Annotated in this window: 42 protein-coding genes (1 of these 42 running past the window's edge); 21 read left to right on the top strand and 21 right to left on the bottom strand. The window is 68.2% G+C overall.

Going from position 1 to position 57,671, the window contains the following annotated elements:
• Together U0177_RS25945 and U0177_RS25940 are read left to right on the top strand one after the other, a co-directional pair.
• Positions 1 to 783, top strand: the final stretch of a protein-coding gene (locus U0177_RS25945; protein WP_409573581.1) for a fumarate reductase/succinate dehydrogenase flavoprotein subunit. The gene continues 1,185 nt to the left of window position 1, outside the view; 783 of the gene's 1,968 nt are visible here — the last part of the coding sequence; its start codon lies beyond the left edge, outside the window; it ends in the stop codon at positions 781 to 783.
• 84 nt (positions 784 to 867) lie between these two features.
• A complete protein-coding gene (locus tag U0177_RS25940) occupies positions 868 to 1,644 on the top strand; it encodes a succinate dehydrogenase/fumarate reductase iron-sulfur subunit (RefSeq protein ID WP_409573580.1) in 777 nt (258 codons plus the stop codon).
• Between the two features lie 244 nt (positions 1,645 to 1,888).
• Here U0177_RS25940 and U0177_RS25935 read toward each other — a convergent pair whose 3' ends face one another.
• Both U0177_RS25935 and U0177_RS25930 read right to left on the bottom strand, forming a co-directional pair.
• Complete coding sequence (locus tag U0177_RS25935; protein WP_409573579.1) at positions 1,889 to 2,371, bottom strand: NUDIX hydrolase; 483 nt, start codon at positions 2,369 to 2,371, stop codon at positions 1,889 to 1,891.
• A gap of 104 nt (positions 2,372 to 2,475) precedes the next feature.
• Entirely contained in the window at positions 2,476 to 3,027 is a 552-nt protein-coding gene (locus tag U0177_RS25930) for an inorganic diphosphatase (RefSeq protein WP_409573578.1), read from the bottom strand.
• Positions 3,028 to 3,232: 205 nt separating this feature from the next.
• Here U0177_RS25930 and U0177_RS25925 point away from each other — a divergent pair, with 205 nt between their 5' ends.
• Positions 3,233 to 3,673: a hypothetical protein gene (locus tag U0177_RS25925; RefSeq protein WP_409573577.1), complete on the top strand. Its 441-nt coding sequence runs from the start codon at positions 3,233 to 3,235 to the stop codon at positions 3,671 to 3,673.
• Between the two features lie 227 nt (positions 3,674 to 3,900).
• On the opposite strand, the gene U0177_RS25920 is transcribed toward U0177_RS25925, so the two are convergent.
• Both U0177_RS25920 and U0177_RS25915 read right to left on the bottom strand, forming a co-directional pair.
• A complete protein-coding gene (locus U0177_RS25920) occupies positions 3,901 to 5,169 on the bottom strand; it encodes a glycosyltransferase family 9 protein (protein ID WP_409573576.1) in 1,269 nt (422 codons plus the stop codon).
• Positions 5,170 to 5,259: 90 nt separating this feature from the next.
• Positions 5,260 to 6,606, bottom strand: a complete 1,347-nt coding sequence (locus U0177_RS25915) for a CpXC domain-containing protein (RefSeq protein ID WP_409573575.1) — start codon at positions 6,604 to 6,606, stop codon at positions 5,260 to 5,262.
• 197 nt (positions 6,607 to 6,803) lie between these two features.
• Here U0177_RS25915 and U0177_RS25910 point away from each other — a divergent pair, with 197 nt between their 5' ends.
• The gene (locus tag U0177_RS25910) at positions 6,804 to 7,787 is read left to right on the top strand and encodes an ornithine cyclodeaminase family protein (protein WP_409573574.1); all 984 of its coding nucleotides are present in this window, start codon (positions 6,804 to 6,806) and stop codon (positions 7,785 to 7,787) included.
• 1,059 nt (positions 7,788 to 8,846) lie between these two features.
• Here the strand turns inward: U0177_RS25910 and U0177_RS25905 are convergent.
• The 4 genes from U0177_RS25905 to U0177_RS25890 all read right to left on the bottom strand — a co-directional run bounded on the left by U0177_RS25905 (position 8,847) and on the right by U0177_RS25890 (position 13,473).
• Complete coding sequence (locus U0177_RS25905; RefSeq protein WP_409573573.1) at positions 8,847 to 11,117, bottom strand: ATP-binding cassette domain-containing protein; 2,271 nt, start codon at positions 11,115 to 11,117, stop codon at positions 8,847 to 8,849.
• Positions 11,117 to 11,566, bottom strand: a complete 450-nt coding sequence (locus U0177_RS25900; protein WP_409573572.1) for an iron chaperone — start codon at positions 11,564 to 11,566, stop codon at positions 11,117 to 11,119. Before U0177_RS25900 ends, U0177_RS25905 begins: the two co-directional genes overlap by 1 nt.
• A gap of 99 nt (positions 11,567 to 11,665) precedes the next feature.
• Positions 11,666 to 12,436 (bottom strand): ArsR/SmtB family transcription factor, encoded by a 771-nt coding sequence (locus U0177_RS25895; RefSeq protein WP_409573571.1) that lies wholly within the window; start codon positions 12,434 to 12,436, stop codon positions 11,666 to 11,668.
• Positions 12,437 to 12,630: 194 nt separating this feature from the next.
• Positions 12,631 to 13,473 carry an aldo/keto reductase gene (locus tag U0177_RS25890; protein WP_409573570.1) on the bottom strand — a complete coding sequence of 281 codons (843 nt, stop codon included), beginning with the start codon at positions 13,471 to 13,473 and terminating at the stop codon, positions 12,631 to 12,633.
• Between the two features lie 133 nt (positions 13,474 to 13,606).
• Here U0177_RS25890 and U0177_RS25885 point away from each other — a divergent pair, with 133 nt between their 5' ends.
• From U0177_RS25885 to U0177_RS25870, 4 genes are all read left to right on the top strand, one after another.
• Positions 13,607 to 14,227 (top strand): TMEM175 family protein, encoded by a 621-nt coding sequence (locus U0177_RS25885; protein WP_409573569.1) that lies wholly within the window; start codon positions 13,607 to 13,609, stop codon positions 14,225 to 14,227.
• A gap of 131 nt (positions 14,228 to 14,358) precedes the next feature.
• On the top strand, positions 14,359 to 15,441 hold the full coding sequence (locus U0177_RS25880; RefSeq protein ID WP_409573568.1) for a leucyl aminopeptidase: 1,083 nt from the start codon (positions 14,359 to 14,361) through the stop codon (positions 15,439 to 15,441).
• Between the two features lie 671 nt (positions 15,442 to 16,112).
• Positions 16,113 to 16,883, top strand: coding sequence for a VOC family protein (locus tag U0177_RS25875; RefSeq protein WP_409573567.1), 771 nt, complete (start codon positions 16,113 to 16,115; stop codon positions 16,881 to 16,883).
• A gap of 307 nt (positions 16,884 to 17,190) precedes the next feature.
• The gene (locus tag U0177_RS25870) at positions 17,191 to 17,934 is read left to right on the top strand and encodes a sulfite exporter TauE/SafE family protein (RefSeq protein ID WP_409573566.1); all 744 of its coding nucleotides are present in this window, start codon (positions 17,191 to 17,193) and stop codon (positions 17,932 to 17,934) included.
• On the opposite strand, the gene U0177_RS25865 is transcribed toward U0177_RS25870, so the two are convergent.
• Positions 17,931 to 22,004: a DUF4011 domain-containing protein gene (locus U0177_RS25865; protein WP_409573565.1), complete on the bottom strand. Its 4,074-nt coding sequence runs from the start codon at positions 22,002 to 22,004 to the stop codon at positions 17,931 to 17,933. The two genes, U0177_RS25870 and U0177_RS25865, sit on opposite strands and share 4 nt — an antisense overlap.
• Before the next feature lie 147 nt (positions 22,005 to 22,151).
• Here U0177_RS25865 and U0177_RS25860 point away from each other — a divergent pair, with 147 nt between their 5' ends.
• The gene (locus U0177_RS25860; protein WP_409573564.1) at positions 22,152 to 22,787 is read left to right on the top strand and encodes a biotin transporter BioY; all 636 of its coding nucleotides are present in this window, start codon (positions 22,152 to 22,154) and stop codon (positions 22,785 to 22,787) included.
• Between the two features lie 135 nt (positions 22,788 to 22,922).
• Here U0177_RS25860 and U0177_RS25855 read toward each other — a convergent pair whose 3' ends face one another.
• From U0177_RS25855 to U0177_RS25825, 7 genes are all read right to left on the bottom strand, one after another.
• Positions 22,923 to 24,971: a cadherin-like domain-containing protein gene (locus U0177_RS25855; RefSeq protein ID WP_409573563.1), complete on the bottom strand. Its 2,049-nt coding sequence runs from the start codon at positions 24,969 to 24,971 to the stop codon at positions 22,923 to 22,925.
• Between the two features lie 91 nt (positions 24,972 to 25,062).
• Positions 25,063 to 26,679: an ATP-binding protein gene (locus U0177_RS25850; protein WP_409573562.1), complete on the bottom strand. Its 1,617-nt coding sequence runs from the start codon at positions 26,677 to 26,679 to the stop codon at positions 25,063 to 25,065.
• A gap of 527 nt (positions 26,680 to 27,206) precedes the next feature.
• Positions 27,207 to 29,450 (bottom strand): molybdopterin oxidoreductase family protein, encoded by a 2,244-nt coding sequence (locus U0177_RS25845; RefSeq protein WP_409573561.1) that lies wholly within the window; start codon positions 29,448 to 29,450, stop codon positions 27,207 to 27,209.
• 122 nt (positions 29,451 to 29,572) lie between these two features.
• A complete protein-coding gene (locus U0177_RS25840) occupies positions 29,573 to 30,232 on the bottom strand; it encodes a 2Fe-2S iron-sulfur cluster-binding protein (protein ID WP_409573560.1) in 660 nt (219 codons plus the stop codon).
• A gap of 60 nt (positions 30,233 to 30,292) precedes the next feature.
• Positions 30,293 to 31,594 carry a DUF190 domain-containing protein gene (locus tag U0177_RS25835; protein ID WP_409573559.1) on the bottom strand — a complete coding sequence of 434 codons (1,302 nt, stop codon included), beginning with the start codon at positions 31,592 to 31,594 and terminating at the stop codon, positions 30,293 to 30,295.
• Between the two features lie 59 nt (positions 31,595 to 31,653).
• Positions 31,654 to 32,034 carry a fluoride efflux transporter CrcB gene (crcB, locus tag U0177_RS25830; RefSeq protein WP_409573558.1) on the bottom strand — a complete coding sequence of 127 codons (381 nt, stop codon included), beginning with the start codon at positions 32,032 to 32,034 and terminating at the stop codon, positions 31,654 to 31,656.
• A gap of 788 nt (positions 32,035 to 32,822) precedes the next feature.
• Positions 32,823 to 34,940 carry an NAD(P)H-dependent oxidoreductase subunit E gene (locus U0177_RS25825; RefSeq protein WP_409573557.1) on the bottom strand — a complete coding sequence of 706 codons (2,118 nt, stop codon included), beginning with the start codon at positions 34,938 to 34,940 and terminating at the stop codon, positions 32,823 to 32,825.
• A gap of 318 nt (positions 34,941 to 35,258) precedes the next feature.
• Here U0177_RS25825 and U0177_RS25820 point away from each other — a divergent pair, with 318 nt between their 5' ends.
• Positions 35,259 to 35,897, top strand: coding sequence for a molybdenum cofactor guanylyltransferase (locus U0177_RS25820; protein ID WP_409573556.1), 639 nt, complete (start codon positions 35,259 to 35,261; stop codon positions 35,895 to 35,897).
• Between the two features lie 137 nt (positions 35,898 to 36,034).
• Positions 36,035 to 38,464: an FAD-dependent oxidoreductase gene (locus U0177_RS25815; RefSeq protein WP_409573555.1), complete on the top strand. Its 2,430-nt coding sequence runs from the start codon at positions 36,035 to 36,037 to the stop codon at positions 38,462 to 38,464.
• Positions 38,465 to 38,522: 58 nt separating this feature from the next.
• Here U0177_RS25815 and U0177_RS25810 read toward each other — a convergent pair whose 3' ends face one another.
• Positions 38,523 to 39,341: an IclR family transcriptional regulator gene (locus U0177_RS25810; RefSeq protein WP_409573554.1), complete on the bottom strand. Its 819-nt coding sequence runs from the start codon at positions 39,339 to 39,341 to the stop codon at positions 38,523 to 38,525.
• Positions 39,342 to 39,592: 251 nt separating this feature from the next.
• On the opposite strand from U0177_RS25810, the gene U0177_RS25805 reads away from it, so the two are divergent.
• The 5 genes from U0177_RS25805 to U0177_RS25785 all read left to right on the top strand — a co-directional run bounded on the left by U0177_RS25805 (position 39,593) and on the right by U0177_RS25785 (position 47,317).
• Entirely contained in the window at positions 39,593 to 41,335 is a 1,743-nt protein-coding gene (locus U0177_RS25805; RefSeq protein WP_409573553.1) for an ABC transporter substrate-binding protein, read from the top strand.
• 237 nt (positions 41,336 to 41,572) lie between these two features.
• Complete coding sequence (locus U0177_RS25800; RefSeq protein WP_409573552.1) at positions 41,573 to 42,880, top strand: ABC transporter permease; 1,308 nt, start codon at positions 41,573 to 41,575, stop codon at positions 42,878 to 42,880.
• A gap of 183 nt (positions 42,881 to 43,063) precedes the next feature.
• A complete protein-coding gene (locus tag U0177_RS25795) occupies positions 43,064 to 44,011 on the top strand; it encodes an ABC transporter permease (RefSeq protein WP_409573551.1) in 948 nt (315 codons plus the stop codon).
• A gap of 311 nt (positions 44,012 to 44,322) precedes the next feature.
• Positions 44,323 to 46,515, top strand: a complete 2,193-nt coding sequence (locus U0177_RS25790) for a dipeptide ABC transporter ATP-binding protein (protein ID WP_409573550.1) — start codon at positions 44,323 to 44,325, stop codon at positions 46,513 to 46,515.
• 130 nt (positions 46,516 to 46,645) lie between these two features.
• Positions 46,646 to 47,317, top strand: a complete 672-nt coding sequence (locus U0177_RS25785) for a CBS domain-containing protein (protein ID WP_409573549.1) — start codon at positions 46,646 to 46,648, stop codon at positions 47,315 to 47,317.
• Positions 47,318 to 47,335: 18 nt separating this feature from the next.
• Here the strand turns inward: U0177_RS25785 and U0177_RS25780 are convergent, their stop codons facing one another.
• Entirely contained in the window at positions 47,336 to 47,764 is a 429-nt protein-coding gene (locus U0177_RS25780) for a hypothetical protein (RefSeq protein ID WP_409573548.1), read from the bottom strand.
• 322 nt (positions 47,765 to 48,086) lie between these two features.
• On the opposite strand from U0177_RS25780, the gene U0177_RS25775 reads away from it, so the two are divergent.
• The 5 genes from U0177_RS25775 (at position 48,087) to solA (ending at position 55,969) form a co-directional block, all read left to right on the top strand.
• Complete coding sequence (locus U0177_RS25775; protein ID WP_409573547.1) at positions 48,087 to 49,262, top strand: iron-containing alcohol dehydrogenase; 1,176 nt, start codon at positions 48,087 to 48,089, stop codon at positions 49,260 to 49,262.
• Positions 49,263 to 49,874: 612 nt separating this feature from the next.
• Positions 49,875 to 50,996 (top strand): mandelate racemase/muconate lactonizing enzyme family protein, encoded by a 1,122-nt coding sequence (locus tag U0177_RS25770; RefSeq protein ID WP_409573546.1) that lies wholly within the window; start codon positions 49,875 to 49,877, stop codon positions 50,994 to 50,996.
• Positions 50,997 to 51,137: 141 nt separating this feature from the next.
• Positions 51,138 to 52,061 carry a hypothetical protein gene (locus tag U0177_RS25765; protein ID WP_409573545.1) on the top strand — a complete coding sequence of 308 codons (924 nt, stop codon included), beginning with the start codon at positions 51,138 to 51,140 and terminating at the stop codon, positions 52,059 to 52,061.
• A 270-nt stretch (positions 52,062 to 52,331) separates the two neighbouring features.
• On the top strand, positions 52,332 to 53,861 hold the full coding sequence (locus U0177_RS25760) for a trimethylamine methyltransferase family protein (RefSeq protein WP_409573544.1): 1,530 nt from the start codon (positions 52,332 to 52,334) through the stop codon (positions 53,859 to 53,861).
• A 929-nt stretch (positions 53,862 to 54,790) separates the two neighbouring features.
• A complete protein-coding gene (solA, locus tag U0177_RS25755; RefSeq protein ID WP_409573543.1) occupies positions 54,791 to 55,969 on the top strand; it encodes an N-methyl-L-tryptophan oxidase in 1,179 nt (392 codons plus the stop codon).
• Between the two features lie 123 nt (positions 55,970 to 56,092).
• Here the strand turns inward: solA and U0177_RS25750 are convergent, their stop codons facing one another.
• The 3 genes from U0177_RS25750 to U0177_RS25740 are packed head-to-tail and all read right to left on the bottom strand — an operon-like array spanning position 56,093 to position 57,396.
• A complete protein-coding gene (locus U0177_RS25750) occupies positions 56,093 to 56,329 on the bottom strand; it encodes an indolepyruvate ferredoxin oxidoreductase subunit alpha (RefSeq protein WP_409573542.1) in 237 nt (78 codons plus the stop codon).
• Between the two features lie 49 nt (positions 56,330 to 56,378).
• Positions 56,379 to 57,176: a ferric reductase-like transmembrane domain-containing protein gene (locus tag U0177_RS25745; RefSeq protein WP_409573541.1), complete on the bottom strand. Its 798-nt coding sequence runs from the start codon at positions 57,174 to 57,176 to the stop codon at positions 56,379 to 56,381.
• 19 nt (positions 57,177 to 57,195) lie between these two features.
• Positions 57,196 to 57,396 (bottom strand): hypothetical protein, encoded by a 201-nt coding sequence (locus tag U0177_RS25740; protein ID WP_409573540.1) that lies wholly within the window; start codon positions 57,394 to 57,396, stop codon positions 57,196 to 57,198.
• Positions 57,397 to 57,671 lie beyond the last annotated feature (275 nt).

Below are 57,671 nucleotides of genomic sequence, written 5' to 3'. Positions count from 1 at the left end.
TTCGATATGTACGAGCGGATCACCGCCGAGAACCCGTATGAAGTGCCGATGCGGATCTACCCGGCGATCCACTACACCATGGGCGGCCTGTGGGTCGACTACAACTTGCAGAGCACCATCCCGGGCCTGTTCGTGACCGGCGAGGCCAACTTCTCCGACCACGGCGCCAACCGGCTGGGCGCCAGCGCGCTGATGCAGGGCCTGGCCGACGGCTACTTCGTGCTGCCGTATACGATCGGCGACTACCTGGCGCAAGTAGGCGCCGGCAAGTACGACACGAACAACCCGGCGGTGGCCGAGACCGAGTTCGAGGTCAAGCAGCGCAACAAGCGGCTGCTCGGCATCAACGGCAAGCGCACCGTCGACTCGTTCCACCGCGAGCTGGGCAAGCTGATGTGGGACAACTGCGGCATGGCGCGCAATGCTGCCGGCCTGCAAGAGGCTCTGGCAAAGATCCCCGAGATCCGCGCCGAGTTCTGGGAGAACGTGAACGTCCCCGGCAGCGCCGACGAGCTGAACCAGGCGCTCGAGAAGGCCGGGCGCGTGGCCGACTTCATGGAGCTGGCCGAGCTGATGTGCCGCGATGCGCTGCATCGCAGCGAGTCGTGCGGCGGGCACTTCCGCGAGGAAAGCCAGACGCCTGAGGGCGAGGCCAAGCGCGACGACGAGAACTTCGCGTATGTGGCAGCCTGGCAGTTCGACGGCGACGGCCGCGCCCCGATTTTGAACAAAGAGCCGCTGGACTTCGAGTACGTACACCTCGCGCAGCGAAGCTATAAATAGAGCCAAGCACTAAGAACCATCAGCCGATCGCTTGAGCATCGCTTCTTGGTTCTTAGCTCTCGGTTCTCTGCTTAGGAGTTAAGGATGAACCTGACATTACACGTCTGGCGGCAGAAGAGCGCTGGCGCCGAGGGTCGCTTCGTCGAGTATAAGGCTAACGATGTCAGCCCGGATATGTCGTTTCTCGAGATGCTCGACGTGGTGAACGAAGACTTGATCACGCGCGGCCAGGAGCCGATCGCCTTTGACCACGACTGCCGCGAGGGCATCTGCGGCATGTGTGGCCTGATGATCAATGGCGTGGCGCACGGCCCGCAGGCCGCTACCACCACGTGCCAGCTGCACATGCGCCACTTCAGCGACGGCGACGAGGTCTATATCGAGCCGTGGCGCGCTACGGCTTTTCCGGTCATCAAGGATCTGGTGGTGGATCGCGGCGCGCTCGACCGGATCGTCGCGGTGGGTGGGTTTATATCGGCCTCGACCGGCAGCGCGCCCGACGCGAACTCCATCCCGGTACCGAAAGACAACGCCGACCTGGCCATGGATGCGGCTGCGTGCATTGGCTGCGGCGCGTGCGTGGCGGCCTGCCCGAACGCCTCGGCTATGCTGTTCACAGCGGCCAAGGTGTCGCACCTGGCGCTGCTGCCACAGGGCCAGCCCGAGCGCTACGACCGGGTGATCAAGATGGTCGAGAAGATGGACGCGGAGGGCTTCGGCGGCTGCACCAATATTGGCGAGTGCTCGGCGGTATGCCCGAAAGAGATCAGCATGGATTTCATCGCGCAGATGAACCGCGACCTGCTGCGCGCCTCGCTGTTCAGCGGGCGCAAATCGGGGAGCAAGGGCGGCTCCGGCTAGTATCAAATGGTACTTTTCCATCTTCATGTATGCGGTTTTCCGTGCTCCGCGCGGAAAACCGCATACAATACGTAGAATAGTACTGCTCTGCGCAACGCAAAAAGAAATTTGCGAGCGGTGCGCCGCCCCCGAACCCCACCAAAGTATAAGTAATCGAACGAATTTGGTATAAGCCAAGGCGCGCCTGTATGCAAAACGCCTCTCCCGCGCGGGAGAGGCGTTTGTACGTACGGGGGTGTAAGGGCTACGCGGTGCCAAGGTCGCCGGCCTCGGCAAGGCGGCACACCAGCGCCAGCACATCGCGCTCGCGGTCGAAGCTGGCGAGGCGCAGTGCCTCGTCGAGCGGGAACCAGCGCGCGTCGTCGACCTCGGCCTGCTGCGGAACCAGCGCGCCGTCGGTGTAGCGCAGCAGGAAGAAATCGACGTATTTATGAATGCGCGTCGAGCCGGCGCGAAACCAGTACTCGATCGTCGCGAGGTGGCGCACCACGTGGCCGTTCAGGCCTGTCTCCTCGGCCACCTCGCGGATGGCCGCGGCCTCGGCGGCCTCGCCGCGGCGCACGTGCCCCTTGGGCAAGCCCCAACGCCGGCTCTCGTTTGTCGCGATCATTGCGACCTCGTAGCCGGCGCCATGGTTACGGTAGATCACGCCGCCAGCCGAGTAGGCGGTGCGCCGATCGCGCGGCGAGTTGTTGTCGTCGAGCGATCTCCTGCTAGAGCGTTCCAACGGTACTCCTACCAGCTGCCTGATCCGAGCGGATCACGTCCGGGCTGTACGATCTGCCAGGGCTGCGTGCGGCAGCGCTGCTCGCATTCAGTATACACGACTGATCATACCACGCGCTTAGGCAGGCGCCCGGCGCGCATATCCCAGTAGTGATTCACGGCGAAGCTGATGCGCTCTTTGGCAGCGCGGCCGTTTTCCCAGCCGAGCGGCTCGACGCGCGCGCCCTCTAGGTCTTTGTACACTGTGAAGAAGTGCTCGACCTCTTTCAGATAGTGCGCCGGCAGATCCGAAAAATCGGCAATATCGGCGAAGAATGGATCGTAGTGCAGCACCGCCAGGATCTTATCGTCGGGCTCGCCTTTATCGTTCATGCGGAACATGCCCACCGGGCGCGCCTCGACGATGCAGCCGGTGAAGGTTGGCAAGTTGGTGACGACCAGCACGTCGAGCGGGTCGCCGTCGTCGTAGTACGTCTGGGGGATGAAGCCATAGTCGCCGGGGTAGTGCACCGGCGAGTACAGCACGCGGTCGAGCTTGAAGGCGCCGGTTTGTTTATGGTACTCGTACTTGTTGCGCGATCCTTTGGGGATCTCGACGATCACGTGGAGTACGTCGGGCACGCTGGGGCCTGGTTCCAGATCATGCCACAGATTCATTGTAAGCAACCTTTCACACACACTAGTGGCCCACCGTGGCCTGCGGATCAGACGTGTTAACTTTCTGCTATTATAACATGGTGAACGCACGCGCAACCCTGCTATATACAACCGTTCCAGTCTATGGTATGCTAAAAACGCTGCTACACCCGGCCGGACGCACCTGGCGAGCGGCGCGCTGAACGACGAGCCGAAGAGAGTGAGTATGGGGCTTACTGATCGCATGCTAATCGGCGCGATTGCAAATAACCCTGCGGTGTTCGAGGGCGCTGGCGAGTATCGCTGCTGCCGCACCTGTGAGATGATCTTTTTCACCTCGGCGAAGAAGCCCGACCGCGCGCACGACAGCCACGACTGGTTTGCGCTGCCCGCGCTGAACCCCGACAACAACAAGGTGCTCGAGCGCGCGTTCCAGCGCTTCATCACGCGCTGGCCGGCCGAGCGCCAGGAGCAGCTCGAGCGCTTTGCGGCGCGCAAGGGCTGGGACATGGCGATGGAGCTGAAGTATGGCGGCGGCGCGCTCGAAGAGGACGAGGTGGCGCAGTGGCAAGAGATTATCAACGGCCGGCTCGACCAGCTCCTGCGCCAGGCGCGCGCGCAGCTGGCCGAGGGCGCCGCGCCGGCTTCGCCCTATAGCCAGGCATAGCGCGGCGGCGCGTATGTGCGCCTGATTGTGTGCCCCGGTCACGGTATTTCGTGCCGCGACCGGGGCACTTTTGATTCGCTTATGATTGATACGCTGTTCGCTTGATCACGTAGAGATTGTGCTGCACGACGCGGCGAAGCCACGTCGTGCAGCACCTACGAATTTGGGGGCGGCGAAGCCGCCCCCAAAACCCCACCAGCGAATTTGGCATGAGACTTTCCAAGGCCCTAGGAGCGGTGCTGAGCGCGTAGCTGGCGGGCGGCCTGAAGAACTCGCGCGGCCGCGATCAGCTGCATGCACTCGGGCTCGGCCAGCCCGCGCGGGCAGGCGCTGAATACACCGCACGGGCTGCACCACAGCGCTTCGCGGATGACGACGTGGCGCTGTGGATCGCCCCACGGCCCGAAGCGCCCGGCGTCGCCCGGCCCATACAGGTGGACGGTTGGCGTTCCCTGCGCGGCTGCAAGGTGCAGCGGGCCGCTGTCGACGCCCAGCACCAGCCCAGCGCGCCGCAGCAGCGCCGCCAACTGCCCGATGCTCGTCTGGCCGGCAAGTGTGATTGCCGGGGTGCGCATTGCGGCCGCCACCGCATCGACCAACCCCTCTTCGCCAGGCCCGCCCGTCAGCACTAATCGCGCGCCGTCGTTCGCCAGCGCATCGGCGACAGCCGCCCAGCGCTCGGCGAGCCACAGCTTGTCGGGGCCGGCGGTGCCGGGGTGGATGATAACCAGGTTGTCTGCGCCGATATCGCGCGCGTCCAGCCACTCGCCGGCCCATGCCTCGTCGGCGGGGGCCGGGTCGAAGCGCGCGGCAACGCTCGCGCGGGCATGCGCCCGCCCGGCGGGCGTAGGCTGGCCAGCTGGCGCAGCGGCCACAGCCTCGGCCAGCGCAAGCGCCTGCGCGGCGACGTGGTCGCGCGGGTTCCAGGGCAGCGCGAAGCTCAGAAACGGGCGGCACTCGGGCACGGCAAAGCCGGCGCGCAGCGGGATGCCGGCCAGCAGCGCCAGCGCCGCGCCCCACCAGTGATCGTCGCGCGCGATGATCGCCGCGTCGTAGCGCGCGGCGCGCAGCAGGGCGGCGTAGCGTAGCAGCAGCAGGTAGGGCCGCGCCAGCGACCGAAGCATATCGCGATACGCCGACAAGAAGAACGCCAGGCGCGGCCATGGGCCGGCGTTATGCTGTTGTTCCGCCGCCCCGCCGTGGCCGGCAGGCGGCCGGCGCTCGAAGCCGGGGAATGGGCACTCGAGCAGGTGATCGACGTCGGGGTTGCGCGCCAGCAGCATGCTGGCCCAGGGCCCGACCAGCGCGCTGATCTCGGCATTCGGCAGGCGCAGGCGCAGCGCCGCGAGCGCGGGCGTGGCTAGCAGCACGTCGCCAAGGTGATCGGGCTTGATCAGCAGCACCGACGCGACCGCAGCGGGCTGGCGGCGGGCGAACGGGCGCGCGAGAAGCGCAAGCGAGCGCAGAAACCAGAGCCGCAAAAGTCGCTTCATCATGATTGGCACGGCGTATGTGGCCGGCGCTCGTGTCTCCGGCAGACAGGGAAGCGGGGGGGGGGGGGGCCCACTCGCACCTCAAACAGGCCCTTAGAACAGCATGGCCCCGGCCTCGCGACCCAGCTGGCGCAGGCGCTCGCCGAGCGGCTTGCGGCCGTCGGACTCCATCTGGTCGGCCAGCTCGTTCAGGCGCTTGACGAACGCGGTGGTGATCATTGCCGGATTCTGGCGCAGCAGCTTGGTGGCGTCCTGCGGCTTCTCGGCCTGGAGCAGCTGGTTGATAAAGCGCTCCTCGGGAGTGAGCGCCTCTTCGAGCACCTGGTTGGCCAGGCGCTCGATCTCGGCCAGCCGCTGCACCGCCGCGGCATTGCCGGCGCGCTCGGCCGCGACCATATTGGCCTGCAGCACCAGGAAGAACGCCTCGTTGATCTGCTCGCGGTCGGCGCGCAGCGCCTCGGCGGTGTCGGGGGCGTTGATGATGCGCTGCAGCACCGTCGCGCCGGCCTCGAATAGCTCCTGGGCCTGCTGATCCATGCGCTCGACGGTGGCGACGATCTGGGCGCGCCGGGCGGTGAGTTGCTCGGCGGCGGCGGTATCGCCGGCGGCGCTGGCCGCTTCGATGCGCTGCGTCCAGGCTTCGAAGAAGCCGTAGTCGATCACCGGGCGGTGCTCGGCGATCAGCAGCTCGAGGCCGTCGTCGGGCGCGCTGGCGAGCTGATCGATGATCGCGTCGAGCTCGTCGTCGCCGATCTCTTCGATGGCCTCTTCGGCGCCACCCTCGAGCTGCGAGGCGTCGAAGCCGGTCAGCTCGACGAGCTTGTCGCGCAGCGCGATCAAGATCTGCGCCGACTCATCGCGGCCGGCCTGCAGGCTCGACTCGGCGAACACCGTGAGCGTGGCGAAGAAATCGTAGTCGAGCTCGCCCTTGTGCTGGGCCACCGCAGCCTGGAGCTGATCGTCGCCAAGCTCGAAGGCCTCGGCCATCTGGCTGATCAGCTCGACGCGCTTGCGCTGGGCCTCGATCGTCTCGCGCGAGATGCCATCGGCCTCTAGGATCGTATCGACCAGCGAGTTCAGCGTGAGAAAGCGCTTGGGGGCGAGCAGGTAGCCTTTAGGGGCGCTCTGCGGCAGCGCGCGCATGAGCATGCTGGTGGCGTCGCCGACAAAGCGCTCTTGCTCTTCCGGCCGGGCGTTCAGCTGCTGCGGGAAGTGCACCAGAAACAGCTGCTTGGCCGGGTCGTGGTAGATCAGCGGCGCGGCGATCATAGCTGGCGTGCCGCAGTTCGGGCACACGGCCATGTTGAGCTGCCCGGCCAGCAGGTAGTTCTTCAGCTCGGGCTGCAGGCCAACATCTATCAGCGTAAAGACCTGCGCGCGCATGGGGGCGCGGCAGTTCGGGCAGTTCAGCTGGATCACTTGGGGCGCAGGCACAGACATCGTACAAGGGTTCCTTTCTCAACGAAGCGCGCCGGGAGGCCCGGCGCGCAAGTAGCATCCTCGTCTGAACGGGTATTATAGCACATTGGGTATGTGGCACCGTGCGCGGCCAGGTATGCTATACTGCGCGGCGCATCCCTGATATTCGAGCGCTACTCTCTGCCCTGCTAGCGATTACGCAAGACAAGGAGCGATCTATGCTTGTGCTTTCGGCCTCCGATGTGCGCCGCGCCGCGCCGATGCCGGCCGCGATCGACGCGGTGGCGGGCGCGTTCGCGCAGCTTTCGCGCGGCCAGGCGAACGTGCCGCTGCGCGTGCCGATCGGCCAGGCCGGGCACGACTCGCACACCTTCTTTATGCCGGCGCTGCTGGCCGAGAGCGGCGCGCTGGGGCTGAAGGTGGTGTCGGTGTTTCCCCACAACCAGGCGCGCCACGGCCTGCCCAGCATTCACGCGCTGGTGGTGCTGATCGACGCGGCCACCGGCCAGCCGATCGCGGCGATGGACGGCACCTACCTTACGGCGCTGCGCACCGGGGCGGCCTCGGGGGCGGCCACGCGCGCGCTGGCGCGGCCCGACTCGCGCGTGCTGGCGATGTTTGGCGCCGGCGCGCAGGCGCCGTGCCAGGTGCAGGCGGTGTGCGCGGCGCGGCCGATCGAGCGCGTGCTGATCGTCAACCGTAGCCGCGAGCGCGCCGAGCGGCTGATCGGCGACCTGCGCGCGCTGGGGCTTGCGGCCGAGTGCGCGGTGGCCACCACGGCGCGCGCGGCCCTTGCCGAGGCCGACGTGGTCTGCTGCGCGACCAGCGCGGCCACGCCGCTGTTCGACGACGCCGACGTGCGGCCCGGCACGCATATCAACGGCGTGGGCGCGTTTACCCCCGCGCTGGCCGAGGTGCCGCCGGCGACGATCGCGCGCGCCTACGTGGCGGTCGACCAGCGCGCGGCGGCGTGGGCCGAGGCCGGCGACCTGATCCAGGCGCGCGACGCGGGCGCGCTCGACGCGTCGCGGGTTGTCGAGCTAGGCGAGGTGATCGCCGGGGCCGCGCCGGGCCGCGCCGACGATGCGCAGATCACGTTTTTTAAGTCGGTGGGCAACGCGGTGCAGGATATGGCGGTGGGGCAGCTAGCGCTGGCCGAGGCGCGGCGCCTTGGCCTGGGGGCCGAGGTGGCGCTGGGCTAGGGTTGGTTGGGGTGCGCGGGTGTGGACGGGGGCTGTGCGCCCCCGCGCCCCCGCGTTTCGGGTGTGTGGGCGGGGCTGTGCGCCCCCGCGCCCCCGCGTTCAGGTGTGGGCGGGGGCTGTGCGCCCCCGCGCCCCACAGCAAGGGGCGGCCGCCCGCCCCTTGCATCCCGCCGCTGGGGCTTCGCCCAGACCCCACAAAGAATGCCGTCGCTCGTGCGGCCGTTGTGGTGCATGCCTCGTGGAGCAGAATGAGCTTTTGGTTTTGCTCTGAGGCATGAGCGCATGGCGGTGACGCTGGCACTGCCTTCTTTCCCGTGAGGCGCGCATCCGTGCGCGCCGCGCGTTTCGGGTGCCGTCGTGGCGCATGCCTTGTGGCGCAGAAACACGTGTGGGTTGACCCTGAGGCATGAGCGTACGCGTTGATTTCGGTACAGCTTCTTTCCCGTAGGGCCGCGCATCGTGCGCGACGCGCGTTTCGGGTGCCGTCGTGGCGCATGCCTTGTGGCGCAGAATGAGCTTTTGGTTTGCTCTGAGACATGAGCGCATGGCGGTGACGCTGGCACTGCCTTCTTTCCGTAGGGCGCGCATCGTGCGCGCCGCGCGCGTTTTCGGGTGCCGTCGTGGGGTGCCATGCCTCGTGGAGCAGAATGAGCTTTGGTTTTGCTCTGAGGCATGGGCGCATGGCGGTGACGCTGGCACTGCCTTCTTTCCCGTGAGGCGCGCATCGTGCGCGCCGCGCGTTTCGGGTGCCGTCGTGGCGCATGCCTTGTGGCGCAGAAACACGTGTGGGTTGACCCTGAGGCATGAGCGTACGCGTTGATTTCGGTATGCGGCTTCTTTCCCGTAGGGCGCGCATGGTGCGCGCCGCGCGTTTCGGGTGCCGTCGTGGCGCATGCCTTGTGGCGCAGAATGAGCTTTTGGTTTTGCTCTGAGGCATGAGCGCATGGCGGTGACCTGGCACTGCCTTCTTTCCCGTAGGGCGCGCATCGTGCGCGCCGCGCGTTTCGGGTGCCGTCGTGGCGCATGCCTTGTGGCGCAGTGGGTTGACCCTGGCGCATGCTAACGCGCTGGCGATGTACTAAGATACGCGCTCGTCAGCGAGTGCGTGGCGGCGAGCAGCTGCGTGGGCGTGCCCTCGAACATGACCCTGCCGCCCTTGTTGCCGCCCTCGGGGCCCATGTCGATGATCCAGTCGGCGCTTTTGATCACCTCCAGGTTGTGCTCGATCACAATCACTGTGTTCCCGGCATCCACCAGCCGGTTGATGATCGCCAGCAGGTGGCCGATGTCGGACATGTGCAGCCCGGTGGTTGGCTCGTCCATCACATACACGCTGCCCTTTTTGTGCAGCTCGCTGGCAAGCTTGATGCGCTGGCACTCGCCGCCGGAGAGCGTGCTCAGGGGCTGGCCCAGCGTTAGGTAGCCGAGCCCGACATCGCTCAGCGCCTGCAGCTTGCGCACGACGTCCTTCGCCACCTCTTTGGTGTCGAAGAACTCCAGGGCTTCGCGAACCGGCATGTCTAGGACATCGGAGATCGATTTGCCGTGGAAGCTGTAGCCCAGCACTTCATCCTTGAAGCGTTTGCCGCCGCATATTTCGCAGGGCATTTTGACTTCGTCCAGGTACGCTAGCTCGGTGTAGACGACGCCCAGCCCCTGGCAGTTCTCGCACGCGCCCTTTGAGTTGAAGCTGAACAGCGACGGGCTGACCTTGTTGGCGCTGGCGAAGGTCTTGCGAACCTCGTCCATGATGCCTGTGTAGGTCGCGGGGTTCGAGCGGCTGGAGACGCCAACCGGCGCCTGGTCGATCACGATCGCGCCGGGGTGCTGCCGCAGAAAGCTCTGGTGGATGAGCGAGCTTTTGCCCGACCCGGCCACGCCGGTGATAACCGTCAGGATGCCTGCCGGTATGTCGACGCTGACATTCTGCAGGTTGTTGGCCCTGGCGTTGACGATCGGCAGCTTGCCTTTTGCCGCGCGGCAGCTGGTTTTGATCGGCGTCGAGTGCGTGATATGGCGGCCCGTCAGGGTATCGGCGCTCAGCAGATCGGCGAAGCTGCCCTCGAACACGATGGCGCCGCCGCGCGTTCCGGCGAGCGGCCCGACATCGACCACGTGATCGGCGACTTTGATTACGTCGGGGTCGTGCTCGACCACGATCACGGTGTTGCCTTTGTCGCGCAGCTTTTGCAGCAGCTCGTTCAGGCGGTGGACATCGCGCGGGTGCATGCCGATGCTCGGCTCGTCGAAGACGTAGAGCACATCCACCAGGCTGCTGCCCAGGTGTTTGACCATCTTGATGCGCTGCGACTCGCCGCCCGAGAGCGTATCGGTGGCGCGGCTCAGGCTGAGGTACTCCAGGCCAATGTCGATCATATGCTGGAGCCGCTCGGTCAGCGAGGCGACCATCGGCGCCGCCACGGGGTTCTTGATCGACCTGATCACCTCGATCAGCTCGTCGGCTTCCATCGCCGCCAGCTCGGCGATGTTGTAGCCGTCGACCGTGCAGCCGAGCGCGGCCTGGCTGAGGCGCGCGCCCTTGCAGAGCGTGCACGGCCCGTAGGTCATGTACGGCGCTACGGCGTTTTGCGTGCGCTCGGAGTACGATTTCACGTCGCCGCTAATATACTTGCGGCTGAACTTATCGACAATGCCCTCGAAGGTCAGGTTCACCGGCTTGGCCATCTGCATTTTGACCTTGTAGGGCTTGCTGTGGAGCAGCAGATCCATCTCTTCGGCGCTGTAGTCGGCCAGCTTTTTGTCGTTATCGAACAGGCCCGACTGCGTCATAATGCTCCAGCCCCAGCTGTCGATCGCGTACTCGGGGTACAGGATCGCGCCTTGGTTGAGCGAGCGCGATGTGTCGAGAAACTTCTCGAGATCGACGCCGATCTTGCGGCCGATGCCGTTGCACTCCGGGCACATGCCCTGCGGGTCGTTGAACGAAAAGGCATTCGAGTAGCCCACGAACGGCTGGCCGACGCGCGAGAACAGCAGCCGGAGCACCGAATAGATATCGGTGATCGTGCCGACCGTCGAGTGCGACCCGCCGCCGAGATGCTTCTGGTCGACGACGATCGCCATGCTCAGGTTTTCGATCGCGTCGGCGTCGGGCTGGGCGTAGCGCGGCAGGAAGTTGCGCACGAAGGTGCTGAAGGTCTCGTTCAGCTGGCGGCGCGCCTCTGCGGCAACCGTGTCAAAGACGATCGACGATTTCCCCGAGCCCGATACGCCGGTAAAGATCGTGATCTTGCGCTTGGGGATGCGCAGCGACACATTCTTCAGGTTGTTCTCGCGGGCGCCGCGTATCTCGATGTATTCCTGAGGCATTACTGGCTCACCGCCCGCGTCACCAGCTCGGCGATCCGTGCCTCGTCGGCGGGTGTCAGCTCTTTCAGGGCGTAGGCGACCGGCCACATGGCGCCATCGTCGAGGTTTGCGCTGTCGTTGAAGCCGAGCGTCGCGTAGCGCGTGTTGAACTTCTGCGCGTTCTGGAAAAAGCAGACGATCTTGCCGTCCTTGTTTGCGTACGCGGGCATCCCGTACCAGGTTTTCGGCGCGAGCGACGGCGCGCTGGCCGTGATGATCTCGTGGAGCCGTGTGGCCATGGCGCGATCGGGCTCCTGCATCGCGGCGATCGCCGCGAGCGCGGCGCTTTCGCCTTCGGCCCTGCTCTTGCCGGCGCGCGCTTCGGCCTTCAGCTCTTTGGCGCGCTGTTTCATCGCGTCGCGCTCTTCGTCGCTGAAGCCCTCGGCGCTTTTCTTTGCGGATTGGCTCATGGGTATTTCCTCCTGTTCACGGCTTGGAGCACGTTCGTTTGATTTCTTTAGAGCATGTTTGAAAAGGGGGTGCGCGAGGGCTATGCCCCTCTTTTCTGATTACCCCTGCGGCATTGGCTCGCCGGTCTCGAGCAGCGTCTTCAGGTTGCTGAGGATCCACGCCCACCCGCCGCTCTGCAACCCCGCGTAGGTAGCCGTCTCGCCCGCGAAGTCGTCGTGGATCACGGTGACTTTGGTGACGCCGCCGGGCAGCGCTGCCAGCTCCCAGGTGACCCTGGTTGGCGCGTCTTCGTGCATGGGCGGCCAGAGCGAATGGTAGGTATGCACCAGCCGGTTCGGCGGGTCGGATACGACGACCGTGCCCTCGACGACTGGCGCGCCGCTGGGCATGTGGTAGGTGAAGGGCGACCCGACGGCGAGGTCGGTCTTCAGCGCGCTGCCGTAGTAGTAGCGCGAGGTAAACTCCGGCGTGGTGATCGCCTCCCACACGCGCTGCTGCGGCGCATTGATGATGATCTGGTACACGAGCCGGGGCTTTGTGTCTGTGTTCATGCTGCTCCATCCTTCAAGCGCTGTTTTAAGGTCGGCGAGCGCGCTTGCGCGTGCCACTGCGTACTTATTCATCCAGCGGTCGGAGATGAGTTGAATGGGGATCGGGTTGAGGTAGTGCAGCCGCTCGCGGCCCACCTTGCGCGTGGTGACCAGGCCGGCCTCTTGCAGTATGCGCAGGTGCTTCATGACGCCAAACCGCGTCATCGGCAGGCCCGACTCGAGATCGGTGAGCGTGCGACCATCGCGCTCAAACAGCAGGTCGAGCAGCTGCCGCCGGCTGGCGTCGGCGAGGGCGCGAAAGACTGCTTTATCTTCCATGAGGGTATTATATGTGACTTTATGGTCACATGTCAAGGTCTCTGGTGGGTGGCGGCAGGGCGCGTGGAACGACTTTCGACCCCTCCACCTCGCCCGTCCCCTGTCAGGGGAGGGGGGTAAGGGGGGTGAGGGCCGACGCTGCACGAGCCCTGCCCTGGTGGTGCGGTTGCAAAGCGACCGCACCACCACGCCAGCTACTTAAACGCGGCAGTGTCGGGGTCGGCGCCAATGCGCTTGCCGCTGTCCATGCCCGCAATCGCCGCCATCTCGTCGTCGGCCAGCGCGAAGTCGAACAGGTCGAAGTTTTCGCGAATACGCTCGGCGTGCGTCGATTTGGGGATGACGATCAAGCCGCTCTGCACGTGCCAGCGCAAGATCACCTGCGCGGCTGTTTTGCCATACTTGCGCGCCAGGTTGGCAACCAGCGGGTGGCCGAGCGCCTCGCCGCCCTGCATCAGCGGGCTGTACGACTCGACGGCGATGCCGCGCTCGGCGCAGTAGGCGCGCGTCTCGCGCTGCTGAAGCATCGGGTGCAGCTCGATCTGGTTCACCGCCGGCACCACCGCCGCGCCCGCCAGCAGCACGTCGAGGTGCGCCGGCTTGAAGTTCGAGACGCCAATCGCGCGCACGCGCTTCTGCTCGTACAGCGTCTCCAGCGCGCGCCACGCCTCGGTGAACTTGCGCTCCATCGGCAGCGGCCAGTGGATCAGGTATAGATCAACGTACTCGCAGTCGAGCTTGCTCAGGCTCGCGTCAAACGCGCGCAGCGCGTCGTCGTAGGCGTGGTTGGCGTTCCACAGCTTGGTGGTGATGAAGATCTCCTCGCGCGGCAGCCCGCTGGCCTTCACCGCCTTGCCGACGCCGGCCTCGTTGCGGTAGATCGCCGCCGTGTCGATCATGCGGTAGCCCGCCGCCAGCGCGGCGCTCACCGCGCGCTCAACCTCCGCGCCCTCCTTGGTCTGAAAGACACCCAGGCCGACCTGGGGAATGCGTACGCCGTTGTTCAGTGTCACAAGCGGCGGCTGTTGCTGGTTCATGCTTTTCCATCCCTCCTTTGTATGCCGTCAGGCTCGCATCCGTGCAAGTTCGGGGCCAGCGCCGGGCCTGGCAGTGGCCGCCGCAAAATTTGGTAAGATAGCCGGCGTCGAAACTGTATGCAGGAGCATTGGCATGAGCAAAAACCGGCTCGAGGCGTTGAGCGACGGCGTGTTCGCGATCGTGATCACACTGCTGATACTGGACATCCGCGTGCCCGATGTGGAGTACGGCCAGCTCGCGGCGGCGCTGCTGGCAGGTTTGCCGCGCATCTTCGCCTACGTGATCAGTTTCGGCGTGATCGGGGTGTACTGGCTGGCGCACCACCAGTCGCTGCAGCTGGTCAGCAAGATCGACGGCTGGCTGATCTGGATCAACTTCATCTACCTGCTGGCCGTGAGCTTTATGCCGTTTCCCACGGCGCTGCTGGGCCGCTACCCCCTGCAGCCGCTGCCGATTGTGATCTATGCCCTGAACTTGATGCTGGCGAACGGCACCGGCGTGGTGGTGCTGCGGTACCTGCGCGCGCACCCCGAGCTGAGCAGCGGCTACACCTACAAGGCGGCGCACAAAACCGTTTTTATGTATGTGTTTGTGAATAGCAGCTACCTGGTCGCCATGCTGCTTGGCTTCTACGTGCCGCTCGCCAGCTACGCGATCTTTGTGGTGGTGCTGCTGGTGGTGATCGTGTACTACAGCTTTTCCCCGGTTCCCCAGCAGGCCACGCCCTCACCCGCCGCGCTCCACAAGCCGTAGGCCGGTGCGGCCACCCCGGTGCAGCACCTGCTATCTGCTGCTCACATATCACAGCTTGCACAGCCACACGCTGCGCAGCGCGCTACTTCCCGATACTGTATGCTGCTTTTCAGGCAAAGCAAGGAGAAGCTATGAACGATCAGTGGGCGCGCGTGGCCGAGCGCATAGTCGACGCGGTTGGCGTGCGCGCGGGCGAGCTGGTTCAGCTACGCGATCTGGCGGGGCGCATCGAGATCAGCCAGGAGATCTTGCTCGCGGTTGAGCGGCGCGGCGCTACCCCACTGTTCCAGTATTTCCCGCCCGAGTACCTGCGGCAGTTGCTGGCCACTACCGACCCGGCACTGCTAACCCATTACGATCAGCATCGCCGCGTCTGGCTGGCAATAACCGATCGTATGATCGTGCTGGCAGGCAGCGCGGCGGCTCCGGATCTGCCTGCGTCGCCCGCGCGCGATATCTGGGGCCAGGCGATCGAGCGGCTGACGCTCGAGGAAGAGCGCCGCTGTATCCCCTACCTGCTGGCGGCCGTGCCGAGCACAGCCAGCTCGGCGCAGCTTGGCATTGCCCTGCCCGAGCTGGACGCTATGATCATCCCAGCGCTCGGTGCGCCACCGGATGAACTCGCACGCGCCGCCGGCGGAGTGCTGGCGCGCCTCGCGCAGGCCCAGGCGCTGACGATTCACAGCGGCGCGCGCTGCAGCCTCCAGCTGAGCCTGGCTGGTCGCCGCTGGCTCAGCGATACGGGAACCATGCCGGCAGCCGAGAGTCTGCCGGCAGGCACGCAGGCGGTGCAGAACCTGCCGGCCGGAGCAGTCTACACCACGGTTGTGGAAACATCAGGCCAGGGCAGCCTGTGGTTTCCCCAGGCTGGACCCGCGCGCGACGTGACGCTGCACTTCGAGCAGGGGCGCGTGAGCGCAATCGACGCGGCAGACGGCGCGGCCGAGCTCGCGGCACTGTTCGATCAGCACCGCGGCGAGCCGCGCCGCATCAGCCATATCGGCATCGGCCTGAACCCGTACGTCGAACGCACGATTGGCTGGCCGCTCATCGACGAACACCGCCACGGTACGCTGCTTGTCGCATTTGGCGAAAACCGCTATCTCGGTGGGCAGAACGCTTCGTCGCTTAACGTCGACTTTGTCATCCCCGAGGCCGGTCTGCTCGCCGATCAGCAGCTGATCATCCGGCGCGGCCGGCTGATCGCCAAGTAGGCCGCGCCAGGCCTACCGTCGAGCGCCTCGCGAACCATGGAGACGGCCCAATACCTTTCATGGGCGCGCCAATACCTTGTATAGGTGGGCACATAAGCTGTCATGGGCTCGCTAATATAATCGTAGCGCCCTCAATATCTATCTTAGCGCCGCTAATATAATCGTAGCGCCCTCAATATCTATCTTAGCGCCGCTCAATTCCTTCCGGCGCAGGCCAGGGCATGGGATAAACGCCCCAAAATCGTTCATAGGCGCCTCAATACCGTGTATAGCCATGCCCAATAGCTTTCATAGGCGCCTCAATACCGTGTATAGCCATGCCCACAAGCCCTCATGCGCTCGCTAAGATAATCGTAGCGCCCTCAATATCTTTCTTGGCGCCGCTAATATAATCCTAGACTGTCTGAAAGGGTAGTTTGGAGCGACGAAGTTTCGCCAAATATCATTCTTTCTGGTAGTTGGCGGCCACATTCGTGGCCGCCAACTACCAGGGCTCGTGCGAAGTCGGCCCTACCCTCTCTCCCGCACGCGCGAGAGGGGGGCGAAAGACGCCACCCTAACCTCACCACGCTAACGCTATCGATCTTGACGGGCATGATACAATAGTGTATACGAACATTTGTTTTCCTGGCTCATTGGTGGGCCGGGCATGGAGCACACGAGGAGGAATCGTGGCCACGTATACAACTGCGAAGCCGGCTGGTACGCCCACCTGGATCGACGTGATTGGCCCCGACGCCGAGGCGGCGCGCGCGTTTTACCACGAGGTCTTCGGCTGGGAGTACGATGTCGGCGGGCCGGAGTTTGGCGGCTACACCACGGCGCGCCTGGGGCAGCGCACAGTCGCAGGTATCGTTGGCAACCAGCCGGGCGAGCCGCCGCCGGCAGCGTGGAGCCTGTACTTCGCCAGCGACGACATTGCGGCCGACGTGGCGCGCGCGACGGAGCTAGGCGCCAAGGTGGTGTACCCGGCGATGAGCGTGGGCGATTTCGGCAGCATGGCCACGCTCCAGGATCCAACCGGCGCGATGTTTAGCTTCTGGCAGGCCGGCAGCCACGTCGGCTCGCAGGTGACGGAGGACCCTGGCTCGGCGGCGTGGTACGAGCTGTACTCCTCGGATGCCAAGCGCGCGCGCGATTTCTACACCGCGCTGCTGGGCGCCACCGCCGACCCGATGCCGGGCGGGATGGAGTACTATGTGCTCAAGCATGGCGAGGAGCAGCTCGCCGGCATTATGCAGATCCAATCATCGTGGGGCAATTTTCAGCCGCAGTGGGTCACCTACTTCTCGGTAGCCGACGTCGAGGCCACCGCCGCGACGATCACGCGGCTTGGCGGCAAGATCCTCGGCCCGATCGACGAATCGCCGTTTGGGCGGATCGCCGCCGTGTTCGACCCGGCCGGCGCCAACTTTAAGATCGTCGAGCCGCCGCGCGGCTAGCGCGGCCCCTCGGCACCACCAACCTCTACCTTTGCTCTTTCGGGGGCGGCACTGCCGCCCCCGAATTTTCTTTTGGATTATGGTGACGGTTCGGGGGCGGCACTGCCGCCCCCGAATCTTTTCTGTCGGCGCCCGGCTTTGCCGGGCGCCGCACAAGAAAACACAAGTGATCAAACGGAGTTGGTATGAGTGGAGCAATCTCGAGTATACTATGGCGGTACGATCGAGCACCGCCACGCAGCGCGAGTAGATTGCAGGCCGCGTTGGACGGCGTAGCCACTCTGCAATCTTGGAATCCGCACGCGCAATGCATCTTGAGCTATGGCAATGGGCGCTGGGCGCGCTCGGCGCCTTTCTTGTCGGCCTCTCGAAGACCGGCATCACCGGCCTGGGCATCCTCAACGTCGCAATCTTCGCGCTGGTGTTCCCCGCCCGCGATTCGGTAGGGCTGGTGCTGGTGATCCTGATCTGCGGCGACCTTGTCGCGGTGTCGACATACCGGCGCGACGCCAGCTGGGGGCACCTGTGGCGGCTGTTTCCGTGGGCGGCGGTGGGCGTAGTGGCCGGCTACTTCGCGCTTGGCCGCGTGAATGACCTGCAGATGCGCCACCTGATCGGCGTGATCCTGCTGGCGCTGGTTGTGTTCCAGTATGTGCGCTCGCGCCGCCCCGCGCCGCCCGAGGGCGAGGCCAGGCCGGCGCGGCCCTGGCTCGCGCCGCTAGCCGGCATCACCGCAGGGTTCACCACGATGGTGGCGAACGCGGCCGGGCCGGTGATGGTGCTATACCTGCTGGCGATGAACCTGCCGAAGATCGTGTTTGTAGGCACAGCGGCGTGGTACTTCCTGGTGATCAACCTGTTCAAGGTACCGTTTAGCGCCTCGCTCGGGCTGATCAACCCCGCCACGCTGAGCGTGTCGCTGTGGCTCGGGCCGTTCGCGGTGCTGGGCGCGCTGGTGGGCCGGCCGATCGTCGAGCGTCTCGACCAGCGGCGCTTCGAGCTGCTGGCGCTGGCGCTGACGTTTGCTGCGGCGCTGGGGATGCTGCGCTAGCGCGAAGAAGGGTCGAGCGCGGCGAGCGCGCGCTCGATCTCAGCGGCCTGGTCGGCGGCCCAGGCGGCCGACCAGGCGCGATGGATGCGCCAGCCCAGCCCGCCGAGCATCTGCTCGCGCAGCCGCTCGCGGTCGCGCGCGGTTGGGGCGGTGCGGTAGTCGTCGCCGTCGCACTCGATGCCCAGCACGAACTGCTCGGGGTGCTGCGCGTCGCGCACGGCGATGTCGATGCGAAACTCCGAGTGGCCGATCTGGCGCGCCAGCATCAGGCCGCGCCGCGCCAGCGCCACCGCGAGCCGATCTTCGAAGCGCGGCTCGAGCGACTGTGCCAGCGGGCGCGCCGCCGGCTCGGCGTGGGGCGCGCGCACCTCGGCGCCGACACCGCCGCCCGGCCCGCCACGGCGCGCGTAGTCGAGGTACTCGCGCAGCAGGCGCGGGCCGGGGTTCTGCACGCGCCGCGTATCGATCGCCTCGGGCAGCAGCGAGCTTACCACCACCACGCAGTCGCGCGCGCGGGTGATCGCCACATTCAGGCGGCGCTCGCCGCCAAGCTGGTTGAGCGGGCCGAAGTTCATCAGCACGCGCCCAGCTGCATCGGGGCCGTAGCCCACGCTGATGATCATCACATCGCGCTCGTCGCCCTGCACGTTCTCGAGGTTTTTGACAAAGAACGGCTCGGGGCGGCTTTCGTCGAGCAGTGGCGCGAGCGACTCGTCGGCGGCGCGGCGGCGCTCAAGCTCGTGCAGCACCGCCAGCTGCTGCGGCTGGCTGAATGTGACCACGCCAAGCGAGCGCTCGGGTGTAGCGCGCCAGCGCTCGATCGCCAGATCGGCCACGCGGCGCGCCTCGGCGGCGTTGGTGCGGCTGGCCTGGCGGTCGTACACGCCGTCGGGCACGTGCACAAAGCTCACGCCGCGCCCAGGCGCCGCCGCCGCGTTCGGGAAGGTCGCGAGCCGCGCGCTGTAGAACTGGCGGTTTGAGAAGGTGATCAGCGCCTCGTCGCGGCTGCGGTAGTGCCAGCGCAAGAGCCGCGTGGGCAGCCCGGCCGCGCTCGCGGCGTCGAGCACGCTTTCGAACAGCTCCGCATCGGCCGCGTCGTCGTCGTCGGGGTCGGGCTCGGCCTCGGCGGCGAAGAAATTTGTCGGCGGCAGCTGGCGGTTGTCGCCCACGACAATCAGCGCGCGGCCGCGCATGATCGCGCCGATCGCGTCCTCGGTGCGGATCTGCGATGCCTCGTCGAAGATCACCAGGTCGAACGGCGCGACCTCGGGGTCGAGGAACTGGCTGACCGAGAGCGGGCTCATCAGCAGGCAGGGCTTGAGCTGGCCGAGCAGCTGCGGGATCTCGCGGAACAGCTGGCGAATGGGCTTGTGGCGGCGCTGTTTCTGCAGCTCGCGGCGCAGCGTGGCAAGCTCGCTGCCAGGCTCGGCCACGGCGTTTAGCGCGGGCCGGCGGCCGGCCAGCATGCGCCGCAGGCGCGCCTGGGCCGCCGGCAGCTGCTCGCGGTCGAGCCGGCGGAAGCGCTCGACCAGCGCGGCGTGGCCCTCGCGGCCAAAGCGGCGCAGCACCGGCATCTGATCGTAGGCGCGGTCGAGCCAGAGCTGGCAGAAGCGCTTGTAGAATGCGCGGCGTGGCTGCGCGGCCGCGGCGGAGTCGTGGCTGAGCGCGTCGAGAATACCCGCCAGGCCCAGCGGCTCGGCCGCGCGGCGCAGCTCGCAGTACTCCCACCAGGTATCGAGGTCGCCCATGCGCTCGAGCAGCAGCGCGCACTGGCTCTGCAGCTCGGCCAGCGGCGCGTGTTCGATCCGCGCGGGGGCGAGCAGTGGATTCGCCAGGCCCAGCTCGTTCACAAACGCCAGCTCGCCGTCGAGCCTGGTGAGCGCGGCGGCAAGTGGCGCGGCGCCGGCCAGCGTGGCGGCGCGCGCGGCGCGATCTGCGGCCAGCTCGGCCAGCGGCGCAGGCAGCGGCTGTCGCAGCGGCAGCGCCAGCAGGCGCGCGGCCCAGTCGGCGTCGGCCGCCAGCGCGTCCCAGTCGGTCGCGGCGCCGTCGAACGCCGGGCCGAGCCGGGCCAGCGCACTGTGCTGGGCGGCAAGCCACTCGCGCGCGGCGCGCAGCTCGATCGCCAGGGCCAGATCGGCCGTGGCGGCCTCGGGGGCAACGTCGGCGCCCGGCAGAGCGTGCGCGCGCAGCGCCGCGATGTCGCGGTGGAACTGCGGGCGCAGCACGCGCGACCACGCGGCGTGCTGCGTGGCGAAGCGCTCGCGCAGCGCGGGCAGATCGAGTGCGAGCAGGCCCTCGTCGTAGCGTGCGAGCAGCCGCGCCTCAAGCGCGGCCAGCTCGCGGAAGCGCCGGCCGGCCTCGGCGATCAGATCGCAGCGCTGGCGCGCGCCCGCCGGCTCGGCCAGCCACTCGGCGGGGGCGGCGCGTGGCTCGCGCAGCAGCACGGCGAGCGCCAGCAGCGCGCGCATATCGGCCAGGCTGCGGGGCGCGGGCATGCCGAGCGTGGCGGCCAGGGCCTCGGCGGGCGGCTGTGGCTCGGCTAGCGCCGCCAGCAAAGCGCGCAGCCGGGCGCGGATGCGCCCGCGCTCTTCAAACGAGCTTGTGGTAATCGCGCAGCCGCGCCAGACATTGCCGGGCATCAGCGCGAGCAGGTCGGCGCGCGCGTCGAGGCGCGTGAGCAGCGCGTCGATCGCGCCCATGCGCGCGGGCGTGTAGCTTTCCAAGTCGCCGAGCGGCGCGTCGAGGTCGGGCGCGTCGTGCAGCAGCCCAAGGCGGCCGTGCGCGCTGAATGGCGTCCAGCCGAGCAGCGGATCGGGCGTGTGCAGCGCCTCGGCGTACAGGTTCAGCTGGTCGCGCGCGGCCGCAAGCTCGGTGTAGGGGAAGGCCGGGTCGGCCGGCGGCGGCGTGGCGGCCAGCGTGGCCCCCAATGCGTCGAGCACGGCGCGCTTGCCGGCCTTGTGGCTGTGCAGCTCGAGGCAGAACTCGCCGAGGCCGCAGGCGTCGAGCCGATCGTACACCACGCGCAGCGCGGCCATCTTCTCGCTGACAAACAGCACGCGCCGGCCAGCCGCGAGCGACTCGGCGATGATGTTGGCGATCGTCTGGCTTTTGCCGGTGCCGGGCGGGCCCTGCAGCACAAAGCTAGCGCCGGCGCGCGCGGCCTCGATCGCCTCGGCCTGGCTCGAGTCGGCGTCGAGCACCTGGTAGCAGTGCTCGGGCGGGCGCGCGTCGAGCGCGAACTGCGGGCCGGGCGTGGCGCCGGCCGGCTGCGGGAGCGGCGCGGCGTCGCCGGCCAGCCGCGCGACAATCGGGTGCTGGGCGGCGGCCTCGGCGGCGCGCTCGAGGTCGGTGTACATCAGCAGCTTGAGGAACGAGAACAGGCCCAGGGCCGAGTCGCGCGCCAGCTGCCAGCCCTCGCGCCCGGCGATCAGCGCCTCGATCTGCTCGAACAGCGCCGCGATCTCCAGCTCGTCGGGGTCGGCGGGCAGCTCGGGCAGCGCCAGCCCGAACTGCTGGCGCAGCTTGTGGGCCAGGGTTGGGTTCAGCGCTACCTCGTCGTCGGCGAGGCGCAGCGAGTAGTGCGCGCCAAGGCTGGGGCGCCGCAGCTCGACCGGCAGCAGCAGCAGTGGCGAGCGCCAGAATGTTTCGCCGGCGCCGGGCGCGAGCCATTCGAGAAAGCCGATCGCCACGTAGAGCACATTCACGCCCTGCTCGCCGGCAATGGTGCGGGCGCGCAGCCGCAGGTTATACAGCGCGCGCTCCTGCTCGGCCGGCGGCCGGTCGGTGGCGAGCTGGCCGGGCGCGGGCGCGGGCGCGGCGATCCGGTCGAGCCGCACGGTCGCGCCGGTGGCGGGCGCGTCCCAGCTCAGCGCCTCGAGGCGCTGCTCGGGCGTCAGCGCGTCGGCGAACTCGAGCGTGCGGCGGCGCACCAGCAGGCCGTAGAGATCGGCGGCGGGCGGGTTGGTGAGCGCCAGCGCCGCGCCGGGCCGCAGGTGCAGCAGGCGATTGCGGCGGCTCAGGTCGAGCAGGCGGCTTTTCCAAGTATCAATCTGTTGGGGTGTACTGGGCATAGCCCGATTGTAGCGCGGCGGGGGTGCGATCGTCAAATCGCGCAAACAGAAAGAAATCTATGGTAGCGGCTTGTCCACTATTGCCGAACTGCCATCGCATATAATAGGCCCGTCTTACACATAAACTAGGGCTATCGAGGAGGTACTATGCTCGGCTCTCATACGACGCTGGCCCAGCGGCTGGCGCCGCGCCAGGGCCTGCTGGCGCGGCCGCTGGTGCGCGACGGCGCGCTGGCGCTGGCAGGGACGCTGCTGCTGACGCTGTGCGCGCGCATCAGCTTTCCGATCCCCACCACACCGGTTCCGGTGACGATGCAGACATTTGCGGTGCTGCTGCTGAGCGCGCTGTACGGCCCGCGCCTCGGCGCCGCGACGATGCTGCTGTACCTGGCCGAAGGGCTCGCCGGCCTGCCCGTGTTCGCGGGCGGGCGCAGCGCGTGGAGCCCGAGCAGCGTTCCGGCGCTGCCGGTGATCATCGGGCCGACGGCGGGCTACCTGCTGTCGTGGCCGGTGGTGGCGCTGCTGGTGGGCGCGCTGGCCGAGCGCGGCTGGGATCGCACGATCCGCTCGGCGCTGCCGGCCATGCTGCTGGGCAGCCTGGTGATTCTGATCTGCGGCTTCGCCTGGCTGGCTGCGGCGACGTGGCTGATCAGCGGCAGGCTGAATGTCGCGGGGCTGCTCGGCGCTGCGGTGCTGCCGTTCCTGCCCGGCGACGCGCTGAAGCTGGTGCTGGCCGCGCTGGCGCTGCCTGGCGGCTGGGCGCTGCTGCGCGATCGGGGCTAGCGCGGCGCTTTCGCGCGGGAAGCTGGACGGGAAAGACAAAGGACGAAGCGGCGTGTTGCCCTTCGTCCTTGTCGTTGGCCGGTGCTGGCCTGTGCCGCCGTTTGGAGCTCGCGCGTGGCGCGCGGTGTGGTGGCGCTAGCGCCGCGCGACCGGCACGAACAGCCAGCTGACGCGCACGTCCACGCGCACGGTGGCGCCGGCAGCGCCGCCATTGCCATCGCTCACGCTGTAGCCGAAGCTGTCGACGCCACGGAAGCCCAGCGGCGGCGTATAGCGCACATCGCCGTCGTCGAGCAGCACCGCGCCGCCGCCGAAGCTCTGCGCGCTTACCGCGCTGATCGCCAGGCCATCGCCCTCGATGTCGCTATCGTTGGCCAGCAGCGCCGCGCCGGCGATGCGCAGCGGGGCGGCGCTGCCGGTGGTGACGCTATCGTCGCGCGCGGTCGGCGGGTCGTTCTGCGGCGTCACTTCGACGCTGGCGACGCGCACCTCGGTGGCGAGCGCGCCGTCGCTCACGCGGTAGGCGAACTGGTCGCCGCCGTAGTAGTTGGCCGGCGGCGTATAGCTGAACGAGCCATCGGCGTTGAGCACGAGCTGGCCGCGCGTGGGCCACTCCACCGCCACCACGCGCAGCGCGTCGCCGTCGGGGTCGCTCGCGCCCAGCAGCAGGCCCGGCGCGGCCACGCTCAGCGGCTGATCTTCGGCGGTAGCGTACGACGCCGCGCTGGCGCTGGGCGGGCTGTTCGTCTCGTAGGCGCCGATGTCGCAGGCCAAACCGTGCGGCCGTGCGCGCTGGAAGATATCGAGCGCGGCGCAGCTGGCATTGTCGCCGGCGTTGATCGCCGGGCTGCCGGCCAGCAGCGGAAACGTGTTCGGCGTACGGTCTACGGCCGGCAGCGGCCCGAGCTGCGGCGCCGTATTCGACATATCGCGCGCGCCGCTGAATCCGCAGCTGGCCTCGCTATCGAGGTTGTGGCCGGCCGACGTGATCGGCCCGGCGCAGCTGGCGGCCGCGCCGTTCTGGCCGATCAGCGTGTTGCCGGCGATCAGCGTGCCGCCGAGGTTGGTGATCGCCGCGCCGGGGCCGGCGGCCTCGTGCGTGTTGGCGGCGAGCGTATCGTTGTTCAGCTGCACCGTCGCGCTGAGCGCCACCGAATACAGCGCGCCGCCGACCTCGGCGCTGTTCAGCGCCAGCGACGCACTGCTGAGCGCCAGCGCGCCGCTGTTGAAGATCGCGCCGCCGTGGCGCGCCTGGCCGGCGCGCAGCTCGGAGCTTGTGACCGTCAGCGCGCTGTCGCCCTCGTCGTTGCCGCTGTAGAGATTGCCGCCGTCGTGGCCGGCGCGGTTCGACTCGAGCACGGTGCCGGTGATGACCGCGGTGGCGGTGTTGTACACGCCGCCGCCATGGCTGTTGGTGGTATTGTCGTGGATCCAGCTGTTGGCAATGGCCAGCAGGCGGCTGCTGCTGATGCCGCCGCCGTAGCCGTTGTAGGTGCTGTTGTTGTTGACGATGCTCTCGCTGATATGGGTGTCGCCGCCGGCGTTGAAGATGCCGCCGCCGCCGCCGTTGCTCTGCCCGGCCAGCCCGGCGGTATTATCGCGGATCACGCTGCCGGCGATGCTGAGCGCGCCGGCCTGGTTGAAGATCGCGCCGCCGTCGCCGCCGGCGGTGTTGTAGGCCAGCTCGGTGCTCTCGAGCGCCAGCACGCCGCGGTTGAAGATCGCGCCGCCATCGAGATCGGCCAGGCTCGATCCGCCGTGGCGCAGCGAGAGCCGCGCGAGCGCGAGCGCGGCGCCGGGGTGAATATCGAACACGCGGTCGCCGAGCGCGCTCGCGTCGATTACCGTGGCGTCGCGGTCGGCGCCCTGGATGCTGATGTGCGCGGCGATATCGAGATCGCCGGCCTGGTTGAGGTCTTCGTCGCGGCCGGCGAGCGTGAGCGTGTAGGTGCCTGCGGCGAGAATAATCGTCGTGCTGGCGCCGCCGGCCGGGCAGGTATCGACCTGAGCATTGGCGTCAGCGGCCTGGATGGCCTCGCGCAGCGAGCAGGCGCCATCGGCGGCGAGCGTGTCGGCAAACGTATCGACGCCGATCGTCGCGGCGTGGGCGGGGGCGGCGGGCGCCAGCGCGGCAGGCAGTGCGAGCAGGAGAGCGAGAGGGGCGAGCTTGCGGAGGAGCGGCATACCTGGTTCCATTCAGTTCCACGCGGCACGGCCGCGGTACTACACTGTGACGCATCAGGAATACCGCGACCATGCCGTGGAAGATACGTGGCTACAGATCGAGCCGCACCTTCGCGCCGAAGTTCTTCTTCTCCTTGCTGGTGAAATAGGTCGCGCACGCGGCGTCGAGCAGGTCGGCGCTGAGCGTCACGGTCTCCATATTGTACTTCGCGATCGCCATCGCCTGCAGCAGCAAGTCGCGCGGCTGGCACATGCGCAGCGGCCGGCTGTCGGGGCGGTACCACTTCGCCAGCAGGTAGTCGAGCGCGCGGTCGTCGTAGGGCACCTTGTAGACGCGGCACATAATCTTCCAGATCTCGCGCCACTGCCCCTCGGTCGGGTCGATGATCTCGAACTTGAACTTGATACGACGAAGCAATGCGTCATCTCCAAGATCATTTGGATCGAGGTTGGTCGAGAACATGATCAGCTGGTCGAACGGGATCTGCAGCTTCTTGCCGGTGACGGTGGTGAGGAAGTCGTAGCGCTTCTCGAGCGGCACAATCCAGCGGTTGAGCAGGTCGAACACGCGCACCTGCTGGCGGCCGAAGTCGTCAATCAGGAAGATCCCGCAGTTGGCCTTCATCTGGAACGGCGCCTCGTAGATGCGCGACTCCTTGTTGTAGATCAGCCCGAGGCCATCGAGCGTCAGCTCGCCGCCGGTGATCACCACCGGGCGGCTGATGCGCACCCAGCGCCGGTCATACTCCAGATCGGCCGGCAGCTCTTTCTTTGGCGGCTCGTGGACGATCGAGTCGTACAGCTTGATCACCGCGCCGTCGGCGTACACCGTGTGAGGGATAAAGATATCGTCGCCCATGAGGTGGGTGATCCGCTCGGCGATGGTCGTCTTGCCGTTGCCGGGGAAGCCGAACAGCATCACCGACGAGGCCGAGTTGACGGCGGGGCCGACCTGGTTGAGGATCGACTCGTCGATCACCAGGCCCTGGAATGCCTCGCGGATGTTGCGGCGCGTCACAACAACGTCTTTGACGGTCTGAGCCTTCACCGAGGCGATCCAGTCGTCGAGCGGCACCGGGCAGGGGCCGGCGTACATGGTTTTGAGCAGCGCGTCGGCGGCGGCCTGCACCCCGCGCGGCGTGAGCACATACTCGTAGTTGACGTCGCCATAGCCGCGCTGGCCGGCGATATCGATCAGTTCCTGGGCGCGCAGCTCTTTGAGCAGCACGTCGATGATGCCGTAGGGCAGGCGCATATCGTCGACGAGATCGAGGCCGGTGATGCGCCCCTTGTTGTAGATGATCCGCGTAAGGTGCTCGTAGAGGAACGTGCGGTTGAGCCCGCTGGCCTCGATGGTCTCGGGCTGGGCCGGCGTGAAGGAATTCGAGAGCCGGGGCATCGCAACCTCGTCGGTGGGCGGCGGGTCGCCGATCGCGCGCGTGCCGGCGAGGCTGACGCCTTTGGCGCGGGCGTCGGCCACGGCGCGCTCGAGCTCGTCTTTGTGGAACAGCAGGTGCAGCAGCGCGTCCTGGTCGTCGGCCGCCTGGGCGCGCTTGATGCAATCGTAGACGGCGCGGGCCACGAGGTACTTCACGCCGTCGATATACATATGGTGCGGGTACTCGCCGGCGCGGACGTAGCAGTCGCGCGGGTGGTTGGGCTTGGCCTGAAGCTCCTCGTAGGAGCGCTGGTCGATCAGGATGCGCATGCGGTTTCCTCTGGCTAGCGTGTAGTTGTCGGGCGTCCGGCATCAGTATATGTTGGGCGCGGCGGGAAGAGAATAGGCCGATGGTCATCTTGGGGGGTGTTACTTGTGGGGGGGCTGCGCCTGTTTTCGGGGGGCTACGCGCCCCCGTGCCCCTGCGAGGGCTTCGGGGGGTGCTGCGCGCCCCCGTGCCCCTGCGAGGGCTTGCGGGGGGATGCGCGCCCCCGTGCCCCTGCGAGGGCTTGCGGGGGCTGCGCCCCCGTGCCCCTGCTCTTCGCCAGAGGGGTTTCGGGAGCTACGCGCCCCCGTGCCCCGCGGCAGAGGGCGGTCGCTCGCCCTCTGCACTCCCGCGCTGGGGCTAGCGCCCCAGGCCCCGTAATGAATGCCGCCGCTGTTGCTATGCCGGTGGCGGATGCCTCGTGGCGCGAGCGCGGGTGTGGGTTTGCCCTGAGGCATGCGCGTCTGACGTTGCTACTGGCACGGGCTTCGCTCACTCGCTCTGCGCTCCCTCGCTCCCACGCTCTCCGCTCCTACACGCCCAGCGGATCTTTGATCGCGCCGCGGTCGGTGAGCGGCGTGTCGGCGCCGGGGCGCGCGGGCGGCTGGCTGGCCTTCTCGACGCGCACCGCGCAGACTTTGAAGTCGGGGATTTTGGCGCGCTTGTCGAGCCGTGGGTCGGTGAGGGTGTTGGCGGCGGCCTCGGCGAAGTGGAACGGGATGAACACCACGCCCTCGGGCGAGCGGCCCGTCACCAGCAGGCGCGCGGTGATGCTGCCGCGCCGGCTGGCGATCGCCAGCCAGTCGCCGGTGGCCAGGCCGTGGCGCGCGGCGTCGTGCGGATGCATCTCGACAGTGCACTCGGGCCAGATCTGCGTAAGCGCCGATGCGCGCGTGAGCGTGCCGCCGTGCCAGTGGTACAGCACGCGGCCGGTGTTCAGCGAGAGCGGGTACTCGTCGTCGGGCTGCTCGCTGGTGGCGCTGTAGCTCGCGCTGATGAACAGGCCCCTGCCGCGCGGGAAATCTTCGCTGAACAGAAATGGGCTGCCGGGGTGATCGGGCGTGGGGCAGGGCCAGTGCAGGCCGCCCGCGTCGTCGAGCCGGGCGTAGCTAATCCCGCCGAACTCAGGCGTGACGGCGCGCATCTCGTCCCACACCTCCGAGGGGTGCTCGTAGGTCCACTGGCGGCCGAGCGCGGCGGCCTGGGCGACGATCGCCGCGTCGTGGGCGGCGGTGGGCGCGGCGGGGTGGGCGGCAGCCTCGGCGGCGATCAGGCGAATCGTGCGGCGCGCCAGATCCGAGACGATCGCCCAGTCGGGGCGGGCCTGGCCGGGGGCGGGCACGGCGCGGCGCACGCGCTGCACGCGCCGGTCGGAGTTGGTGAAGGTGCCGTCCTTCTCGGCAAAGGCCGCCGCCGGCAAGATCACGTCGGCGTAGACGTTCGTCTCGGTGAAGAAGATGTCCTGGGCGACGAAGAACTCGAGCTGCTCGACGGCGTGGCGCGCGTGGTTGAGGTGCGGCTCGCTCATGAGCGGGTTTTCGCCCATCACATACCATGCGCGCACCTCGCCGGTCAGCACGCCGTCGACCATCTCGGTGGTGGTGAGGCCAGGCGCGGCGGGCAGCGGCACGCGCCAGGCGCGCTCGAATACCTCGCGCACGTCGGGGCTGGTGACGGGCTGGTAGGTGGTGTAGAACGCCGGGATGCCGCCGGCGTCGGAGCAGCCCTGGACGTTGTTCTGGCCGCGCAGCGGGTTGAGGCCGGTGCCGGGCCGGCCGATATGGCCGCACAGCAGCGCAAGATTGATCAGCGAGAGCGCGTTGTCGGTGCCGTGGCTGCTCTGGCTGATGCCCATGCCCCAGTAGATCGCGGCGCGGCCGGCCCTGGCGTACATGCGCGCGGCGGCGCGGATGTCGGCGGCGGGCACGCCGGTGATCGGCTCGGCCCACTCGGGCGTGGCGTCTTCGAGGCTGCTGATATACTCGGCGAAGCCCTCGGTGCGCTCGGCGACGAACTGCTGGTTGTATAAACCCTCCTCGACGATCACGTGGGCCATGGCGCTGAACAGCGCCACGTCGCTGCCGGGCTTCTGGCGCAGCCACAGCGTCGCGAAGCGCGTCATCTCGGTCTGCCGCGGGTCGATCACGATCAGCTGCGCCTGGTTGCGGCGCACGGCGTGCTTGAGGAACGTGGCGATCACCGGGTGGTTCTCGGCGGTGTTCGAGCCGGTGATTACGAAGCACTCGAGATCTTTCATCTCGGCGATGGCGTTGCTCATGGCGCTCGAGCCGATCGCCATCTGCAGGCCGACCACGCTGGCGGCGTGGCACAGGCGCGTGCAGTGATCGATGTTGTTGGTGCCGATCACCGCGCGCAGGTACTTCTGAAGCAGGTAGTTGTCTTCGTTGGTGGCCTTGGCGCAGGCGTTGGCGGTGATGCAGCCGGGGCCGTACGCCCAGCGCAGCTCGGCCATGCGGCGCGCCACCAGCTCGAGCGCCTCGTCCCAGCTGGCCTCACGCCACTCGCCGGGCGAGCTGGCGGCGGTGCGCGCGCCGGGGCGCTGCGGCACGCGGCGGATGAGCGGCGTGGTGAGGCGCCTGGGGCTGTGCACGTAGTCGGCGCCGAAGCGGCCCTTGACGCACAGCCGGCCATAGTTTGGCGCGGCCTCGAATGGCGCCTCGATGCGGATGATCCGCTCGTCTTTGATGTTCAGATCGAGCTGGCATCCCACGCCGCAGTAGGCGCATGTGGTGCGAACTGTGCGATCGGCTTGCATGAGCTATCACCTCATTACTTTGTGAATGAAGTTTTCTTCTCTTCTAGGGCTTACGCAGCTGGCGCCCTCAGCCCTTCGGCAGAGCGGTACTCTTCATCTTTGGAATCTGCGTAATCTGTGGATTACCCAGCCTGTTTCTCTCTTTCAAACTCGACCTTGCCCTTGAGCGCGCCGGTGGGGCAGACGCCTACGCAGTTGCCGCAGAACACGCAGCTGGTGTCGGGCATGTCTTCGCCGAAGGCCGTGCCGACGTGGCTGGCGAGGCCGCGGCCGCCCCAGGTGAGCGCGTAGGTGAACTGCACGTCGTCGGCGCACACCTGGATGCAGCGCCAGCACATGATGCACTGCGAGTAGTCGCGGATGTAGAACGGGTTGTCGTCGTACAGCGGGATATCGCGGCGCCGGCCGCCGCCGAAGCGCGCGGCGTCGGCGCCGTAGCGCGCGATCTGCGCCTGGATCTCGGGCGCGTCGTGCAGGTCGACGGCCGATGCCAGCAGCTCGAGGATGACGCGCCGCGCGGTATTCACGCGCTCGCTCTCGGTGTTCACGACCATGTTTGGCGCCACCTGGACGACGCAGGCCGGCTGGAGCACGCGCGCACCCTGAACTTCGACGGCGCACATCCGGCAGACGGCGTTGGGTGTGAGGCTTGGGTGGTAGCAGATCGTCGGGATCTCGACGCCGGCGGCGCGCGCGGCCGCGAGGATGGTGCTGCCCGGCGCGGCCTGCACCGGCTGGCCGTTGATCGTCAGCGCGATCGTGTTGGCTGGTTCGCTGCTCACTGGTTGCTCCTCGCGCGAAAGGCGCATGCTCATCTCTTCCGAAGCCACGGCGGCCCTGCGTCAGCCATGCTCCTGGTGGGCCGCGAGCGCGCGCAGCAGGCCGGCGCGCCCCACCAGCCCTACCAGGCGCTCGTCGGCGTCGACCACGGGCATGCGCGTGACCTGCGCCTGCATGAGCTGGCGGATCGCGTCGACGATCGGCGTATCGGCGCGCACGCTGATTGCCGGGCTGGTCATCACGTCGGCGGCGTGGCGGCCGCGCAGCGCCAGCTCGCGCTCCTCGGGGCGCTCGCCGCGCCCGAGCCAGCGCGCCAGCCGCCGCAGCCCGGCCGGCTCGGCGTGGCCGGCGCGCCCGGCGCGCTTGAGCACGTCGCCGTCGGTGATAATGCCGGCGACGCGGCCATCGGCGCCGACGACCACGACGCGCTGGCGCGCCGACTCGTGCAGCCGCTCGATCACGTCGGCGAGGGGCGTGTCGGGGCGCACCGTGGGCACGTCGCGCAGCATTACCTCGGCCACCGTCTGCGGCGAGCCTGCCGGCAGCTGCACTGCGTCGTCGGGGCGTTGGCGCATGCCCTCGGCGACGGTGTCGAGCAGATCGCCACGGCTGAGCATGCCAACCAGCCGGCCGTCGGCGTCGAGCACCGGGGCGCGCTTGAGATCGCGCGAGGCCAGCAGCTGCGCGGCCTGCGCGAGCGAGGCCCCCGCCGGCAGCCACGCGGGCGCGGGCGTCATCAGGTCGGCGGCGCGGTGGGGCTGCCCGGCGAGCCCGGCGACTGCCGCAGCGCGATCGGACGGCGGCAGCGCCTGCTGCAGGGCTACCGGCAGATCGAGCCGGCCGCGACGCAGCAGGTCGCCGTCGGTGATCACGCCAACCAGCCGGCCGTGCGCGTCGGCTACCGGCACGGCGCGCACCGCGCGGTCGATCAGCAGCGCGACGATCTCGGCGACGGGCGTGTCGGGCGATACGCTAGCGATCTCGCGCTTCATCACGTCGGCGACCGTGAGGTGTGGCGGGAACGGGCCGGCGTGGTGCGGCGCGTGCTTCAGCACTGTCACCGGCAGCGCGGTGATCAGGCCCTCGCCTACCATGGCGGCGATCGTCGGCATCACCGCAGCAATGCGGTCGGCGCGGTCGACAAACGTCACGACGATCGGCAGGTCGCCGCTAAGCTCGACCAGCGAGGCGGTGTGGATGCGGCTGCTGGCGCCGTAGCCGGCCAGGCCGCGCAGCGCTGTGGCGCCGGCCACGCCGGCGTGGCGCAGCGTGCTCAGGAGCGCCAGGTGCAGCGGCTGGCCGTGCCACTGGTCGCTCTCGCCGATGAAGATCCAGACCTGCTGGTGCGTATTGCTCGGTTCCATGGTCGCCTCCCGGGCTGGCTTTCGGTGTTTGCCTGCGGCAGCAAGCTACGTGCGAATTCTTAGAGCGGCAGCGCGCGCGCCAGCGCCGCGCCGGCCACCACGGCCGCCACGCCGAGCGCCACGCTGCCAAGCAGGTAGGCGCCGCCTGCCAGGTAGCTGCCCTTTGTGAGCAGGCCAACCGCCTCGTAGCTGAACGTCGAGAAGGTTGTGTAGCTGCCGCAGAAGCCGGTGGCTACCAGCAGGCGCAGCTGCGGGCTGATCGCGAGCCGCTCGGTGGCGAGCGTCAGGAAGCAGCCGAGGATGAAGCTGCCCGAGACGTTGATGATCAGCGTGCCATACGGGAACGCCGGGCCGAACAGCGACGCGGCCCACAGGCTGCCATAGTAGCGCAGCGCCGCGCCAACCGTGGCGCCAAGCGCCAGGATCAGGATGGTGCTCACAGATGATGTCCTTGAGAAGATACTCATCGTCTTGCTTGGGCCCTACCTGGTTGTCTGGGTTTCCTTCGATGGGTATGTGCTGCGCATGCCTGGTTGTCCGGGTTTCCTTCGATGTGTTGGTGACCTCGTGACCGCCGAAGGGGCCTGCACGACGGCTGGGTTGGTGCCTCGTGACGAGTTCGGGGGCTACGCGCCCCCGTGCCCCGCGGCAGGGGCGTGCCGAGGCCCCAGCACCCCCGGGGGGCGTTGCCCCAGACCCCTTCCATGGCGCGATCTCCCACTCGAACGTGGCGGCGCATGCCTTGTGCGGCGGCGAGGGGCGGTGCGCGCCGCGCGCGCTGCGTAGGTTTGTGCCCCCGTGTCGCGTGAAAGGGCGCGATCTCCAACTCGAACGTGGCGGCGCATGCCTTGTGCGGCGGCGAGGGCTGATGCGCTGCGCCGATTGGATAGCGCCGCCGGGCGCGCTGCGTAGGTTTGTGCCCCCGTGTCGCTTGAAAGGGCGCGATCGCCTATTCGAACGTGGTAGCGCATTACCGTGTCAACAATGTTCCCCTGGCATTCAATGTCATGGTGAGCGAAGCGAACCATCTCGACGAACATCGCTGAAGAGAGCGTTGAGGGAGTGAAGCCGCGTTCCGCATGATAGGGACGTTCGATGGCCCAGCGAATACAAGATCACGTCACTGACAGTGTGAGCATGCCCCATGCGGCGGCGAGGGCTGGTGCGCTGCGCGGGGGCATGGGCCACAGGCCGCCGATGCGGTACTGCGCCGCTTGGTACACGGCCGTCAGCCGAGCAGATCGGGCCAGCGGCGGCGCGCGCTCACGATCGCCAGCGCAGCGGCCTGGCCAAGGCCGCAGATACTCGCATCGCTCATCACCTGGCCAAGCTCGGCCAGCGCGATCGTATCGCCGGGCTGGCCGTGCCGACGCGCCGCGCGGCGCAGGATCTCGGCCTGGCGCTGCGTGCCGATCTGGCACGGGTAGCACTTGCCGCAGCTCTCGTGCGCGAAGAACTCGCCGATGCGCGCCAGCACCTCGCGCATGTCGACGCTGTCGTCGAAGACCATGATCGTGCCGGCGCCGATCGTGCCGCCGACCAGCCGGAAGCCCTCGAAGCTCAGCGGCGTGTCGAGGTGCTCGGCGGTGAGGAACGCGCCGGCCGCTCCGCCGGTGAGCACTGCCTGGAGCGCGCGCCCCGGCCGCAGCCCGCCGGCCAGGTCGTCGATCAGGTGGCGCAGCGGAACGCCGAATGGCACCTCGTAGACGCCGGGGCGCCGCACCGAGCCGCTGACGGCGAACAGCTTGGTGCCGGCCGAGTCGGGCGTGCCGAGGTTGGCGTACCAGCGCCCGCCGTAGAGAATGATCGGCGGCACTTTGGCGAGCGTCTCGACGTTGTTGATCGCGGTGGGGCGGCCCCACAGGCCGGCGGTGGTCGGGAAGGGCGGCTTGAGCCTGGGGAAGCCGCGCTTGCCCTCGATGCTCTCCATCAGCGCGGTTTCTTCGCCGCAGATGTACGCGCCCGCGCCGCGCCGCAGCTCGATCGTGCAGCTGAACGCGCTGCCGAGGATGCGCTCGCCGACGTAGCCGGCGAGCGCCAGCTGCTCGATCGCGGCGGCCAGGCGCTCGTAGCCGGGGCGGTACTCGCCGCGCACGTATACAAAGCCGCGCTCAGCGCCGACGGCGTAGCACGCCAGCAGCAGCCCTTCGAGCACGCGCAGCGGGTCGTTCTCGATTAGCACGCGGTCTTTGAACGCGCCGGGCTCGCTCTCGTCGGCGTTGCAGATCACGTAGCGCGGCCCCGGCGGGTTGCTGGCGGTGAGCTGCCACTTCTGGCCGGCGGGGAAGGCCGCGCCGCCACGGCCCACCAGCCTGCTCTCCTTGACCTCGTCGATCACCTGGGCCGGCGCCATGGTGCGCAGCGCCTTTTCGAGCGCGGCCAGGCCGCCCTGCGCGCGGTAGGCCTCGAGGTTGGCCGGGGCAGCCAGGCCGGCGTTCGCGAGCGCGACTTTGATCTGGCCGCCGAATGCCTGGCGCTCGGGCGGCGGGTCGTCGCCCAGCAATCGCTCGGGGGCGGCCGGGTCGAGCGGCGCGTAGCGGCGCAGGTTCGCCAGCGCGGCCGGCGCGCGGTCGCACAGGCCCAGGCAGCGCACCGGCTCGACGGTATACGCGCCGTCGGCGGTTGTCTCGCCCGGCCGCACGCCCAGGCGACGGCACACTCCCTCGGTGAGCGCGTCGGCGCCGGCCAGCGCGCACGCGGCGTCCTGGCAGATGCGCAGGATCGTGCGGCCGACCGGCTGGGTGTGGAACATCTCGTAGAACTCGGTGACGCCGTAGACGTCGGCCACGGGCAGGCCGAGCCGCGAGGCCACGCGCTCGACGGCCGGGCGCGGCAGCCAGCCGCCGAAGATCGCCTGGGCCTCGTGCAGCACCTCGAGCAGCCCGGCGCGGCCCTGTGGCGCGTAGCGCGCCAGCACGCCTTCGAGCAGCGCAAACGTGGGCGCCACGCCGCCAAGCTCATCCCAGCGGGCGCCGGCCCACTCGCGCAGCGCCGGCAGGTCGGCGGCGAACGCCGGCGCGAGGCCGACATCGTACTTGCGCTGCCAGTCGAGGTCGGCGAGGGCAGCGCCGCTGAACTCGGCGCCGTCTTTCAGGCGCACGAAGCGGAACAGGCCGTAGCGCTCGGCCAGCGCGCGGCGCGGCGCAAGCGCGGCGGCGTCGAGGCCGGGCACGGCGCGCGCGGCGGCGAGCCCCGCGTCGACCCAGCGGTCTGATCGGATCTGCCCGCCGTCGCCAGTCGCGGCGTCGGCAAACACTTTCAGCCAGAACAGCGCCGCGCGGTCGACATCGCCCGCGCGGAGGTCGTCGCCAAGCTGTTCGAGGCGCGCCCGCAGATCGGCGTTCATAGGTTGCTCCGTGGCAGAAGCTCGGTGAAGTGGCGGAATTATAGCATATTCGCCACGCCAGGAGCCGCCAGCTGTTGCATATGCTGCACCAGCGGCGGCTGATGCAGGCGGCGCGTGCTATACTTGCGGCGTCGATCCGGCGGCTGGCGGCGTAGGCGGCGTCGCCGACGCGTGCTGCCGCAAGCCACACGGTACGTACGATCTTCGGTGCTATGAAGGCGGCGCCTGCGCCACCGTCGCAGCACCGTACGCACAAAAGCAGCGCTCTGCCGAAGCCAAAAACGCCGACTGTGTAGGCCGTCTGGCAACAGGAGCACAATGGCACACGATCCCTTAACCAGCGCCGTGGTGCTGGCGGGTGGGCTGAGCCGCCGGCTCGGCCACGACAAGCGCCGCCTGCAGCTGTGGGGCGCGGCCGGGCCGACGCTGCTGGCGCACGTGGTTGGGCTGGCCGGCCGGCTATGCGACGACGTCGTGGCCGTGCTGAACGATCCGGACGACTGGGCCGGCCTGCCGGCGCGGATCACGCCCGATCTGTACGCCGACGGCGGCTCGCTTGGCGGGATCTACAGCGGCCTGCTGGCCGCGCGCCACGAGTACGCACTGGTGGTGGCCTGCGACATGCCGCTGCTGAGCGAGGCGCTGCTGGCGGCCATGCTTGCGCGCCCGCGCGACTACGACGTGCTCGCGCCGCGCTCGCTCGAGGCCGGCGCGACGCGCAACCGGCTGGGGCTGGAGACGCTGCACGCGCTGTATGGCAAGCGCTGCCTCGCGCCCATGCGCGCCGCGCTCGAAAGCGGCCGCCGCCAGATCGCCACATTCTTCCCCGAAGTGCGCGTGGCGGTGATCGAGCCCGACGAGACGCTGCGCTACGACCCGCTGGGCCGCTCGTTTGTGAATGTCAACACGCCCGAGCAGGCCGCCGCGGTTGCGGCGTGGCTCGAAGACGCGAAGTAGGCTGTTGCACCATACGCAACCAGGGCGGTTGCAGCCGGTTTTGAGTTCCGGTATACTCTGGCGCACTTCCCCGAAGCCAACCGCAATCGAAGACCCGCCGCGATGGCCGCCGGCCACCGCGCGACTGTGAGGAAGCCATGCAACAGCACGCTCGATTAGTGATCGTCGGGGCCGGCATCGTCGGCTGCAGCGCCGCGTACCATTTCGCCAAGCTCGGCTGGCGCGACGTGCTGGTGCTCGAAAAGGGCGACCTGTTCGAGGTCGACGGATCGACCTCGCACGCGCCCGGCGGCATGTTCCTCACCAACTCCTCGAAGATGATGTCGGAGTTCGCCAAGTACTCGCGCGCGTTCTACAACGAGTTCAACTCGGCCGACGAGCCGGTGTTCTACCCCGTGGGCGGGCTCGAGGTGGCCTACACGCCCGAGCGCTGGCGCGACCTGCGGCGCAAGCAGGGCTGGGCCACGGCCTACGGCATGCCCTCCGAGCTGATCTCGCCCGAGGAGACGCAGCGCATGGTCGAGATCCTCGACCCCAAGGTGATCCACGGCTCGTTCTTCACGCCGCTCGACGGCGTAGCCAAGGCGGTGCGCCTGATCACGCGGATGACGCGCGCGGCCGAGGCGCTGGGCGTGGCGTTTCACGGCAACACTGCGGTGCGCGACATCGAGGCGCGCGACGGGCGCGTGGCCGCGGTTGTGACCGACGAAGGCCGGATCGAGGCCGAGCACGTGCTGCTGTGTACGAACATCTGGGGGCCGCTGCTGCCCGAGAAGCTCGGCTTTCGCGTGCCGCTGCAGGCCGCCCAGCACCTCTACACCGTCACGACGCCGCTGCCCGAGCTGGCGAACGAGCGCGCCGAGGTGCGCCACCCGCTGATGCGCCACCAGGACCACGCGATGTACTTCCGCCAGCAGGGCAGCCAGTATGGCGTAGGCAGCTACCGCCACGTGCCACTCATGGTCGACGCGCGCGACCTCGGCAAAACCGCAAAGCTCCCGTTCACCCCCGAGCACTTCCACTCGGGGTGGGAGTCGGCCTGCGAGCTGATGCCGCCGCTCCGCAATACCGACCTTGTCACCAAGTTCAATGGCATGTTCGCCTTCACGATCGACGGCCTCCCGGTGATGGGCGAAACCCCGCTGCGCGGCCTGTGGTCGTGCATCGGGCTGTGGCTCACGCACGCCGGCGGCGCGGCGCGGGCGATCGCCGAGTGGATGACCGAAGGCACGCCGAGCATGGACCTGCGCGAGGCCGACATCACGCGCTTCCAGCCGCACCAGACCAGCCGCGCCTACGTGGCCGAGCGCGCGGCGCAGAACTACCGCGAGGTCTACGACCTGATCCACCCACTCCAGCCGATCTCGCGGCCGCGCAATGTGCGCCTGTCGCCGTTCCACCAGCGGCTGGCCGAGCAGGGCGCGTACTTCTTCCAGAGCGGCGGCTGGGAGGTGGCGCAGTGGCACGAGGCCAACGCGCGCCTGCTCGAAAGCTACGACGAGCGCGTGCCGGCGCGCGACGCCTGGGCCAGCCAGTTCTGGTCGCGCATCCAGGGCGCCGAGCACCTGCACGTGCGCGAGCACGTAGGCATGTTCAACCTGGCGGCGCTGGCGATCATCGAGGTGGCCGGGCCGGGCGCGCTGAAGTACCTGAACTGGCTCGCCGCCAACCAGATCGACCGCCCGGTCGGCAAGATCGTGTACACCAGCATGCTCAACGAGCGCGGCGGCATCGTGATGGATGTGACAGTGGTACGGCGGGCGGCCGATCGCTTCTGGGTGATCACCGGCGGCGGGCTGCTGCCGCACGACCTGGCCTGGGTGCGCGCGCACGCCCCCGCCGACGGCACGGTGACGATCACCGATGTGTCGTCGGGCTGGGCCACGATCGGCCTGTGGGGCCCGAAGGCGCGCGATGTGCTGGCGAAGGTGGCCGAGGAAGACGTGTCGAACGCGGCCTTCCCGTACTACACCACCAAGCAGATCACGGTTGAGAACGCGCCAGTGTTCGCGCTGCGCGTGTCGTACGCCGGCGAGCTGGGCTGGGAGCTGTACACGCCCACCGAGTACGCGCTGCGGCTGTGGGACGTGCTGTGGCAGGCCGGCGAGCCGCACGGCATTGCGGTGGCGGGCAGCGGCGCGTTCGACTCGCTGCGGATCGAGAAGGGCTACCGGCTGTGGGGCGCCGACATTCACACCGACTACAACCCCTACGAGGCTGGCATCGGCTGGGCGGTGCGGCTCGACAAGGGCGACTTCCTGGGGCGCGAGGCGCTTGTGCGCGCGAAGGAGGCCGGCATCAGCCGCAAGCTCTGCTGCATGACGCTGGACGGGCCGGGCGCGCTGCTAGGGAAAGAGCCGATCCTGCACAATGGCGAGGCGGTGGGCTACGTGGCCAGCGCGAATTACGGCTACAGCGTCGGCGCGTTCGTGGCCTACGGCTACCTGCCGATCGCGCTGAGCGCGCCTGGCACCGCGATCGAGATCGAGTACTTCGGCGAGCGCCTGCCGGCGACTGTGCGCGAGGAGCCGCTGTTCGACCCGAAGATGGCGCGCTTGAAGGCGTAGTGTTCGCGCGCCGGAGGCGCCTGCCGCTCGGCCCTGGCGGGCGGCAGGCCGGCGCCGGTCAGGCGCCGGCCCAGCCAAGCTGCGCCGAGAGCTGCACGGCCACGAGGGCGGTCGCGCGCCCTGCCGCATCGAGCGTGGCGCCCATGCGGAACTTCGGCGCGCTGACGTTGAGCGCCGCCACCACCTGGCCGCGAAAATCGCGCACCGGCGCCGACACGCCCACCAGCTCGGGCTCAAACTCCTCGCAGACCGTGGCATAGCCGCGGCGGCGCGCCAGCGCCACCTGGTCGTACAGCTCGGCGACGCTGTGCACCAGCTGCACCGGGCCAAACGGCACGAAAGCGGTATGAAGGAAGCGCCGCGCCAGATCGTCGCGGGTGCTGTCGACGAGCAGCGCGCGCCCGGCCGAGCTGCAGTAGGCCGGGAAATTGCGGCCAACCCAGCCGGAAGCGCGGAAGGCGTGCTGCGGCGCCTCGGTGAGCACCGTGAGCACCTGGTTGGCCTGCAGCACGCACAGGTGAACGCTCTCGCCGAGCTGCCCGACGAGATCGCGCATCAGCGGGGGCGCGCAGTGCAGCAGCCGTGGCTCGCCCGCGCGCGCCGCCAGGCCGAACAGCTGCCAGCCGAGGCGGTACTCGCGCGTGGCGGCGTCGCGCGCCACCAGGCCCACCTGCTCGAGCGCGCGCAGCGCGCGCGACACCTGGCTCTTGTCGCGCCCGAGCATCTCGGCCAGGCGCACCACACCCAGGCCACCGCGCGCGCGCGCCTCGTCGCTGGCCAGCGCGTGCAGCAGCGCCATATCGCGGCGCAGGCCCGACGAGCCGGCGCCGGCCGGCAGCCACTCCGCCTCCTGCTCGATCGGGTCGGCTGCGCCCATAGCATTCTCCGCTGATGCACTAAAGTTGCGCTATTCACAACCTATATTGCAAATTTCGCAACCGTATGATATATTAACTTTCGCCGCATAGCAATAATCGAAATACGCGATTCATACTGCATTGCTCCTGGCATAGGCTGTTCGACCTGACGGGAACGCGGGGCCAGCGTGTGTGCTGGCGACCTTTCGCCTCATCTGCGGCGCGAGCGCGCTGCGTCTGCGATACAGGTTCCACCGAAAGGAGACCACAGATGGCCAAGCGCACGGATCGGATTCACCCAGCGATTCCCGAGGTACAGGAGCAGCTTCGGCAGGGGCGCATCAGCCGCCGCGAGTTTTTGCGCGTGGTGACGCTGCTCGGCGCGAGCGCGTCGTCGGCGTATGTGCTCGCGGCGTGTGGCGGCAGCCCGCAGCAGCCTGGCTCGGTTGCCCCGACCGCTGCGCCAGCGGCCGCGACCGCCGCACCGGCCGCGGCGGCCCCCACGGCGGCGCAGGCCGCCGCAGCCGGCGGGATCAAGCGCGGCGGCGTGCTGCGCGTCGGCATCCAGGTGCCGGCAGTCGACCACCCGGCGCGCTTCTCGTGGGTGTTCGACTCGAACGAGTTCCGCCAGGTGTACGAGTACCTGACGGAGACGGGCTCCGACAACATCACCCGGCCGTACCTGCTCGAGAAGTGGGACGTCAACGACAAGCTCGACGTCTGGACGCTGCACCTGCGCCAGGGCATCAAGTGGTCGAACGGCGACGATTTCACCTCGGAAGACGTGCTGTTCAACTTCAAAGAGTGGCTCAAGCCCGAAACCAAATCGTCGATCCTGGGCCTGTGGGAAGGCTTCCTGAAGCCCGAGAACGTCAAGGCCGTCGACAAGTACACCGTGCAGCTGATGCTCGACGGCCCCAAGCTCGACGTGCCCGAGACGCTGTTCCACTACCCGGCGCAGATCATGCACCGCAGCTTCAACGGCGACCTGACGACGCTGAAGAACCCCGGCACCGGCCCGATGAAGCTCGACGAGTTCAAGGTCGGCGAGCGCGTAAAGGTCTCGAAGCGCGAGGGCTACTGGCAGAACGGCGCCGACGGCAAGCCGCTGCCGTACCTCGACGGGATCGAGTACATCGACCTGGGCAACGACCAGACGGCCTACGTGGCGGCGCTGCAGGCCGGCCAGATCGACACGATCTACGACCCGACGGTCGAGACCTTTCAGACGCTGCGCAACGACAAGAAAGTCGTTGTCGAGCCGATCGCCACCTCGCAGGTGCGCGTGCTGCGCGTGCGCGTCGACCAGGATCCCTGGAAAGACAACAAGGTGCGGCAGGCGCTGAAGATGACCCAGAATCGCCAGAGCATCCTCGACAAAGCCTACTTCAGCCAGGGCGTGCTCGGCCACGACATGCACGTTTCGCCGGTGCACCCCGACTACGCGCCGGTCGATGTGCCGAAGTACGACCCCGAGGGCGCCAAGAAGCTGCTGGAAGAGGCCGGCGTGAAAACGCCGCTCGACGTCAAGATCTCGGTCGGCACCGGCTGGACCGACATCGTGGCGTATATCGAGACGCTGAAGGAAGACGCCAAGCCGGCCGGCTTCAACATCATCCTCGACACCATGCCGAACGCGTCGTACTGGGACAAGTGGACTGAGACGACGGTGGGCGTGACGCCCTGGACGCACCGGCCGCTGGCGGTGATGGTGCTGCCGCTGGCGTATATCGCCGACAAAGACGGCAAGCCGGTGCCCTGGAACGAGAGCCGCTGGGTCGACCAGGAGTTCAGCGACCTGCTGAAGAAAGCCCAGGGCACGCTCGACCTCGAGGCGCGCAAGGCGATCATGAAGGACATCGAGCGCATCCAGATGGAGCGCGGCTCGATCGCGATCTCGTGGTGGCAGAGCGTGTGGAACATCTACAGCCCGGCGTTCCAAAACCTGAAGGCCCACCCGACGCACTACCACATCTGGCGCGAGGTGTGGTACGACCCGGATAAGAAAGCCTAAGTACAGGCTACCGCAGGTTCGCCGAGCTTTCAGACGAAGGACGAAAGACAGAAGCCGAAACAGCGCCGTCTTTCGTCTTTCGTCAAGCCCGGTTCGGATCTGTGATAGCGTGCCACGGCGGGCATGGCAGCGAAGGTCGTTGTCATGCTGAACGAAGTGAAGCATCTCTCTGCGTTACAATGATTACCGCCAAGATGTTTCGCTTCGCTCAGCATGGTAATGCGTGACGAGGCGCTCATGGTCAAATTTCTCATCCGCCGGATTGTGTTCCTCATCCTCACGCTGTTTGTCGTCTCGATCGCGATCTTCGCGATCTCGGAGCTTGCGCCAGGCAACATCGCGATCAACTCGCTCGGCAACACGATCACCCCCGAGCAGGAGGCGTCGTTTAACGCGCAGAACGGCCTCGACCAGCCGGCGGCGACGCGCTACATCCGCTGGATGATCGGCAGCGACTGGCAGGCCGCCGGCGTGGTGGGCACGCAGGTGCAGCGCTACTACGACGCCACCAACAACCGCTACAATTGGTGGGGCGTCGACGCGGCCGGCACGCTGTACCAGAACTTCACCGACGACAGCGAGACCATGAAGCGGATCGAGCTGCTGCCCGGCGGCGACCGGCGCGAGGTAACGCTCGGCCCCGAGGTGTGGAAGACCGACGCGAGCGGCCGCCAGATCTTCTGGGGCATCGACCGCGAGGGCCACGCCGGCATGTGGGTGCGCGGCGAGCAGATCGAAACCTGGACGCCGCAGAAGGCCGGGTGGACAACCTCGAAGGGCGCGCCGCGCGCGTACATCCCGCTGCAGTACGGCCTGCTGCGCGGCGACCCGGGCGTGTCGTTCTTTACGCGCCGGCCGGTGGCCGAAACGCTGCTGCCGCGCCTGCGCAACACGCTGTTTCTGGGCGGGGCGGCGTTTCTGATTGTGATGCCGCTGGCGCTGGCATTGGGCGTGCTGGCCGGGCTGAACGAGGGCCGCTGGATCGACCGGCTGCTGTCGATCGGCAGCCTGGTGGCCACCGCAACGCCCGAGTTTGCCAGCGGCGTGTTTCTGATCCTGGTGTTCTCGACCTGGCTGGGCTGGTTTCCGGGCGCGGTCGTCACCACCGACGAGAGCACGCTGTTCCAGCAGCCGAAGATGCTGATCTTGCCGATCATCACGCTGACGCTGATCGAGCTCGGGTATGTGCTTCGGATCACGCGCGCCAGCATGATCGAGGTGATGCGCACCAACTACATCCGCACCGCCACGCTGAAGGGCCTGCCGCGCTGGCGGATCGTGTTTCGCCACGCGCTGCGCAACGCGCTCATGGCGCCGATCACTGTGATTATTCTGCATGTCAACTGGCTGATCGGCGGCATTGTGGTGGTCGAGACGCTGTTCGGCTTTCCGGGGCTCGGCCGCTACATCCTCGAGGCGGCGCTGTTCAAGGATGTGTTCGCGATCGAGGCTTCGGCCATGGTGCTGGTGATCATCGCGGTGAGCACGCAGCTGTTTGCCGATATTATTTACACCTACCTGAACCCGCGCATCCGGTACGCGTAGCGCGCCACGGCGCGCCGCCCCAACGCAGCGTGTTGGCAACGGCTTACACTGGCGCTGCACTGAGCCTTCGGCAGAGCGGTACTTGTACCATTGGGGTGCCTCGATGTTGCACTGCGCGCAAACATCGAAGCACCTGAGATACCGGTAAGTACCTTGCTGCCGCAGGCAAAAAAGGAAAGCTCTATGGCAGCGATCGAACAGACGACACGCATCCCCGCGCCGGCGCGGCCCTCGCGCTGGGCCAGAGTTCGCGCCACATTCGGCATCCTGGCGCGCTCGCGCACCGCTATGGTCGGGCTGGCGCTGGTGAGCTTCTGGGTGATCGTGGCGCTGTTCGCCGACACCTGCCTGTTTACGCCGGCCTGCTGGGTTGGCGGCGACGACTACCAGGCCACGCCGCTGCTGGCGCGCTACTCGCCGCTGCAGCAGTTCAGCGGCGCGAGCCTGCAAGGCCCCTCGGCCGAGCACTGGCTCGGCACCGACCGCCTTGGGCGCGATTTGTGGGCCCGGCTGGCGCACGGCGCGCGGATCATCCTGCTGCTGGCGCCGATCTCGGTGGGCATGGCGCTGCTGATTGGCGGCACGCTCGGGCTGCTGGCGGGCTACTACGGCGGCCTGATCGACGAGTCGGTGATGCGCGTGCTCGACGCGCTCATGGCCTTCCCGCAGATCCTGCTGTACCTGGTGATCATCGCCGCGCTCGGGCCTTCGGCGCTGAACGTGGTGCTGGCGATCACGATCGCCGGCGCGCCGGGCATCGCGCGGCTGGTGCGCAGCCTGACGCTCGATATCAAGACGCGCGACTATGTGGCGGCGGCGCAGACGCGCGGCGAGAGCCCATGGTACATCATGTTCGTCGAGATCCTGCCGAACGCGCGCGGCCCGATCCTGATCGACGCGATGCTGCGGGTGGGCTACGCGGTGTTCGCGATCGGCACGCTCGGCTTCCTCGGCCTGGGCCTGCCGCCGCCCTCGCCCGACTGGGGCAGCATTGTCAACGCTGGGCGCAAGTTCATCCAGGCCGGCCACCCCTGGGACGCGCTGTGGGCCTCGGCCGCCACCGCCATGCTGGTGGTGGGGCTCAACCTGCTGGCCGATGGGCTACAGGAGGAGCTGGGGCGATACCGCTAAGCAGGCAGCAGCGGGTAGTGCGATTCTCTTTTTTCTGGTGGGTGGCGGCTACCCGCCAGAAGGGAAGTGCGGGGGCTATGCCCCTCGCGCGCCCACTTTTCAAACAAGCTCGTAGGACGTACGCAGTTGGCGCGCTCAGGCTTCGGCAGAGCGCTCCCTGATTCCGTAGAAATGTGCGGTTTTCCGCGCTCCGCGCGGAAAACCGCACACAAAGATGGCTGAGAACCACCGCATCTTGGTGTCTTCGTGTCTTGGTGGCTACTTCTGCCGATCGCCGACAACTTACTGCTGCTTGGCAAAGGAATCTGTGCATGAATCGCGCTCCCGGCAAAATGGATCAGCCAGTCGTCAAGGTCGACAACCTGGCGATTGCCTACGAGACGCGTAATGGCGACGTGAATGCCGTGCGCGACGTGTCGTTCGAGATCTTCCGGGGCGAGACGCTCGGCCTGGTGGGCGAGTCGGGCTGCGGCAAGAGCACGGTGTCGTACGGGCTGGTGAACTACCTTGGCCGCAACGGCAAGATCGTCAAGGGCGACATCGTCTTCCAGGGCCAGTCGCTGGTGGGCCGCACGCCCGAAGCGCTGCGCAAGCTGCGCGGCGACCAGATCGCCATGGTGTACCAGGATCCGATGACCTCGCTCAACCCGGTGCTGCGTATCGGCGAGCAGATGGCCGAGGTGCTGACGGTGCACCGTGGCATCGGCCAGGCCGAGGCGCGCGAGCGCTGCGTCGAGATGCTGCGGCGCGTGTATATGCCCGACCCGGCCAAGGTGCTCGAGCGCTACCCGCACCAGATCTCGGGCGGCCAGCAGCAGCGCGTGGTGATCGCCATGGCGCTGCTGAACAACCCGGCGCTGCTGATCATGGACGAGCCGACCACCGCGCTGGATGTGACGGTCGAGGCCGCAGTGCTCGACCTGATCGCCGACCTGCGGCGCGACTTCGACACCGCGATCCTGTTCATCAGCCATAATCTCGGCGTGATCGCCCGCGTCAGCAACCGCGTCGGCGTGATGTACGCCGGCGAGCTTGTCGAGCTGGCCGATACCCGCGAGATCTTTGCCAACCCGCGCCACCCCTATACCCAGGGCCTGCTGCGCTGCGTGCCGCGCCTGGGCATCGACAAGGCCGGCAGCCAGCTGTACCCGATCCGCGGCAGGGTGCCCGCGCCCGACCGGCTGCCGCCCGGCTGCGTGTTCGAGCCGCGCTGCGACTACGCCCGCGACGCATGCCGCGCCGAGCGGCCGCCGCTGCGCGAGCTGGGCGGCCAGCACCTCAGCCGCTGCCTGCTCGCCGAGCAGATCGACCCGCGCGCCTGGCGCCCGCCCGGCGATGTGATCAGACTGATCGAGCCTACCAACATTGACGAAGAACCAAAGACGAAAGACGAAAGCACTCCAGCGGTTCTTCGCCCTTCGCCGCTGGCTTCGGCAGCTGCGCCAGACGGCCAGGGCGCGCTGCTGAGCGTCGACGAGCTCAAGACCTACTATCGCCACAGCGCGTCCTCGGCCTCGCCGCTGAGCCTGCTCGGGCTCGGGCCAAAAGAGTTTGTGAAGGCGGTCGACGGTGTCAGCTTCGCGCTGCCGCCGGGCAAAACCCTGGGCGTAGTCGGCGAGTCGGGCTGCGGCAAGAGCACGCTGATCAAGACGATCATCGGCCTGGAGGACATGAGCGGCGGCACGGTCGAGTTCCTCGGCTTCGACCTGACGCGCAAAGCCAGCCAGCGCGACCTATCGCTGATCCGCGAGCTGCAGATGGTGTTTCAGAACCCCGACGCCACCATGAACCCGAGCTACAGCATTGGCGCGCAGATCGAGCGCCCGCTCAAGCGCTTCAAGGTGGTGCCGGGCAGCCAGGTGCACGACGAAGTGGTGCGGCTGCTGCAGGCGGTGAAGCTCGACGAGCACTACTACGACCGGCGGCCGCGCCAGCTCTCGGGCGGCGAGAAGCAGCGCGTCGGCATCGCGCGCGCCTTCGCCGGCCGCCCCGACCTGGTGCTGTGCGACGAGCCAGTGTCGGCGCTCGACGTGTCGGTTCAGGCGGCGGTGCTGAACCTGCTGCTCGAGATCCAGCGCGAGCACGGCACCACGATGATCTTTATCGCGCACGACCTGAGCGTGGTGCGGTTCTTCTCGGATTTCGTCGCGGTGATGTACCTGGGCAAGGTCGTCGAGATCGGCCCGGCCGAGGCAATCTACGCGCCGCCCTACCACCCCTACACCGAGTCGCTGCTGGCGGCGGTGCCCATCCCCGACCCGAGCGTCGAGCAGAAGCACATCCGGCTCGAGGGCAGCGTGCCGAGCCCGCTGCACCCGCCAAGCGGCTGCCGCTTCCACACGCGCTGCCCGCGCCGCCAGCTGCTGCCCGACGGCGGCGCGATCTGCGCGGCCCAGGAGCCGCCCTGGCAGGAAGCCGGCGACGGCCACAAGATCCTGTGCCATATTCCGCTCGAAACCCTGCGCAGCCTGGAGCCCGTGGTCGAGGCGGCGAATCCTTTATAAGCCGACTGCTTATCGGCTAGGGCAGCAGATTGGCCTGCGATGCGGCGCTTGCGCCCGCATACCAGGCAGCGAGAGCGGGCGGGGAGAGGGCACCGCGCTTCAAAACCAAGCATAGCGAAAAGGCAGCCCAATGCTTGTCAAAGACTATATGACCCGCCACCCGATTATGATCGAGCCAGGCCGGCGCGTGCTCGAGGTGCAGAAGCTCATGGCCGACAACAACATCCGGCACCTGCCGGTGGTCGGCGATGGCAAGCGGCTGATCGGCCTGGTCACGCGCCAGCGCATCGCCATCCGGCCCGAGCAGGTCGGCAGCCTCGACCCATGGGAGCTGACGCGCTACCTCTCGGGCCTGACGGTGGACAAAGTGATGATCAGCGGGCCGGACCTGGCGACGATCGCGCCGGACGCGACACTTGAGCAGGCCGCCGACCTGATGATCGCCCGCAAGATCAGCGGCCTGCCGGTGGTGGAAGATAACGGCATTGTGGTGGGGATCATCACCGAGACCGACCTGCTGATCGAGCTGCGCAACCTGCTCGGCGCGATCGACCCCGGCTGGCGCGTGGTGATGCGCGTGCCCGACCGCAACGGCGAGTTCCGCAAGCTCATCCGCGTGATCTCCGACAACGGCTGGGGCATCATGGCGCTGGGCAGCGTGCGCACGCCCAAAGATCCAAACCACTGGGATCTGATCGTCAAGGTGCGCCACGCCCAGCGCGACGCGCTTGTCGCGGCGCTCAACAGCATCGAGGGCCAGCAGCTTGTGGATCTGCGCGAGACAACCGAGGAGGCGCGGTAGCGGGCCGGCAGCTTCGCTCTAGAGCAGGCCGAAGCGCGGGTAGCGAAAGATCAGCGCGCGCATCACGAACATCATCTGGTCGTTCGGCGTGCCGCACACCATGACGCTCATCTGCTCGTCGAGGCCCCAGCCGCGCGGTCGCGACGCGCTCATGAGGATGCAATTGCTCTGGGCGTACGACTCGGGGCCAAGTGCGAAGCGAACCGAGTACCAGTTGTACACTTTGTTGAAAGCGTCGGTGGTGCGGTACACCGAGGTGCGGCGGATGACAAAGTTTGGCGTGTAGCGCGTGATCGTCGCGTCGGCCACGCGCGTGGCGCCGGGGTATTCGGTGGCCTGAAACGAGCGGTACAGCAGCGCGCCCAACCCAGCCAGGCCGAGCACGGCCAGCAGCACGGCGGTTGCGGCCGCCGCGCGCCAGCGCCGGGATCGTGGTTCGCGCTCCATCGCTTCACCCGCCTCGGCTGCGCGCCGCGCGGGGCGCGGGCAGCCTAAGAAACAGCTTGCTGTGCATAGTATACGATAGCACAGCCGGAAACGATCTCAATAGCGGAACTTGCGCGTCTCGTTCCTGTCAATAACACGAGTTACGCGGTGTCCTCCCGCGTGGGAGGTTTGGAGGGCGCAAGCCCTCCAAGATCACTCTTTTTGGCTGGTCGCGGCCACCGCCGTGGCCGCGACCAGCCAAAGAGGTTTACGGGGGCGGCGAAGCCGCCCCCGAACCCCTACCACGTAAGTCCTGTCAATAAAGAAAGGCATTCTCCCGACTATGTCCTCACCGTCGTACTACATCTGGCCTGGCCAGGTTTACTTTGGCTTCGGCGCCGCAGGGCGTGTTGGCGCCGAGGCCCGCGCCGAGGGCGCGCGCCACGTGTTTGTGCTGGCCGACCCCGGTGTGGTGAAGGCTGGCCTGATCGAGCCGGTGCTGGCCTCGCTGGTGGCCGCCGGCGTGTCGCACACGCTCTACGACCAGGTCGAGCCTAACCCCAGCACCACCTCGGTCGACGCCGCTGTGTCGGCGTTTCGCGAGAGCGCGGCCGACCTGATCGTCGGCATTGGCGGCGGCAGCGGCCTCGACACCGCCAAGGCCGTGCGCATGGTGGCCGGCGGCCCGCCCGAGGGGCGCGTGGCCGAGTACGCCTACCGCATGGGCGACAAGGCGCGCCCGCACCCGAAGGCGCTGCCGCCGTATATCGCCATCCCGACGACAGCCGGCACCGGCGCCGAGGTGACGCCCTGGGCGGTGATCACCGACGCGGCCGACAAGTTCAAGTTCGGCGTAGGCGGGCCGCGCTCGGTGCCGACAATGGCGATCATCGACCCCGAGCTGATGCTGACGCTGCCGGCGTTTCTGACCGCCGCCACCGGCATGGACGCGCTGACCCACTGCATCGAGGCGTATGTCTCGACCAACGACAACCCGGTGCTCGACCCGATGATCCTGCACGGGATCGAGCTGGCCGGGCGTGCGCTGCCGGCCGCAGTGGCGCGCGGCGACAACCGCGCCGCGCGCTACGACATGGCCCAGGCGGCCTATATCGGCGGCGTGGCGATCAGCTCGAAGTGGCTGGGCGCGTGCCACTCGCTGGCGCACCAGCTCTCGGGGTTTGCGAACGTGCAGCACGGCCTGGCGAATTCGATCATGCTGCCGCACCAGATGGCCTACAGCCTGCTGGGGGCCTACGAGCGCTACGCGCGCGTCGGCGCGGCGCTGGGCGTGCCCGCCGAGGGCAGCCTGCGCCAGAGCGCCGAGCGCGCCGTCGAGGCCGTGCGCCAGCTCGCGGTCGACGCCGGGCTGCCCACGCGCCTGCGCGACGTGGGCGTGACCGAGGCGATGATCAAGCCGATGGCCAAGCTGTCCTACACCGTCGACCTGAACTGGTGGACCAACCCGCGCTCGGTGAACGAAGATGCGATGGAGGCGCTGTATCGGGCGGCGTTCTAGCGGCTTGCGCCTGGCTTGTTCGGGGCGCTTCGCCCCCGTGCCTCCGAGTAGGGGAGTATCAGATCCTTTCGGGGCGCTTCGCCCCCGTGCCCCCGAGTAGGGGAGTATCAGATCCTTTCGGGGCGCTTCGCCCCCGTGCCCCCGAGTAGGAAAACCCGGCCGGTTTTCCTACGACCTTTCCGGCTGAACGAGCGCTGTGCTGGCGAGCAATGTCAAGCGATCATGCCTTAGGGCAACAAAGCAGCTATTCTGTGCCCCAAGGCATGCACCACCGGCGCCGCATGCAAGGCGGCATTCTTTGACGGGGTCTGGGGCGAAGCCTCAGCCGGGGGTGCAGGGGCGTCGGCACGCCCCAGCCGCGGGGCACGGGGGCGCGTAGCCCCCGAAGTAGCCTTGGCGGGGGTCGGGGGCGCAGCCCCCGAAGTAGCCTTGGCGGGGCACGGGGGCGCGTAGCCCCAGAGGCGCGAGGAGCACGGGGGCGCGCAGCCCCCGGAGACGCGAGGAACACGGGGGCGCGCAGCCCCCGGAGACGCATGGGGCGTAGCCCCCTAGAGGCGCATAGGGGCGCGTAGCCCCGAACATAGCCAAAAGCCGGCTCTTGCACGAGATACTATGAAGATCGACTCAATCCAAATCCACCACTACCGTCTGCCGCTCGACCCGCCGTTCCACGCGTCGTGGGATCCGCGGCCGCGCACCAGCCACACCGCCACGCTCGTGCGCGTGCGCGCCGGCGCCTACGAGGGCGTCGGCTCCGGCGACGCGATGCTGGGCTTCGCCGGCCACGAGCACCTGTTCATCGGCCGCGACCCGTTCGAGATCGAGCGGCACGTGCGCATCCTCGACAACCTGCAGTTCATGTACGGGCGCATGTGGCCGCTCGAGGTGGCGCTGTGGGATCTCATGGGCCAGATCAGCGGCCAGCCGCTCTGGAAGCTGCTGGGCGGCCGCGAGGCCCGCGTGCGCATGTACGCCTCGTGCGGCGAGCGCCGGCCGGCCGACGCGCGCGCCGCCTCGGCCCGCGCGCTGCGCGATGCGGGCTTCCCGGCGCTCAAGGTGCGCTTTCACGCCGCCGACCCGCGCGACGACATCGCAGTGGTGCGCGCGGTGCGCGAGGCCGTTGGCCCCGACATGCACATCCTCGTGGACGCCAACCAGGGCTGGCAGATGCCCTGGGACGCCGCGCCGTCGGGGGATTTCAAGACGGCGCTATGGGTTGCCGATGCGCTGGCCGAGCTGGGCGTCTACTGGCTCGAGGAGCCGCTGCAGCGCCACGACTACCGCGGCCTGGCCGATCTGCGCCGCCGCGCGCGCCTGCGGATCGCCGGCGGCGAGGGCAACCGCGAGTACAGCGAGCTGCGCGAGTACCTGCGCCACGGCTCGTTCGACGTGTACCAGGCCGACGTGGTGTGGAGCACCGGGGTGCTGCGCGCCCGCCAGCTCGCGGGCGAGGTGCAGGCCGCCGGCGCGATCTACTCGCCGCACACCTGGGGCGATGGCCTGGTGCTGCTGGCGAACCTGCATGTCTGCGCGGCGCTCTCGACCGCGCCGTTTGTCGAGTACCCGATCGACCCGCCGGGCTGGACGCCCGAGCGCCGCGATTTCATTCTGCCGCGGCCGATCCTGCCCGACGCCTCGGCGACGATCGCGCTGCCCGATGCCCCCGGCCTCGGCGTGGCGATCGACTGGGGCGCGCTCGAGCCGCTGCGGATTCATACCGGAACCATGGAGTAGTTATTCTTAAGATCGTGCAGATGATACAGATTTTTCTGGCGGGTGGCGGCCACGAATGTGGCCGCACCCGCCAGAAGTGCGAGGGCATAGCCCCTCGCGCACCCTTCAAACAGGCTCTGAGGATTGCCTACAAAGAAATACATGATGCAGTTGAAGCTTACCTCGCCATGCTGCCTGCTGCTCGGCATGGCCGATATCGACGGCCGGACGCACCAGCTGGGCGTAGCGCTGACCTACCCGCCCATCGAGATCGAGGCGCGCCGCTCGGCGCTGCTGCTGATCACCGGCGGGCGCGCCGACCTGGCCTACCGCCAGGCCGAGCGCTTTCTCGAGCACCACGGCCTGCCGCGCCAGGGCGAGATCGAGATCGAGCTGGCCATCCCGAGCTTCATGGGCCTGGGCTCGGCCGGGATGCTCGGGCTGAGCGTGGCGCGCACGCTGGCGGAGCTGGGCGAGCTGCCCGCCGACGACGCGCAGGCGCTGGCCAGTGCGGCAGGCCTCGGCGCCGACGAGGCGCTCGAGACGCACGCGTTTGCCCACGGCGGCCTGCTGCTCGTCGACGACTCGGGCGGGCTGGCCCGCCGCGTGCCGATCGCGCACGCCGGCGAGGACGCCGCCTGGGTGTGGGTGCTGGTGCTGCCACGCGTGCCCTCCGGCGCGGTCGAGTCGCTCGAGGCCGAGCGCCGCGCCGAGCTGCGCGCCGCCGCGCGCCACCTCGGCGCTGGCCGGGCGAGCTGCGAGCAGCTGTTTGGCGCGGCCGAGCGCGACGACATCGCGGCCTTCGCGGCGGCGCTGGGCGAGATCCAGCAGCTCAACGACGACGCGCTGCGCCTCGCCGAAACGCCGCACCCGCTCGACGACGCCGAGGCCCGGCTGCTGGCGATCATGCGCGGCCACGGCGCGCTGGTGTGTGGCCGAGCGCTCGGCGGCCTGGCGCTGTATGGCCTGATCCAGGGCGCCGGCCCCAGCCGGGCGCTACGCCGCGCGCTCACCGCCGAGCTGGGCTTCTTCGGCGGCAGCGTGATCGGCAGCGTGTGCTCGCCACACGGCGCTACGCTCGAGTGATACATTCGGTCTTTACCGCCACGACACCAAGGCACCAAGGGTTGGAAGCAGGCTGCGCGTAGAGCATTGCACAACAATCTTGGTGTCTTCGTGCCTTGGTGGCTACGTTTCTTCTCGCTACTACGAAGGCAGTAGCAATTGGTCTTTACCGCCACGACACCAAGGCACCAAGGGGTGGAAGCAGGCTGCGCGTAGAGCATTGCACAACAATCTTGGTGTCTTCGTGCCTTGGTGGCTACGTTTCTTCTCGCTATCAAAAAGGCAATACCAATGACCACACGCACAGCCTCCGACCGCCGCGCGGCGCGGCGCGAGCAGCGCCGGCGCTCGCCGATCGAGCAGCTGCCGTTTCGCCAGCTTAGCAACTGGCTGCCTCCGGTCGAGATGCTCGCGCCCGATCAGCTCGAGCAGATCCACGACACTTCCATGCGCATCCTTGAGGAGATCGGCCTCGACTTCCTCGACGCCGAGGCGCTCGATATCTGGGAGCGCGCCGGCGCGAAGGTCGATCGCTCGGCTCAGCACGCATGGATCGACCGTGGGATCGTGCTTGAGGCCGTGGGCAAGGCGCCGCACGAGTTTACGCTGCGCGCGCGCAACCCGGCCAAGAACCTGCGCATCGGCGGCAACAATATTGTGTTCGTCAGCACCAGCGGCACCGCGTTCGCCTCGGACCTCGACAGCGGCCGCCGGCCCGGCACGCTGGCCGACGTGCACACGCTGGCCAAGCTGGTGCATATGTGCAACCCCATCCACGTGCTCGAGAGCCAGATCACCGAGCCGCAGGATCTGCCGGTGCAGGTGCGCCACCTCGAGCGCGGCCGGGCGATCTTTACGCTCAGCGACAAGGTGGTGGCCCAGGCGGCCCACGGCCGCAGTGTGGCCGCCGACTGCCTGGCGATGGCGGCGATCGTGTTCGGCGGCGCCGAGGCGCTGCGCCGTGAGCCCGCGTTTGCCGCGATCGTCAACGCCAACAGCCCGCTGCGCTGGGACACCAGCATGCTCGGCGGGCTGATCACCTACGCGCGCGGCGGCCAGCCGCTGGTGGTGACGCCGTTCATCCTCGCGGGCGCGATGAGCCCGATTACCATGGCCGCCGCCGTGGCGCAGCAGAACGCCGAGGCGCTGGCGGCGATCGCGCTGACCCAGCTGGTGAACCCCGGCGTGCCGGTGATCTACGGCGGCTTCACTACCAACACCGATATGACTAGCGGCAGCCCGGCGTTCGGTACGCCCGAGGGCGCGTGGGCGTTTTTTGCCGGCGCGCAGCTGGCGCGGCGCTACGGCCTGCCCTACCGCGGCAGCGGCGGCCTGAATACCGCCAAGACGCCCGACGCCCAGGCGGCTTTCGAGAGCCAGTGGTGCCTGTGGCCCACGGTGATGAGCCACACCAACTGGGTGCAGCACGCCGCCGGCTGGCTCGAGTCCGGGCTGGTGGCCTCGTTCGAGAAGCTCATCCTCGACGTCGAGGGCCTCGCGATGATGCAGCACCTGCTCGGCGGCGTCGAGGTGAGCGCCGACACGCTGGCGTTCGAGTCGATCAAGGCGGTGGGGCCGGGCGGGCACCACTTCGGCACCGAGCACACCGCCGCGCGCTACCAGAGCGAGTTCTACCGGCCGATCATTGGCGACCGGCTGAACATCGGCCAGTGGGAGGAGGCCGGCCGGCCCGACGCGGCCCAGCGCGCCAACCGCATCTGGAAGGAGCTGCTGCAGAATTATGAGCGCCCGCCGATCGATCCCGGCGTCGAGCAGGAGCTGAACGAGTTTGTCGATCGCCGCGCGCGCGAGCTGGTGTAGCGCGGGCATCGCGCCGCTTCGGGGGCTAAGCGCCCCGCGGCCGGCTTTCGGGGGCTACGCGCCCCCGCGCCCTGCGGCCGGCTTTCGGGGGCTACGCGCGCCCCGCGCCCTGCGGCTTGGTTGTCGGGGGCTACGCGCCCCCGCGCCCTGCGGCCGGCTTTCGGGGGCTACGCGCTCCCGCGCCCTGCGGCCGGCTTTCGGGGGCTACGCGCCCCCGCGCCCTGCGGCAGGGGCGTGCCGACGCCCCTGCACCCCCGGCTGGGGCTTCGCCCCAGGCCCCGTCAAAGCAAGCCATCTCTGTTTGAGCGCCAGTGGTGCATGCCTTGTGGCGCAGAAGGACGTGCTGGGTTGCCCTGAGGCATGATCGGATCACGGCGTTGCTGGCACGGCGCTCTTTTAGCCGGAAAGGTGGTGCATGCCTTGTGGCGCAGAAGGACGTGCTGGGTTGCCCTGAGGCATGAACGGATCACGGCGTTGCTGGCACGGCGCTCTTTTAGCCGGAAAGGTGGTGCATGCCTTGTGGCGCAGAAGGACGTGCTGGGTTGCCCTGAGGCATGAACGGATCACGGCGTTGCTGGCACGGCGCTCTTTTAGCCGGAAAGGTGGTATGCCTTGTGGCGCAGAAGGACGTGCTGGGTTGCCCTGAGGCATGAACGGATCACGGCGTTGCTGGCACGGCGCTCTTTTAGCCGGAAAGGTTGTAGGAAAACCGGCAGGGTTTTCCTACTCGAAGGCCGGGGGCGAAGCGCCCCGGAAAGCTGGAGCACGGGGCGAAGCGCCCCGGAGAGCTAGGGCCGGGGGCGCAGCACCCCGGAAAGCTGGGGCACGGGGGCGCAGCACCCCGGAAAGCTGGGGCACGGGGGCGCAGCACCCCGGAGAGCTAGGGCCGGGGGCGCAGCGCCCGCGCCCCGAGCAGAAAGCAACCAAACATGAAAACCGCCTACGAATACATCGTCGTCGGCTGCGGCGGCATTGGCAGCGCCGCAGCCTACTGGCTGGCGCGCGCGGCCGGCCGCGAGGTGCTGGCGATCGAGCAGTTCGCGCTCGGCCACGAGCGCGGCGAGTCGCAGGATCACTCGCGGATCATCCGGCTGGCCTACCACGCCCCGGCCTACACCGCGCTGACCCGCCACACCTACGCCGCCTGGGCCGCCGCCGAGGACGAGTCGGGCGTGCGGCTGGTGCACCGCACCGGCGGCCTCGACTTCGAGCTGGTCGCCGGCGAGCAGCCGCAGTACATCGGCCACTACGCCGATTCGATGGACGCGGCCGGGATCGCCTACGAGCGGCTTGGCGCGGCCGAGGTCATGGCGCGCTGGCCGCAGTTCCGCCTGCCGGGCGCCGCGCGCGCGCTGTACCAGGCCGACAGCGGGCTGGTCGACGCGCGCAAGGCCAACGCGGTGCACGCCACGCTGGCGCGCGCGCGCGGCGCGACGATCCTTGAGTCTACGCCGGTGCGCGCGATTCGCCCCTCCGGCGACGGCGCCGAGGTCGATACCGCCGCCGGCACGTTCCGCGCGCGGCGCGTGGTGGTGGCCTCGGGCGCGTGGAGCAACCAGGTGCTGCGCGCCGCCGGCACAACCCTGCCGCTCACGGTGACGCAAGAGCAGGTGACGTACTTCGCGACGCCGCACCTGCGCGAGTTTGCGCCCGACCGCTTCCCGATCTGGATCTGGCACGGCGGCGCGCGCGAGTGCTTCTACGGCTTCCCGGTGTACGGCGAGGTCGCCGCCAAGGCCGGGCAGGACGTCGGCGGCGAGGTGGTGACCGCCGACACGCGCACGTTCGAGCCGAACCCGCGCGCCCACGCCGACCTGCTGCGCTTCCTCGAGACGTACATCCCGCGTATGGTCGGCCCCGAGCTGTATACCAAAACCTGCCTGTACACGCTCACGCCCGACCGTGATTTCGTGATCGACAGGCTGCCCGCGCACCCGCAGATCGCCGTGGCGATCGGCGCTGGCCACGCCTTTAAGTTCGCCGGCCTGATCGGCAAGATCCTTAGCCAGCTGGCGGTCGACGGCCGCTCGGAATATCCGATCGACGCGTTCCGCATCGATCGGCCCGCGCTTACCGACCCCAGCTTCCCCGCCTCGTTTATGGTGTAGCCGGCTCTGTAGTTGGTTGCATCTGGTTTCTGCTGCGGCGCGCGGCTTAGCTTCACGCCGCAGCAGAAAGGCGAGCCGCACCTCGGTACGCGCGGGGCTGCATCCGCTCCGCCCCTGCGCGCGCTAGCCGACGAAGTACGCGCGGTTCTTGCCGGCGTAGCCGCGCAGCGCCGCCGGGACGGCGCTCTCGGCATAGATCGCCGACACCGGGCACTCGGCTTCGCAGGCGCCGCAGTCGATGCACTCCTCCGGGTTGATGTAGAACTGGTCGTCGCCCTCGTAGATGCAGTCGACCGGGCACACGGCCGAGCAGGCGGCGTTTTTGGTTTCGATGCAGGCTTCGGTGATGATGTAGGCCACGGTGTTCCTCCTTATGCTTGGTTGCAATGCAGGCGCGTGCGCCGCGCCTCTACGGTGCGGCCGCCGATCGGCGGGGTGTGGCGGGCTGCCTGCGGGCGCGGCGCGCCTGCCGCAGCCGGTGGGCCGTGAGTCCGAGCAGCACGGCCACGCTGGCGCCGTACAGCCCGATCGCCCAGGGCGCCGCGCTGTCGGTGCCGGCGGACAGCGCGTGCACCAGCGACAGCACGAACGACACAAAGCTCAGGTAGTGGATCAGCCGCCACAGCCGGTGCCCCAGCCGCGCGCGTATGTAGAAGCTCAGGGCCACCAGCGCCATGATGTAGAAGCCAATCTTGCCCAGCAGACCCATCCAGAATGGCCGGTAGCTCGACCCCGCGAACGGCAGCAGGCCCTTGCCGAGCGTATAGCCCAGCGCGGCGTCGCCCAGCAGCGTCAGCACGTGGATCAGCGTGAAGCTGACGCCCAGCAGGCTGACGTAGCGGTGCACGTCGGCCGCAGCCGGGCCGCCCGGCCAGATGCGCGAGAGCTTGCTGCTGATCGAGACGCCCAGCGCCATCGACAGCCACAGCAGCGCATAGGCCACAAACCCGCCGGCGCGCGCCAGCATCAGGTAGCCGGCCGGCGCCAGCGATGGCAGTACGATCGGCCCGGCCGGCCGCCAGATCGGCAGCGTCGCCAGGATCAAGATGCTGCTGACGACTGACACCGCCAGCACGCGCACTATGCGCAGCCCGAGCGGAATGCTGTACGTCGGCGGCGCGATGCGCTCGCCTGGCTGGGCCGCGCCGGTGGCGGGGCGCACCTTTGATGCCTGGGCAGCCACTTGAACGACAGGTTGCGATGGCATAGCAGGTTGCCTCCTTCTCCTAGCGGGCGAACGCCTGGTCGATTGGTACAACGGCGGCCTGCAGATCGACGGCGTAGACCGTGCGCTGCACCAGCGGCTCGGATTGGCGGTTCAGCGCTACGCCCCCGCCGATGGTGGCCGTGAGCGCCAGAAGGCCGATCACGATCTTCGAGGCTACAACCCGGTGGTTTGAACGTTTGGCTGGCTGTCGTGCTGGCATGTCGGTTCCTCTCCTATCAGCTGTTGCCCGCTTTAGCTCGCGGCGCCATTCTCATAGTCGCGCTGCTCTCGCCAAAGCAACGGCCGGTTAGATTACAGCGGCATCTCAGCAGACAGGCGGTACTTTTCATCTATGGTGCTGAGATTGTGGCGCAAAGCGCCACAATCTCAGCACAAAAGAAAGCGAAGTACCATGCTGCCGCAGGCAGAAGGAGCCGATATCGCAGGCGACCGCGTAACTCGTGTTAACCAGGCGCTACGATAGCACGCGCTGCT

Source organism: Kouleothrix sp. (genome assembly GCF_046328425.1).
Taxonomy (GTDB): Bacteria; Chloroflexota; Chloroflexia; order Chloroflexales; family Roseiflexaceae; genus Kouleothrix.
The sequence above is the reverse complement of the archived record's forward strand: the minus strand, read 5'-3'. Positions and strand labels throughout refer to the sequence as shown.

Excerpts from the sequence above, each read along its gene's own strand:
- U0177_RS25940 (WP_409573580.1), top strand. The coding sequence starts at position 868 with ATGAACCTGACATTACACGTCTGGCGGCAGAAGAGCGCTGGCGCCGAG.
- U0177_RS25930 (WP_409573578.1), bottom strand. The coding sequence starts at position 3,027 with ATGAATCTGTGGCATGATCTGGAACCAGGCCCCAGCGTGCCCGACGTA.
- U0177_RS25925 (WP_409573577.1), top strand. The coding sequence starts at position 3,233 with ATGGGGCTTACTGATCGCATGCTAATCGGCGCGATTGCAAATAACCCT.
- U0177_RS25920 (WP_409573576.1), bottom strand. The coding sequence starts at position 5,169 with ATGATGAAGCGACTTTTGCGGCTCTGGTTTCTGCGCTCGCTTGCGCTT.
- U0177_RS25915 (WP_409573575.1), bottom strand. The coding sequence starts at position 6,606 with ATGTCTGTGCCTGCGCCCCAAGTGATCCAGCTGAACTGCCCGAACTGC.
- U0177_RS25910 (WP_409573574.1), top strand. The coding sequence starts at position 6,804 with ATGCTTGTGCTTTCGGCCTCCGATGTGCGCCGCGCCGCGCCGATGCCG.
- U0177_RS25905 (WP_409573573.1), bottom strand. The coding sequence starts at position 11,117 with ATGCCTCAGGAATACATCGAGATACGCGGCGCCCGCGAGAACAACCTG.
- U0177_RS25900 (WP_409573572.1), bottom strand. The coding sequence starts at position 11,566 with ATGAGCCAATCCGCAAAGAAAAGCGCCGAGGGCTTCAGCGACGAAGAG.
- U0177_RS25895 (WP_409573571.1), bottom strand. The coding sequence starts at position 12,436 with ATGGAAGATAAAGCAGTCTTTCGCGCCCTCGCCGACGCCAGCCGGCGG.
- U0177_RS25890 (WP_409573570.1), bottom strand. The coding sequence starts at position 13,473 with ATGAACCAGCAACAGCCGCCGCTTGTGACACTGAACAACGGCGTACGC.
- U0177_RS25885 (WP_409573569.1), top strand. The coding sequence starts at position 13,607 with ATGAGCAAAAACCGGCTCGAGGCGTTGAGCGACGGCGTGTTCGCGATC.
- U0177_RS25880 (WP_409573568.1), top strand. The coding sequence starts at position 14,359 with ATGAACGATCAGTGGGCGCGCGTGGCCGAGCGCATAGTCGACGCGGTT.
- U0177_RS25870 (WP_409573566.1), top strand. The coding sequence starts at position 17,191 with ATGCATCTTGAGCTATGGCAATGGGCGCTGGGCGCGCTCGGCGCCTTT.
- U0177_RS25865 (WP_409573565.1), bottom strand. The coding sequence starts at position 22,004 with ATGCCCAGTACACCCCAACAGATTGATACTTGGAAAAGCCGCCTGCTC.
- U0177_RS25860 (WP_409573564.1), top strand. The coding sequence starts at position 22,152 with ATGCTCGGCTCTCATACGACGCTGGCCCAGCGGCTGGCGCCGCGCCAG.
- U0177_RS25855 (WP_409573563.1), bottom strand. The coding sequence starts at position 24,971 with ATGCCGCTCCTCCGCAAGCTCGCCCCTCTCGCTCTCCTGCTCGCACTG.
- U0177_RS25850 (WP_409573562.1), bottom strand. The coding sequence starts at position 26,679 with ATGCGCATCCTGATCGACCAGCGCTCCTACGAGGAGCTTCAGGCCAAG.
- U0177_RS25845 (WP_409573561.1), bottom strand. The coding sequence starts at position 29,450 with ATGCAAGCCGATCGCACAGTTCGCACCACATGCGCCTACTGCGGCGTG.
- U0177_RS25835 (WP_409573559.1), bottom strand. The coding sequence starts at position 31,594 with ATGGAACCGAGCAATACGCACCAGCAGGTCTGGATCTTCATCGGCGAG.
- U0177_RS25825 (WP_409573557.1), bottom strand. The coding sequence starts at position 34,940 with ATGAACGCCGATCTGCGGGCGCGCCTCGAACAGCTTGGCGACGACCTC.
- U0177_RS25820 (WP_409573556.1), top strand. The coding sequence starts at position 35,259 with ATGGCACACGATCCCTTAACCAGCGCCGTGGTGCTGGCGGGTGGGCTG.
- U0177_RS25815 (WP_409573555.1), top strand. The coding sequence starts at position 36,035 with ATGCAACAGCACGCTCGATTAGTGATCGTCGGGGCCGGCATCGTCGGC.
- U0177_RS25810 (WP_409573554.1), bottom strand. The coding sequence starts at position 39,341 with ATGGGCGCAGCCGACCCGATCGAGCAGGAGGCGGAGTGGCTGCCGGCC.
- U0177_RS25805 (WP_409573553.1), top strand. The coding sequence starts at position 39,593 with ATGGCCAAGCGCACGGATCGGATTCACCCAGCGATTCCCGAGGTACAG.
- U0177_RS25800 (WP_409573552.1), top strand. The coding sequence starts at position 41,573 with ATGGTCAAATTTCTCATCCGCCGGATTGTGTTCCTCATCCTCACGCTG.
- U0177_RS25795 (WP_409573551.1), top strand. The coding sequence starts at position 43,064 with ATGGCAGCGATCGAACAGACGACACGCATCCCCGCGCCGGCGCGGCCC.
- U0177_RS25790 (WP_409573550.1), top strand. The coding sequence starts at position 44,323 with ATGAATCGCGCTCCCGGCAAAATGGATCAGCCAGTCGTCAAGGTCGAC.
- U0177_RS25785 (WP_409573549.1), top strand. The coding sequence starts at position 46,646 with ATGCTTGTCAAAGACTATATGACCCGCCACCCGATTATGATCGAGCCA.
- U0177_RS25780 (WP_409573548.1), bottom strand. The coding sequence starts at position 47,764 with ATGGAGCGCGAACCACGATCCCGGCGCTGGCGCGCGGCGGCCGCAACC.
- U0177_RS25775 (WP_409573547.1), top strand. The coding sequence starts at position 48,087 with ATGTCCTCACCGTCGTACTACATCTGGCCTGGCCAGGTTTACTTTGGC.
- U0177_RS25770 (WP_409573546.1), top strand. The coding sequence starts at position 49,875 with ATGAAGATCGACTCAATCCAAATCCACCACTACCGTCTGCCGCTCGAC.
- U0177_RS25765 (WP_409573545.1), top strand. The coding sequence starts at position 51,138 with ATGATGCAGTTGAAGCTTACCTCGCCATGCTGCCTGCTGCTCGGCATG.
- U0177_RS25760 (WP_409573544.1), top strand. The coding sequence starts at position 52,332 with ATGACCACACGCACAGCCTCCGACCGCCGCGCGGCGCGGCGCGAGCAG.
- solA (WP_409573543.1), top strand. The coding sequence starts at position 54,791 with ATGAAAACCGCCTACGAATACATCGTCGTCGGCTGCGGCGGCATTGGC.
- U0177_RS25745 (WP_409573541.1), bottom strand. The coding sequence starts at position 57,176 with ATGCCATCGCAACCTGTCGTTCAAGTGGCTGCCCAGGCATCAAAGGTG.
- U0177_RS25740 (WP_409573540.1), bottom strand. The coding sequence starts at position 57,396 with ATGCCAGCACGACAGCCAGCCAAACGTTCAAACCACCGGGTTGTAGCC.